Source organism: Nostoc sp. (assembly GCF_036919675.1).
Classification (GTDB): domain Bacteria; phylum Cyanobacteriota; class Cyanobacteriia; order Cyanobacteriales; family Nostocaceae; genus Nostoc.
Genome location: NZ_JBALCP010000103.1, coordinates 1 through 53,415 on the forward strand (window position 1 = coordinate 1; position 53,415 = coordinate 53,415).

Below are 53,415 nucleotides of genomic sequence, written 5' to 3' on the forward strand. Positions count from 1 at the left end.
TTGACCACTCTTCATCTGTTAAACTGCTTGAGTACATAAGTAATAAAAAATACTTTTAATCTCCCGGTACACCAGATCCCAAATGGGTTCTATACTCCACTGTTCACCTCTTCCTTGTAAAATTACATCACCAGCTTGCTCAAAATTACTAATTTCTACATAGTGATAATAAGCCTCTAAAGCGGTTAAAGCATCTGTGATATTTTTGACGGCTGCAACTCGTTGCGTCCAAAATTCTGCGGCTTTTCGGTTTACTAAATCCCATTCTTCACTGATTAACCTTAACCGACTGATAGCTTCATCACGAATTACAGGATGCAGCCAGTATTGTCCTTTTTTCGCTTCTATTAAAGACAAATCTTGCAGAGCTTTAATTACACCTCTACATTTTTGTTCTGGTACATCCCAAAGCAAACATAAAACTCCCTCAATAGGTAATGATGTAATATCTTGATAACGATAGCATCCTAAACGACACAGGAGACGATAAGCTTCTAAGTCATTTTCTTGGAGACGGGTAAATTGACTGGCGACTAAATCTTTTAACTCTCTTTCTATTAATAAATTTGTACAGTTTTCCTGCCAATAGGCATGTATGTCACCAGAAAAATCTGTCAATATTGCTCCTCGGAGAATTTGCATTGCTTTGGCGTTACCTCCACAAGCTTTGCACATTTCACTGAGAATAGTAGAATCACAATTGATGTGGCGACGGCTAAAAAACTGTCGCCACGCTTGATCATCTAAACCTTCCAGTGGATAGAGATGAACCTCTACACTTGACTCCCGCAAACGCTCACGACTCGTTACTAAAGTAACTGAATGCACATCTTGATCTGCTAATAGTCTCAATAGTTCAACATAAGGGCGACGAGATTCGAGAATCTTGCCATTTTTATCGAGAGCAGTTTCTAGATTATCGATAAATACCCCAATTTTAGAAGTTTGTTCTCGGAGTTTGCGCCGTAGTCGTTCTAAGCTGATACCAAAATCGCATCCAGGTTCTTCGTTAAAGTATCGCCGCAGCCATTCCTCAACCACACTCTCCACAGGAGTGAGGTTTTGGATTTCTGTGGCCATCCACAGTTCCAGTACAAAATTAAACTTTTGAGTTTTAAAATACTTACGTGCTAAGGTGGTTTTACCAACGCCGCCTTCACCCTGGATGAGAATAACTTTTGCTCCCCGACTGACAAGGGTGTGGAGATCGGCTATTTGGCGATCGCGCCCCACGAAGTTAGAATCTAAATCTTGAGGTTTAGTGCCATAAGTCACTAGATTTGGAATATGGGGGATTTTTTGCGACTGTTGCGTTGTTTTAAACCCCTGAACGACGCTTTGGAAGGTAGATTTTGAGACTTTCTCCCCTAGCACTTTTGATAGTAAATGCCAAAGTTCTGCACCAACTGCTTTTAAATGCGCTTCAGTGTAACCACGGCTATTGGCAATATCCTGGTAAGTCCGCTTTTCATCCTCCCACAAATGACGCAAGATAATCCTTTGAGTTTTATCTAAGTGTTCTCCCGTCGTGAGAAAAACCAAGTTATCTAGAAACTCTAAGGCCTCTTCTGCACCCATTTGCTAACTTATGTATCATTTGTAATTTATTATAACCATATTTTTACTACTTCTTCCTACCAGTCATACTACAAAATACTTTTTCCTACTCGGTAGGAAACTAACTTTATCCGACTGCAAAGCATTCTGGGCTGTCTTACTATTGTAATTAATACAGGCGAAGTTAAGTTAAGCGCTAAGAAAAGGTGGTTGAGGAGAGATTTTACCAGCGCTACTACTGCAAGCTTAGTAAATCACAGATATTATTTGTTCCTCTCCCATATTAATGACTCATGAAAGTGGTGTCTACTAAACAGGCAGTAGCTATTAACTAATTAGATTCTGTAGAGCGTATTTACAAGTAAATATGTAAGTCTTTACCCTACAGGAGGTTCAATGATGTTAGACAAAGATTGTCATCATGATTGCAATCAAAATCACTGCCCCTTTGCCCAAGATACACGTAATCCCAATAGATATGTTTGCCTCAAATGCGGTGTTGAGCGATAAATAAATAAGTATCCCTCTGGTTTTGGCTCATTTTTGCTGCTGTTGTTGGGCTTGTTTATTTAGTTCCAACTATTAGCTAACTATGAAAAGCAAAACGAGCCACAAAGGCAACAACAGTCTTTGAATAATTCACCAAATCAGGCAATTATTCACTAGTAAAATTAATCTTCAGACCAGGCATAATTTCCCATGACCTCGTTTTAAAAATGGGAAATGGGAAATTAAAAAGAATATTCACTGCTAAAAATTCAGCTACTTTCGTAAGTAAAATTATGGATACAAATCAGGATACGCTTCTATTTCGCTTTGCTTCCAAATCTTTGAAATACTTCTTGTTGGTGCTATTTGGGATTGCGCTCGCCTACGTTTTATCCAGTGGTTTAGGTATCTCACAAATCATCCCCATACTGCTGTACCTTTTACAACAGTTTTTGCTTCCACTAGGAATTATTGTGTTGTGTTTAATTACAACAGCAATAATTCTTGAATCCCTGCGTTAAGAATCCAGGGAATGACTCAATTTTGGATTTTGGATTTTAGATTAACCTCATACCTTCATGTAGTTGCTCTGGGAGAGGAATTTGGGATTTTAGATTTTTCTTTCAATCCAAAACCCCAAATTCAAAATCTAAAATTGAATGACTACTAACTTATTTACTTTCCGTAGTAAACCCTGGCATTACCATATCCTATATGTCGCAGATATTTATTCCATTCCTCAGCTTGGAATCGCTCAGGGAAAGGCCCTACTGCTACGTGTGGCCCTCGTGGTTGTGTCTTTTTGTGGACTCCGCCTCGTCCTAAATCTTGGCTATATAGGGCTATATTCTGCCTAATTTTTTCTGTGATCGCAGGTAACTCTTGTTGAGTGGTGGGAATGACGACATAATATCTAGAGGCTTGCTTGGGAGGATTTATATTACTGCGATCGCCTACAAAGTCTCTATTACCTGCATCTATTTCCTGTCCGTTAGCGGAGCTGATCCGTACATTAGAAATGCCTTGTGACTGTAGCTTTCTGACCAGTTGTTGGGCGTTAGATACTCTGTTAAAAACTCCTGACTGAATTACATTCCGTCCTTGGAAGTTGCGAATGTAAGCACTGGGTTCAATCCGACGGATTGCTTGTAGCGTCTGGAAATCACTACTATCAACGTAAACTAAGTAGCCCTGAGTGTTCTGGTTATATTGACTAAGTTGTGCAGGTTGAGACGGCTGAAAGTTCTGCTCAAATTGATTGTTTTGTACTGGTTGAGAGGGCTGAAAGTTCTGCTCAAATTGATTGTTTTGTACTGGTTGGGAGGGCTGAAAGTTCTGCTCAAATTGATTGTCCTGTACTGGTTGTAACTGCGGTGATGGCTGTTGACCAAAGGGAATTGGCGGTGGCGGTAAAGTTTCACCTGCTTCTTGAGCCAGTAGCACCTTGTTGTGGATTTGTGCTTGTGCTGGGGTAGAGTTGGGAATCAGCACTAACCATCCTCCCACTAACAAGGGGAGAAGTCTAATAGTGGGTTTCCAACCCTCAGAACTTCGGTGCAGCATCTGAAATGGGATAAATTGACTTGGCATTCCTCTCGACATAAGTAGTTAGAAAGTAGTCAAAATATTTCTAGGCAATTTCCATTAGGAACTAATTAGTTCACGTTGTAGCAACTATAGCGCTTCTCGTTTCTATACAATACACTCTGACCTCACTTCCATTCCTTTCTCCTAAAAAGAGAAAAGCTTTGAATCTTACTCCCCAACGCTACAAGGGTTGGGGGTTAGGTATATATTGGACTTCAGCCCAGAGGCGCTATATATAGCCTTAACGTCAAATTAGCTCATGCTGCGTGGCAAAAAATACATCTGTAACTAATCTTAGATAAGGGTGATGGGAGAGTGTACAGCAATGTCTACGATGGTCACTGAGCGGCTGGTGAGCATCTCGGCTTCTCTACGAGACGCTACGCGAACGCTCAATGGAGCCGCAGTCGAACCATGTCGTATCCCTACTCTTAAGCAAGCTAGCAAGAGCGTCTCGTAGAGAAGTGCGGGCTACACCTACGCTAATTCAGTTACTTTAAAACTGAAGTGCTTTACTAGCAAGGCTTTGAAGAGTGTGTGCTACAATGGTACAACCACGCATATCGTGTCGTGTTTGTATGAAAAAAGTCGTCGTTGGTCTTTCTGGTGGCGTTGACAGTTCCACCGCCGCAGCTATCCTGCACCATCAGGGCTATGAAGTGATTGGTTTGACTCTTTGGCTAATGAAAGGCAAAGGTCAATGTTGCTCTGAAGGTATGATCGACGCGGCTGATATCTGTGAACAATTGGGCGTTCCCCATCAGATTGTGGATATTCGGGATCTCTTTCAGACGCATATTGTCGATTACCTGGTGACTGGTTACAGTGCTGGGATCACGCCTTTGCCTTGTTCTCAGTGCAATAAAACAGTGAAGTTTGGGCCAATGGTGCAGTATGCCCATGAACAATTGGGATGCGATCGCATCGCCACTGGTCATTATGCCCGAATTAGCTATGATGAAGCAACTGGACGTTACCAGTTATTAAGGGCTGTTGACCGCAACAAAGACCAGTCATACTTCCTCTATGATTTGTCTCAAAATTTGCTTGCTGCAACTATATTCCCTCTCGGCGAACTAGAAAAAACTGACACCCGCCGGATTGCGACTGAATACGGACTGAAAACTGCTGACAAACCAGAAAGTCAAGACTTATGCTTAGTGGAAAGTAACGGTTCCATGCGGGCATTTCTGGATAAATATTTGGCTCCCAAAACAGGCGATATTGTGGATATGACAGGCAAAGTTTTGGGACAGCATGATGGTGTCCATCACTACACCATTGGCCAGCGTAAAGGCTTGGGAATTGCTGCTGCCGATCCGCTGTATGTGATTGAATTAGATGCAGAAAATAATAAGGTAGTAGTAGGCGATCGCACTAAGGTAACTCAGCCAGAATGCACTGTAAATCGGGTAAATTGGGTTTCTATTGCCGAACCATCTACCCCAATTCATGCCGAAGTGCAAATTCGCTATCGTTCAACGGCTACACCAGTGACGGTGATTCCGTTGGAAAACTCCCGTGTGCGTTTGGTATTTGATGAACCCCAAATCAGCATCACTCCCGGACAAGCGGCGGTGTGGTACGACGGTGAAAAAGTCTTAGGTGGCGGAATTATTGAACAGTTTAGTTGAATCTCACTCCTATTTTGGCTTCTGCTAAAAGTACCCCTTCTCATCAGCGAGGAGGGGTATTTTACTGCTAATGCTGCGTATAATTTTCCTTCTATTTTGTATCTTTTACGATACTCGTGCTATGATTTACGGTACTATTCCATGCACAATTCCAGCAAGGAATGTTACAAATTAGAGTTTCAAGGCTGTCTGTGCTATGTCTTTTGACCTTGCCCTGTTTAGCTCCAAACTCAGAAGATGCCGGGAGCAATTTGAAAAGTCTCTTGTAGAAGTCACAACAGCCACAGGTATTCCTGAAAACATTCTGACTGCTCTGGAAAATAGCGAAAGGCAACCAACAGGTGATGAAGTTTTGATATTTGCTGACTATTACCTGTGTGATTACCAGTTTTTTATTTCTAACGAGCGAGTAGCTGCGTTTGATCAAACAGAAACTTTGTACCGAAGATATGGAGAGGAATTTTCAAAAGAAGACCGATGGGCAGTACAAGAATTCTTATTCTTATGTGAGTGTGAAGATTTTCTGTTAAAACTAATTCCAACACATATTTATAAGCCTTTTAGCTTTATTAAAAGAGGTAACTATTACATAGGACATGGAAAAGAGGCGGCAAAGGCACTGAGAAAACATTTAGGGTATGCCTCTAATGCAGTTCGCATGGATGTTTATGAAGATTTTCGGTCTTTGGGGTTTCATATTTTTCGTCGCCAATTGGGTAATTCAAACATCTCTGGTTTATTTATTAAACATCCCATAGCAGGCAAGTGTATATTAGTTAACTGTAGTGAAGATGTTTATCGGCAGAGATTTACTGCTGCTCATGAATCGGCTCATGGGATTTTGGATGAGGATCAGGAATTTGTTATTTCTTTGAAAACAGACAAAAATAATTTAGTTGAAGTAAGAGCTAACAACTTTGCATCCGATTATTTAATGCCACCAGAATTTCTACAGATAATTCCAGATTATCGAAGTTGGACTCCTGAAAAAGCTATTGAATGGGCAAGTCAACTTAAGGTCAGTACAGAAGCATTAGCTAATGCCTTAAAAAGCGCCAATTTTATATCTGAAGATGTTGAAAGACGAGTAAAAGCCGTAAGAGTACCAAAACATTTGAAAGTTGATCCAGAACTGCCTGAAAGCCTATCATTCGGTTCTCGCCAACGTCGGCAGGAGCTATTAAAAAGAGGTTTGTCAAATTTCTATGTTGGGCTTTGCTTTGACGTGTATGAGCAGGGTTTTATTTCAGGAGGTCGAGTAGCGGAAATGCTTCTAGTTAGCAAATATGAATTAACAGAAATAGCAAGTATCTATGGGAGAACTATTAGGTATGGGGATTGATCCATCAAATTTTCATAAATATAACGTTATAGATACTTGTGCTATTTGGAATATTCTTTCCTCTAAACTTCTGTATACAACGGCTAACAATGCTGGATGCTTATTCTGTTGTACATATTTTTTTTATTATGAGTGCCTATACAAGCCACGTGCAAATCCGAAGCAGGCAGAAATAGAATTGCAAAATCGTTTTCGTCAAAAATACGAAAATGGAAAATTTAAATATTATCATTTAACTATTGAAGACCTTCAAGATGTAGAAGTTCTTCAGGTAAGAAAGAAAAAAGATAAAGGGGAACTTGCATCTATTGCTTTTGCAAAGAAAACCCGTCAAGCTTTTCTCACAGACGATAGAGGAGCTAGAATAGAAGCTGCTAAGAGCATGAATAGTAAAATGGTACAGACCACACCTCATTTACTAGCTTGGTTGATATTTATCAACTATTTGAGTGATAGTGACTTGCAACCAATAATCGACGAGCATAAAAAATCTGATAGACATCTTGAAAAACACTTCTTAGATGCATACAAAATAGTTTTGGAATATAGATTAATAGCTTTAAACCCTAAAATTACCGAATAAAATCAAAAATTATTTCTATCAATAGTTCCTTCAAACTCTTTCAAAGCTTGTACAGTTCCTACTTGCCAAGCTCGTTCAACTGTAGCGACAATAATTTGAGTTAGAGGGATATTTGGAAAGTTAGGACTGTGAGCAGATTCAATGTAATGTCCATCCCTGAGTAAATAAATCCTCAGTTTTTTACTATCGTAAATCCATAGTTCTGGAACTGCGATCGCTTCGTAAGCATCAAGAGTTGTTTTTGATGTCACATCTGTTTCAATTGCCAAATCAGGAGGCGGATCATCTGGTTCTAGTTTGCGACGACCAATCATTCTTTGGTAATTCTGGATGTAGAAGCAAACATCTGGTTCTACCCCTGCTGTATTTTCCCGCTTGAAGGTGGTTGAACCGAAGGGTTCATAACTTTTCCCTGCAATTTTCAGCAAGATTTTTACAATATCCGAAATTAAGTCCTTTGATTTTTCGTGTTCGGGTAGAGGAACCATAATTTCTAACGTAGACTTGCTGTAAGCAACTCGTAGCGATCGCTTTTCCCCCAGTTCTTGCAAAATAGACTCAAATTCCTCCCAACTCATATCCTGGATATTCACTGTACTACCAGGTGCTAGCCGCATTTGGCTAACAGGTTTAACAACGGGGGATACAGCAGTCATAAGCATTTTCCTTATAAAGGAACTATTCTCAAACTTGAGGCGGGATTAGCTTTAGCGTAACCTAATCAGATCGCTTACAGGCTAGTTGCAAAATTTTCCTCCATTCTCCAAACTCTTTTTCTCTCAGTACCAGCATTTGATAAGTTAGTACATAATCTGAAACAATAACAGTTAATACAAAGAGGGGATTACGTTGAGTCAAAATTCAGATGCCATAGCCCCCCACGGTGGACAGTTGGTTAACCGGATCGCCACACCAGAACAAAGAGCAGAGTTTCTCTCAAAAGCTGACTTTTTGCCGCGAGTGCAACTTGACGATCGCGCCGTTTCTGATCTAGAAATGATTGCGATCGGTGCTTTTAGTCCGCTGACGGGTTTCATGAACCAGGAAGACTACGATCGCACTGTTACAGAAATGCGACTAGCTAACGGTCTTGTTTGGTCAATCCCGATTACACTATCAGTAAGCGAAGAAGTCGCTTCTCGCCTGAAAGAAGGCGACTTGCTCCGTCTGGATAACCCCGCCGGTCGGTTTATCGGGGTTTTGCAACTCACGCAAAAATACCACTACGACAAAACCCGCGAAGCAATAAAGGTCTACCGCACTGATGATGCCAATCATCCAGGTGTACAGGTACTCTATAACCAAGGTTTAATACATCTTGCTGGCGATATTTGGTTACTGCAACGCGAACCTCATCCCCAGTTTCCCACCTATCAAATTGATCCGGCTGCCTCGCGGCAAATGTTTCGAGAAAATGGCTGGAAAACCATTGTTGGTTTCCAAACTCGCAACCCCATTCACCGCGCTCATGAATATATTCAAAAGTGTGCGTTGGAAACAGTAGATGCGCTCTTTTTACATCCGTTGGTAGGGGCTACAAAAGATGATGACATTGCTGCCGATGTGCGAATGCGCTGCTATGAAATTTTGCTAGAACACTACTACCCTGATGACCGGGTGGTTTTGGCAATTAATCCAGCCGCAATGCGCTATGCTGGGCCTCGTGAGGCAATATTCCATGCTTTAGTCCGCAAAAACTACGGCTGTACTCACTTTATCGTCGGACGGGATCATGCTGGCGTCGGTGACTATTACGGCACTTACGATGCTCAATACATCTTTGACGAGTTTGAGCCAACTGAATTGGGCATTGTGCCGATGAAATTTGAACACGCTTTCTACTGCCTGCGTACTAAGCAGATGGCAACATCTAAAACCAGTCCCAGCAAGCCAGAGGAACGCATTCATTTATCGGGCACAAAAGTCCGGGAAATGCTGCGGCGCGGTGAGTTACCTCCACCAGAGTTTACCCGTCCAGAGGTGGCGGCAGAGTTGGCACGGGCAATGCGGATAGAAGTACCTGTCTAGGGCATTGGGCATTGGGCATTAGTCATTGGTTATTAATTCTTCTCCCTTACTCCCTTACTCCCTTACTCCCTCATGTCCCCTTGTCCCCTTGTCCCCTTGTCCCCACTCCCCACTACCCACACTTTGATCAACAAGCAAACAGCATAAACTGTAACTTTACAATACAGAGTTCAGCCCTGTAAGCTTCTAGCTGATGGGCTGAGGGCTGATAGCTAATTATGAAACGGCGCACGTTTTTACACAGAATTGGCTCAATACTCGCGGTATTGGGGCTGACTGAAGCTGAGTGGTTGACTTTGGGAAATCGCTATTATCAGGCTTTGGCAGAACCCAGCCCGCGCAAGTTGGCTTTATTAATAGGTATTAACCAATACCCAAAAATTCCAGACCTCAGTGGTTGTCTGACGGATGTAGAACTACAAAAAGAACTTTTGATTCACCGCTTTGGTTTCCTAGGGTCAGATATTTTAACCTTAACTGAGGAAGAAGCTAGCAGGGAATTTATTGAGGCGGCTTTTTTGGATCACTTGGGCAAGCAAGCTAAACCCGATGATCTGGTCGTATTTCACTTTAGCGGCTATGGCAGCCGTGTCAAATTGGAAACATCGCCAGAACCAATGCAAAATGTTCTGGTGGCAGCCAATGTAAGTAAAAAATCACAAGATGAGAAAATAGTCAACTATATATTAGAAGAAACTCTACTGCTATTATTGCGATCGCTCCCCACAGACCGAGTAACAGCAGTATTAGATACTAGCTTTTATGCTCATAGCACAGTATTAGGATTAAAAATTCGCACCCTTGAGGAGTCAGTAGCAAAGTTAGCAGCAGAGGAACTCGACTTTCTCAAACAACTTAAAACTCAAAATTTATCCAGCACTCCGATTGTTTTAGCAGCTACCTCAAATCCAAAGCAGTCGGCGAGAGAAGGACTCTTTTCTGGTTTTAGTGCCGGGTTATTTACCTACGCCTTGACGCAGTATTTGTGGGAATTCACCCCAGCCACCACAATTCAAGTCGCCCTCTCCCACGTGGAAAATTCTCTATCTAAATTGGGTAGCAAACAGCAACCAGCGTTATTAAGTAATGAGAAAAATCCAGATGTAACGTCTCTACTACCAGACAGGATCATCGGTGCCCAAGGCGTGGTGAGTGCCATTGAAGAAGACGGCAAAACCGTGCATCTGTGGTTAGCAGGATTAGCTCCACAAGTGCTGCTATACTACGGAGTGAATTCTCGATTCACCCTAGAAACAACAGAGCAATTAGTATTGCGATCGCGGACTGGGTTAACTGCAAAAGCCCAAATTTATAAAATTGAAGGTGCAAATTCCCTCCAAGTTGGGCAACTCGTTCAAGAAGCAGTCCGGGTTTTACCCCGAAATATTAATTTAACAATAGCTTTGGATAATGGATTGGAAAGAATTGAGCGGGTAGACGCTACAAGTGCCTTTGCTGGATTTTCCCATGTATCCACCGTAGTAGCAGGAGAAAAACCAGCTGATTATCTATTTGCCAAGCAACAGGAAATTCCCAGTCATTATGGTCTATTTTCTCTTGGTGGCGAGCTAATTCCTAATACCAATGGGGAAGTAGGAGAAGCAGTAAAATTAACAGTACAAAAGTTAGCGCCAAAATTATCAACCCTGCTTGCAGCCAAGTTATGGCGACTTACAGAAAATCAAGGTTCTTCCCGCTTGGCTCTGAAGGCAACCTTAGAAATAATTAGTGAGATATCGCCTCGCGTCGTCATGCAGCGCCAAACAGCACGAACTTTCAAAACTGAAACTTCGATTAAAAAATCACTCCCCACTCCCGTTGTGCCTGTTGGTAGTCGAATGCAATATCGAGTGGAAAACCAGAGCGATAGCTCAGTATATTTAATCTTGCTGGGATTACACAATAATCATACAGCAATTGCCTTCTCCTCTTGGGACCCCCAAGAACCAAACACAGCGGACACCAAACCCCTCCTCAAACAAGTCGTCATCGCCCCAGCTGAAACCCTTACCCTACCCCATAATGCTGCTTGTGAATGGGTGATTTCAGGGCCAGCTTCTGAGTGCGAACAACAATTGATTTTTAGTACTGCCCCCTTTAGTGCAACTCTCGCCGCCCTGAACACTACTAAATATTCCACAGCCGAAGAACAACCGATTAGCCCATTGTTGAATCCATTAGACATTGCACAAGCCTTGCTACAAGACTTACATAATGCCAGTGCCCTCAAAACGGAGATGAATGGCACAGCAGCCGACTCATATATCTTGGATGTAAATAATTGGGCAAGTTTTAGCTTTAGTTTTCAGGTTGTGTAAACATAGAATTCATTAACTTAGTTGTGTATATAACAATTCATTTAGAAAATTGCAACAATCTGATCAGGCGATCGCTTCTGATGATAGAGTCTAACCTCACATAGAATTGGTATAAGTAATAAATTAGACTTTTCAAACAACCTCTAAGAAGTTGGGTATCTGAGTACTTTGAAAAATTTACCTTTTGATAAACTATGTACAGATCAATATGCTTGAGTTAGAGCCACATAAAATATATTGCGTAGGTTGGGGAGCCACTGCACCCTTGGAGTTTACCGACGAGCTTTGTAAATGGCGTTTGAGGAACAAAACCTCACCTAAACGGGCATTTGTTAGGTTTCATTTCGTTCAACCCAACCTACAATTATTTTTAACTGAACTGTATTAATCTAGAGATGCAAAATTGCACTTCATACCGCCATGCTTTTGTCTATTTACATGGTTTATCTGCCATCATCAAATATCTATAACTTTTGATTATTAAGCTTTTTAAATAATTCATTCGCTAGACGGAGGAAAATAAGTAGTTAAATGTCTACTTTATTTATTAGGAGATGGCAAGGAAATTTTTGAGGTAAAATATAATGGTTCTTTACAAATTAGAAGATTTTGAGCCTAACTATCGCGATGCCTTTGAAGGTCAGGATATTAAGGGACTTGGGGTTTATACACAAGGAAGTGATGAAAAAATTGGTAGTGTTACCGATGTTTTAGTGGATGAGGAAGGTCATTTCCGCTATCTAGTCGTTGACTTAGGCTTTTGGATTTTTGGTAAAAAAGTGTTACTACCAATTGGTCGTGCCCGGATCGACTATAATGTTGATCGCGTCTACACAATTGGCTTGACTAGAGAGCAAGCAGAAAATTTACCTGAGTTCAATGAACGCCAAACCCTTGATCATGACTATGAAGAACGGGTGCGTGGGGTATATCGCCAACCCACAGACTACACCCTTCCTGTAGAAGCTTCAACACCTGTAGACGCTTTAGCACCATTGGCTACACCTACGCCTACGCCTACACCTACGCCTACGCCTACGCCTACGCCTACGCCCACTTACACCCGTGATGACTATAGTTACGAACGTGAGCCTTCTTTGTTTGGGTTAAATGAGCAAGATAATCAAACTCTGAAATTGTATGAAGAACGGCTGATTGCCAGTAAACGACGCCAAAAAACTGGAGAAGTATCGATTGGTAAGCGTGTTGAGACTGATACTGCACGGATTGCAATCCCGATAGAAAGAGAGCGAGTTGTGATTGAGCGCGTAACTCCAGCAGATGCAGGTACTGCCGTTTCTGGGCGCGAAGCAGATTTCCGTGAAGGCGAAGTTGCTCGCATAGAACTCCACGAAGAAACTCCTGATGTTCGCAAAGAAGCATTTTTGCGTGAAGAAGTCAGAGTTAAAAAAGTGGTAGATCAAGAGACGGTTGAAACTCAAGAAACTGTGCGTCGTGAAGAGTTAGATGTGAATTCTGGTAATCTTCCAATTGAAGAACGCTAACTAAAATATAGTCATTAGTTACTAGCTAATGACTAATAATTAATTCGCCACAGTGCAGGTGGGGCTGTTAAATTAGCTTTACCTGTGCTTATAATAGCTGCGAATGAGCACTACATTTAATTTAGCTAAGTAAAAAGTAGTTCATAAACTTTGCATATGAATAGCCAACCGATGACCAAAAACATTGGACAGGCAAACTCGAACTCTCGCACTAGCACCTCACTAGCAGATTTGAAAAATAAGGTAAATAATTTTACTGTCATCGATAAGCAAGGTCAGCTAGTAGGAGTAGTTCATGATTTAATTGTGGATGCTAATCGTCGGCTAAACTTAGTTATATCTAACCAGGCGAATCAACAAACTGGAGAATATAATCAGCAATTAGGCGATAAACGTCCTTTTTTATTTCGATTGCAGAGCCAGAGAATCAAAAAAATCGACAAGCCGAGTAAATCTGTTTTCATAGACTTAAACAAATCAGAAATCGAGTATATGCCTGAATATTTAGAAACAGAAACACCAGGCGATAGCAACTCAACTGAGCAACTAGCCAATAATCGAATTACAAATAGCCCAGTTGAGGCAACAAATTCAGAAGAGGCTAGCGAAGAACAGATTATTCGTCTATTAGAAGAACGACTAGTTGTTGAAAGCAGCAAGCGGAAAGTTGGTGAGGTAATTGTTCGCAAAGTAATCGAAACCCGGATGGTGCAAGTTCCTGTCCGGCGTGAAAAGCTGATTGTGGAACAAATTAGCCCAGAACACAAACAACTCGCAGAAATTGATTTAGGACAAGAGGAAATTGATGGTATTGACTTGACCCAAGTAGAAAGACTTGAAGTTACACATTTTGACAGCGCTTTAACGGTAAGCGGCGAATTTACTTCGCCTAAAACTGCTAGTTTATTGTTGAATGCGATCGCACTAGAGCTAAATCACGGATGCAAGCTGGTGCGAGTGACCATTGCTGTTGAAGATGAGTCACACCAGAAAAAATACCAGGAGTGGTTTGACCGCTGTTCTAAAAGTCAATCAATAAAGCCAGAAAAATAAGTTTCTAGAAGATCAATTAGTAGGGTGAGTATTGCTCACCCTATTTTTTTGCTAATTTAAGAAAAGAAAGGTGAAGTTTCCATTCCCTTGGGGGTAAGTGGAATGTCTCCAAAGCAACTTAATTTACAATACTAAGCAGTTGGCGTTTTTTTGACCACTTGCAATGAAATTTCGACTGAAGAGACTTTCACCGAAGAAACGACAGCGTCTGATCCCACTTATTCAGATTCAAGTTCGAGATGGAAAATTTGAGATTATGGGTATGAATGTATGGCATTCATACTGGCGCGATCCCTACCATCTGCTGCTAACGATTCCCTGGACTGGCTTTCTGCTGCTGATTTGTACTTTTTATGTAACTATTAATGCTCTATTTGCCTTAGCTTACTTGATAGGAGGGGATTGTATTGCCAACGCCCGACCTGGCTCTTTTTTAGATGTGTTTTTCTTTAGTGTGCAAACCCTAGCATCCATCGGCTATGGGGCAATGTATCCTAAAACAACTTACGCCAACATTATTGTCACTATTGAAGCAATGATCGGTTTGGTGGGAATTGCTGTGATGACGGGATTAGCGTTTGCTCGGTTCTCCCGACCCACAGCCCGTGTGCTTTTTAGCCGTGTTGCTGTAATTACACCTCATGATGCGATGCCAACTCTGATATTTCGCACCGCTAATAAGCGTCGCAATACAATTTTGGAGGCGCAGATGCGAGTCTACTTAATGCGCGACGAAGTAACCATAGAAGGGCAGTTCATGCGTCGGTTCTACGATCTCAAACTGCTGAGGAACCAAACACCTAGCTTCACGTTAAGCTGGTCAGTGATGCATGTCATTGATGAGTTTAGTCCTCTATATGGGATGACACCAGAATCATTAACCCAAACAAATACTATGCTGATCATTTCTTTGAGTGGCATTGATGAAACCGTTGCACAAGTGGTTAATGCCCGTCATAGCTATGGTGCTAATGAGATTTTGTGGAACAATCAATTTGTCGATATCTTCTACCACGCACCCGATGGACATCGCTACATTGATTACAACCGCTTCCACGATGTTTTACCTTTAGATTAAAGGAGGTTAAATTCATGAAAGTTACTCGGAAGGCTGATTGAGTGGTGGTTGTAAGGGTTTAACGACAACCCGACCATTTTCAATTACAGTGCAACTTTTGACCACGCTCTTGCTGTGGTTAACTGGTACATCCTGGCACTGGCTTTGGTGGGAGATATTTTGCTTCTGTTGTTGATTGAGGACGACAATACAAGAGGCGCAGGAGGACAAGGACATATAAAATATTTTGATCTCTATATCTATTATCGCCCTACTGGTGCTGTTTAGCTGAAAAATTTGCCACCCATGTGTTTTGATAACTCAGGATAATAAGCAAACTAGCTGTGCGCCCCTAGCACCCCGAAATTTAATTCAGTGCCGGTTTAAAGCGTATGTGTGAAACTATAGTTAGTAAGTACTTGCTTTCTTCTGCTTGTAGCCTGTTTGATATATCGTTTGATATATCTAAACCAAGTAAACAGGAAAGCGGTTATAGATCCCGCCCCGCTTTCCTCCCCGCCCAAGCAAGTTTGGCAGGGTTAGACGGTGGGTTTTTCTAATGAAAAAATTTTTCAGATACCTGGGTTTAGGTTTGCTATCTACGTTTTTGACTGCTACTCCCGGATTGGGAGCTGAACGCATTAGCTTTTATTACCCTCCCTTCGGTGAATTCTACTTATCCGTGGACTCGCTGGAAACTTTTGCGAAAGTTGGCAAAATCGATCAAGATTTTTCATTTTATGCTAACCGTGCTACTCCCCAACAACTCGCTCAACTGCGGGATCTACTCCAGCAAAGGTTCAATGTCACTCCTACACTAGTATCTCAAGTTACTTACTCACCTATAGGCGAGGATCTGGTGCAACAACTGGGAAAATTACTCCTCACTGAGTCTCGACAGAACGGCTTTTATGCCATACGTGCCTCTTTGATTTTGTCTGCTGCTGATCAAGAGGGCTTAACAGTTGTGAATTTGCTGCGGAAATTTCCTAGCAATACTATCCGGGTGAATTTCACAGAGGGGTTAAGGATAGTCGATGACTTGTCGCAATTGATCAAAAAAAAGGATGAAGTTTTTGCCTCTCTTCAAAAAGAAGCGATCGCCGAAGCAGCCAATTCAACAATTGACTTCTCACAACAGCCAGATTTGCGATCGCCTGGAAAATACAGTTGGCAGAAAAAAAGCCTAGAGCTAAATGACATTTCTCGCAATCGCCGTCTACCCGTGGATATCTATCTGCCAAAAGCAGGTTCACCAAGCACTAAAGAACTGCCCTCGCCTCCCTTTCCCCTGATTGTAATTTCTCATGGCCTCGCCTCAGACCGCTCTACTTTTGTTTATCTGGCTGAACATCTAGCATCCTATGGTTTTGCCGTTGCTGTATTGGAACACCCTGGTAGTAATGCCAAACGCTTTCAGCTATACTTTGCGGGTTTGGCAGGGCCGCCAGACGCAGCAGAATTTATCAACCGACCTTTGGATATCAAATACCTACTCAATGAACTCCAGCGTCTAGACAAATCTGATCCTACTCTCCAGGGAAAGCTCAATTTTCAGCAAATTGGGGCGATCGGTCAGTCCTTTGGTGGTTATACTGTTTTGACTCTAGCAGGAGCAAATATTAACTTTAGGCAATTAAGGCTAGACTGTAATCCCAATAATTCATCCTTTAATTTGTCGCTCTTTTTGCAGTGTCAAGCAACTAAGTTACCACCAATAAATTACGAACTCAAAGACGATCGCATCAAGGTTGTCATGGCGATTAATCCGTTTGACAGCTCAATTTTGGGTGAGGATGGAGTCAGTCAAATTAAAATTCCGGTAATGCTGGTAGCAGGTAGTCAAGATATTTTCGCCCCACCTGTATTTGAGCAAATTCGCCCCTTCACCTGGCTTTCTGATCCCAATAAGTACCTGGCTTTGATTGAAAACGCCACCCACTTTTCGGCGATCGGAGAATCTAAAGATGATGTGTTACCTGTACCGTCTACTTTACTGGGTCCTGATCGCGTTGCCGTTTATTCCTATCTCGATGCCCTGAGTGTAGCTTTTATGGAAACCCATCTCCTCAATCGCCCTGAATACCGATCCTATTTGCAGCCATCCTACGCCACATTTATCAGTAAACAGCCTCTGAATCTCAGTATTTTACAGTCGTTGTCGGCAGATCAGTTAAATCAAATTTGGAATGGGCCAGCCCCTTTGGGGAAGTCAAAAGTCAAAAGTTAAAAGTCAAAATTAAGAACCACCAAAATAAATTTAGGGGCTTGAGTCAACTGACGTAGTATTTGGCGATCGCCCCCATATTTACCAGCGGCTGATATCAGTTCATTTCCTCCCTAGCTAATTCAGCAGCGGCTTCTGCTTCTTGCACTTCTGTCTGAGTTTATATATTTTTATTTCGCCAGAGAATAATTGGTTGACCTATCTAGCAAGAGCCGTATAATACTTCTGGCGGCACAAAACTGCTATCTTCAGAAATTGACCATATTCATCACAATCTAAAGCTTAATGAACTTAATGAACGACAGCAAAACGCTTTTTACAGAACTGACTTCCAACGAAGAAGCAAGTATGTCTGGAGGGAAAAAAGCTGATAAGGGTGAAAAGCCTAATAAGCAGCCGAAAAATGTATATTATATCTTTTTCTTTGGAGATATTGCTGGCGCAGGCGGTGGTGCTGCTTCCGGTGGTGCCATTGGCGGGAAGTCTGGATCTGCGACTGGCGGTTCAGGTAACCAATTTATATTCGGTTGATAATTAAAATTTCCAAATCATGCCTGATATGAATTAGCAATGTTTCTTGTTTAATCAAGGTTTTCAAACTTAACAAATTCCGATTGACTGTTGTTTCATAGCCACAGTTAATAAGCTTTTGTAGCGCTTTTTTCGTAAAATACTGCTTATCTTTGAGTAGTAAAGTAGGGAATAAGCGCTACTATATATAGGCATAAAACCCTGCTATTTTTTTGGTTTTCTCACAATGTTATTGAATTAGATTTTTGAAATCCTTAAATTATTTTTAATTGTCGGCTGTTAACACTTGTTCAACTGTTAATTCTAACTGCGAAAAAATTTGAGATTGAATGCGATCGCCTGTCGCATTGCATTCATTCGACTCAGTAGTCATTTAAATTTTTAGCGCTTTGAGTTGTGCATCGATTTGCGCTCGTTGTAACTAATTCTGCCGAATATTTTTTTACTTTGCAATTGGGGGTTGTCGATCAGTGCGATCGCATCTCCCTTTTTCACAACCTGATTTTCTTTCACCTTGATCCTTGTGATCGTTCCCTCAGTTGCTGCTTGTACTAACCGTATTTCTCCGGTTGGACAGACAGTAGCATCAGCTTTCACTATTATGTTGTATTGAATGACACTCGCAAGGCTGAAGGCAGCGCCAACACTTCCAATTTAAAATATCCCTCCCAACCATGTCCATCTATTGATTGGCGGAAGATATTCGTCGTTTTCGACTAGGCGAAGAAAGTCTGGTTAGGGGTCAATGAGCATGAGCGCTAAAGAATATTTTGGTTGTGCAAATAATCTCGCCAAAAAAATCTACCTACCGTTAGTGTGACGACCAAGATTTAGGGATATCCAAAAAATAAAAGTTCTCTTCTGTTTAAATCATATTTTTGGCAAAACTCTCATAATTTTGGCGTTTTTGCTTTGGAGTGCAAAAACGACGGCTTTTGCTTTTATAACTGATAAGTGCCTTGCCTGTAGGTGGGTGGGGAAATTTACAAGTATGTCATTGCGAGTGAAACAGAGTGCAACAAAGCAATCACAAATACTTTGATAGTTTTACATTTTGTTATATAGTTAGGTTTATTCGCGCCTAATTTATGTGTTTTTTATGTGAATATCAAGGTTATATACAGCTAAGTCTAAATAAAAATTAGCGCATTTTAGTACGAACACAAAATCTTTATAATTTTATCTAAAATTTTATCCTTTCTTTATTTATTTACAAAAAATTTGTGTAGTCAATAAAGCTTTTTTTAGAGCAATAAATATTTAAGTAAAATTAAACGTTTTATATTAAAAGAAATTATACATATTAAGATTGTTCTTGTATAAAATGGATACAAAAAAAATATTTTTACGAAAAAATACTTATTAAAAAATACCGAATTCCAGTTTTGAGTTTTAGAAAGTTATTTAAGTGCGCTAAGTATAAAAAGCACTATTAATTTGCTTGAATATATCTTTAATTCTGGGTATTTTCGTTATTATATCAGTATTAGTACGTAGAAAATTAATTTATATATTTTTCGACAAAATTCAGCTTTTAGATCGCCATCTATCTATATTTAAACCGCGTCCACCTTGAAAACTGTAGTTCTTTCCGTATGAACAGAAAAAACCCTCATCCCCCAGCCCTTTCTCCCAATATTGCCAGAAGGGGAGCCAAAAAGAAGTCCCTCTCCCTACTTGGGAGAGGGATTTAGGGTAAGGGCAAAAACTACGGTTCTCAACATAGATGAGGTTTATATCTATATATATATTGATGCCTGCGATTTTTTGATAAATAAAAACTTATTCTCAATTATTTATGTATAAATAGCAACTAAATAATATCTTTACTGAAGAAGTGTAATACACATTTCTTTAACTAATAGTTGCTTGACCTATTTTGCAATAAAGGTAATAATACTTTTAACGGCACAAAAAAGTTACTAAATATACTTTTTTACATTTAGATTTATGACTTTGGAGTGACGTGACTTTAATCCCAACAATCAAGTGAGAACTAAAAATATGCAAAACACAGTGTTTACCGAACTAACCGTTAGTGAAGAAGCCAGCCTATCAGGTGGTAATGAGCCACCTAAAGCTCCTAGCAATAGCAATAAGGTCAAAATCGGTAAAAAAGCCAAGGTCGGCGTAGGTGGTGGTGCTGTTAGTGGCGGCACTATTGGCGGCAATAGTGGCGACGCAACTGGTGGTGATGGTGTATATATTGCTGACTAATTTAGAAGAGTAGGCAAAACTATGAGGTTTTGTAGAAGGGAAATAATAAAGGTAAAGACACGATTAATCGCGTCTTTGCAGAGATAAAAGTTTACGTTAAAAACAATTTAACCTGCGTCAACAGGTGAAATTGCTTTTACGTTTGGCTTAATTGTTAATTGACTTACTCTTAGGAGCCATTAGCTGTCTCTATACGCGTGTAATCTTAACAGACGTTTATTATTACCTACCTGCTTTTGTTAACAAACTTAACAAATTCCGATTGACTGTTGTTTCACAGCCACAGTCAATTGGTTTTTGTAGCGCTTTTTAGTGATGCTTTGGCGGATGCGACAGGCGATCACATTGCATTGGACTCAGCAGTAATTTAAATTTTTAGCGCGTTGAGTTGTGCATCAATTTGCGCTCGTTGTAACTGAATTTTGCCGGATATTTCCGAGTATTTGGTTTTTTTTACTTTGCAATTGGGCGTTGTCGATGAGTGCGATCGCATCTCCCTTTCTTACAACCTGATTTTCTTTCACCTTGATGCTTGTGACTGTTGCCTCAGTTGCTGTTTGCACTAACCGTATTTCCCCGGTTGGACGAACGGTAGCATCAGTTTTCAGTATTATTTTGTATTGAATAACACTTGTCAAGCTGAAGGCTGCACCAATAGTTCCAATTAAAAATAGTCCTCTCAGCCTTGTCCATATGCTGATTGGCGGAAGATATTCGTCGTTTTGAACTGGGCGGATGAATTTTGGTTGGAAGTCAATGAGCATGAACGCTAAAAAACATTTTGGTTGTGCAAATAATCTTGCCAAAAAAATCTTCTAGCTTTAGCTTGATAACCAAAACTTAGTCTGAATGTAATGGAAAGCACATTGTTTACTACATTAACCGCCAACGAAGAAGCCAATCTATCTGGTGGTATTAAATCAAAGAAGTACAAAGACACCCACAAGACCCACGAGAAGAAGAAGCCTGTTAAAATCTCTATAGTTACACTTACTGGCGGCAATAAGGGAGTTGGTATACAAAATGCCGCCGTAGGCTCTGTTAGTGTTACTGGAGGTAGTATTACTGCGGGTAGTGTTACTGGAGGCTCTATTATGGTGGAGTTGGAGTAGCTGCCGAAACTGGTGGAGATGGTGCGCCAGCTGTTGAACTATATTAATTTAATTTGTGAAGATTGAAAGCCTTAGATCCCCGACTTCTTTAAGAAGTCGGGGATCTTGTTATTCATAAATGATTTAAGTTTGCTATATACCAAGCAAGTCTCAAGCATTTCTTTGATGAACTCAAAGCTAAAGCCAAACAAATCATCATTTATCCTAAAGTTTTGGCAGATAAACATGCCGTTGTAATTTGCATTAAAGACAATAATTTAACTCTCTTCTATTATTTTCAAAAATATAAATCAGAAACCTTAATTTTAAATATTTAAGTAAATATACGTATTTACATCTGTAAACTAGCTGAAAAAGCTAAGTTTTACAGCTAGAAACTAAAACCTATATGTCTTTTTTGTTTCTTAGCTATAACAATTTCATCAAATCGAAGCTAATTGTCAGGAAAGTGAGATATTTGTACTGAGGTATTCATAAAAACTTATTTAATAAAATCTTTTGTATATATATGCTTGTCGTTAAGAAGTATTAAGAAATCCTGATTAAAGAATATTGCAATACCTTGATTTAATTGCTAACGTGTGTATGACAACGATGCTGATGAGCGCTCGGATCTAGGAGAAGTAAAATCTATGAGCTACATGCATTCAGCCAAGTATTTTAGGCTTTGACGGTTTAAAAATGAGAAATTTCTGCCTCGTATAGACAATTATGAGGGATTGCAGATTAACCAAGAAATATCTCGTTGCTAAAGGCTTAGTTTGGGTTTGATTTTAATTGCAATTGATTATTTGTCTTACCTTGCGCCAACAAGCGAGTAGCTGTTGATTGTGTGTATCGGCTCGGCAATAACGAAGAGTTTGGTAAGACTTAAATTTTGGAGGATAAAACCAATGGATATTCAAGGCAAAGTAGCCCTAATTACAGGGGCTTCCCGTGGTATTGGACGAGCGATCGCTCTCGAACTAGCGCAACAAGGCATTAAGCGGCTGATATTAGTAGCACGCGATCGCCAAAAGTTAGTCGAGGTAGCCAACGAAATCGAGGCGATGGGAACAGAAACTGCGATCGTAGCATTAGATTTGACGCAGACAATTGAAGTAAATATCGCTGTTGCCCAACTGTGGCGCAATTACGGACAGATTCACCTGCTGGTTAATTGTGCGGGAGTCGCATACCAAAGCTCGTTTTTGCAATCTAAAATGCCTCAAGTTCAAGAAGAACTCTCTGTGAACTTGTTAGGAATGTACAACCTTACCAGTCTGATCGCTCGACGCATGGCCAGCCAAAGGCAAGGAACAATCGTCAATGTATCGAGTCTGATGGGGAAAGTAGCAGCACCAACTATGGCGACTTACTCAGCTACCAAGTTTGCAATCTTGGGATTTACCCAAGCTTTGCGCCAGGAATTAGCTGAATACAATATCCGAGTGATTGCATTACTGCCTTCCCTCACAGACACAGACATGGTGCGCGACTTAAAATTATTTCGCTGGGTGATCCCCATGACTACCCAGCAAGTGGCTAAAGCACTGATCACCGGAATGCAAAGAGATGCACCAGAAATTTTAGTCGGATGGCAAAGTCATTTAGCTATATTGTGTCAACGCCTTGCTCCTTGGTTGCTAGAGCTAATTTTACGAATAGCAACTCCGCCAGCCCCAAGAAGACAACAGCCTCGTGAAAAACTGAGTTTTTTGGCTAAGATGCAGCGTTTTGGCGATTTGTTACTGTCCAGAAAAACTCAATGTCAAGTCAAGTCACTATAACTATTTATCCCAGCGTTAACACCTTGGATGGTATATCTACCACCAACCGCTGATTTTCGAGCGACTGACGATTAAGTAACACTTTTGAGAGTTCCTGTCCCACATGGACAGGAACTTTCAAAATATTTTCTACCAACTCGTATTTTTCCTAAATAAACCGCGTCCACCTTGAAAACTGTAGTTCTTTCCGTATGAAAAGAAAAACCCTCATCCCCCAGCCCCTTCTCCCAATATTGCCAGAAGCGGAGCCGGAAAAAAGTCCCTCTCCTGGGAGAGGGATTTAGGGTGAGGGCAAAAACTACGGTTTTCAACATAGATGAGGTTTAGACATCAAATTCAGATCATTTTTATTTAGAGAATAATTTATTTTCTGGAAGTCCCTTAAGTCGTTTGGCTTTACCCTTTTGCAACAAAGTAACACTCACAGTGCCAAGAAGCGCTAATAAGCTGAAAGTAGAACTAGATTCAGGAACTGACTTAGGATTCTCAATTTTGAGAACTTGTCCAAGTCCAGGGCTATCGCCTCGGTTTGTCACATAAATATCACCATCAGCACCAATAGTCAAAGCAGTAGGAGACTCTAGTCCATTGCCACTAAGAATAGTTGTGCGAGTTCCATCGGTCGCTATTTTAATCACAGAACCATCTAGATTACCTTTCCAGAGTGACTGATTAGCGTACTGCAAAGCATACAAATTACCCTCAGGATCAAAAGTTAAGTCAGTAAGTTGGGTAAAGCCATCGGTATAGACTGTTGGTTGACCATCAGAACCAACTCGGTAGATGTTTGCTTTACCTTCGGGAAAAGGAAAACCAGTTAATTGGCTAATATAATAAGCGCCATCTGGGCCTTTGGCGATATTTGTGGGTACTGCTTGGATTTCAAATGGCGATGACGATGCACCAGTGGGAAAAACTGGATTAGTTAATGTCTGCCGAGGAATTGTGGCGATCGCCTTTAAATTACTCCCATCAGTCCCTACACTGAGTAACTCATTAGCACCAGTATCAACTGCAATGATATTATTTCCATCCAAAAGAAGAGAGAAGGGATTGCTAATTAGATCGCCTTGGTCAGGATTATTTGCAAGTTCATAATTAGCTAAATCAGCAACACTAGTCCAGGAATTTGTATTGAAATTAGCAGTGATGATTTTTCCTAAGTCAGTGTTACCTAATGTGGCGCGAAATGTGGGATCAGAAGCATACCCAACTGCAATATAAGGCTTGCCACTGGCATCAAATTTTATATCATGAGGCCCAGCAGTATCAGTACCATCTGGTAATGCTAAAGAAGGAAGTCCTGTAAGTACACGTTCTTGCGTACCATTTCCAATTTTTGTCACTGCACCAGTTGTGCCATAACATAAAGATTCGCCTTGGGCACTCGGTGAAGGAACACAAGCTCCACTTCCACCCGTTCCTGCCTCTGTGACGTAGAGACTCCCGTCAGGGCCAAAAGTTAGACCCCGTGGATTATTAAGACCATCGGCAATTACCGAAAACGATGCCGCCTCTGCTGCTTTCATTCCCGAAAAAGCAGCAATACAAACACTCAAAAATGTAATCCCAAATTGCTTTAGTTTCATTAGACCTGTCCTAAAATTAAATTTGCGTAAAGATAGAATATAAAATTTTATCTTTATAAATACTAATATTTCCTGTATATAGTTTCTGCGGATTATACAGCATAATAAATCATGTTCACGCTCAAAATTTAAAAACCCTATTTTTTCTCTCTAAACTATCATCAACTATGCCAAACCCTTATTGCTAAGTTGAATGAAGACATATAGTCAGCCTTTAAAACCCTTGTACAAACTGAGTTATAAAATTCTGGACAAGTCTATTTGTTGTAAGATTGGCTAATTAGAGAAGTTTGAGAATTTTTTAATTGGTAAAAACTTATACCAATTCTCTACAAGAGGGCAACATATTCAAATCTAGAAACCCAGATGAAATCTGAATTTCTTAATTTTGAGTTGTATCATACCATTTCCAAAAATCTTTGCAACACATGAATCGGCTGTAGGGACGTACAGAAAAGTATCTACTCAATGAACTCCAGCGTCTGGAAAAATCTGATCCCACCCTCCAGGGAAAACTCAATTTTCAGGAAGTTGAGGCGATTGACTTAATCTACTCAGCTACCAAGTTTGCCATCTTAGAATTTACCCAAGCTTTGCGCCAAGAGCTATAGCAGTCCTATCTGATTTCGTTCAAATTCGCGGTGTCCAGATCCCCGACTTTGTAAAAGTTGTCGGGGATCTAACTTTTCACGAATGATTTAGGATTGCTATAGCTGAACACAATATCTGAGTGATTGCATTACTGCCTTCCCTAACAGACACAGACATGGTGCGCGACTTAAAATTATTTCGCTGGCTGATCCCCATGACTCTCCAGCAAGTGGCTAAAGCACTCGTCACTGCAATGCAAAATGATTCAGTAGAAATTTTAGTTGGATGGGATCATTTAGCCGTATGGTGTCAACGCCTTACTCCTTGGTTGCTAGAGCTAATTTTACGAATAGCAACTCCGCAAGCACCAAGAAAACAACAGCCTAGTCAAAAACTAGTTTTTTGATAAGAATCCATCGTTTCAGTGATTTGTTCTTGTCAAAAACATGATTTTTTGCGTGTCTGCGTGTAATTTCTAAATTTTTTGAGGCTTCTGCGGTCAATTGCCTTTATCTTAACGCACCTTGAATCGTTGATGGTGCGTTGCACTGCGCGACAACGTACCAACGATTTAAATTTCTTAACATAGCTTGAAATATTAGCACCGACTTACTTACACTGAACCGTATTGTGTTAGAAACTTGTGCCAATCGGGAACTCTATTATTAGAGATCAATTGTTTGATTTATTTTTTTGTTTGGAATACTCACAAGAGGTAGTTATTAATGATTAGTATAATTACACCAGTTTATAATGGGGAGAGATTTATAGAATCTTGTCTTCAAGTTGTTATTGACCAAAACTGTTTAGAAGTGGAGCATATCATTGTAGATGGAGGTTCAAGTGACAAAACAGTAGACATTATTAAGGATAAAGCCAATCAATATCCCCACATTCGCTGGATTAGTGAAAAGGATCAAGGACAATCTGATGCTATGAATAAAGGAATTGCTATAGCACAAGGACAGATTATTGGTGTTTTAAATGTTGATGATTTTTATGAAATAAATATTCTTAATCGCATCTGTGAACTTTTCCAAACTTTACCAGAGCCTAGCTTTATTGTTGGCAACTGTAATATTTTGAATCAGAAAGGTAAACTAATTTCTATTAATAAACCTAACCGATTACGGACGATTGATTTACTGTTAGAAAGGCGAGTTAATGATGATGGAATTATCGATGCTTCTTTTCCAGTTAATCCCTCTGCTTACTTCTACCACAAATCATTGCATCAGCAAATCGGACTCTATAAAGTAGAAGATCATTATGTAATGGATTTAGATTTCCTCTTGAAAGCGGTTTGTTCATCTCATGTTAAATATTTTAATGATAGTTGGGGTAACTATAGATATTATCCAGGAACAAAAACATTTGATGATTCTACAAGAGGAACCAGCACAGCGCGAATTAAACATTTATTTAATGATTATATTAAAACACTATCCTTGATGGAGCAATGGCAAATTTGGTTAGCTCGTAACATGAATTTTATTTTATTAAAAATCTTTTATTTTTATAAAAATCCAGAACGATTACCTGAATCGATTAGGCAGAGATTAACTAAATATAGTCGAACCTGATAAAAAGGATTGCAATAAGATTCAAGACTAGAATTTGTGACTACTTTGGCTAACAGGGGATCGGGAGCATCCCACTTTTTTGCTTGTCATTGTGAGCGCAACGAAGTGGAGCGTGGCAATCCCATCAACTGGTGCTTAGTGAGAGATTGTGGGATTGCTTGTCTGCGACACGCTGCGCGAACGTCGTCCCTCCTCTCTACGAGACGCTACGCGAACGCAATGACAAGTTATTCTCTGATTACAAAATAAAAACTGGGATGCACCCTAGAGGATCTAGTACCCCAAGGCGGAAGTCAAAAGAATTGTATTCCGGGCTTTTTACCCATTTGAGATGGTAGGTTTATTTCCGCCGTGACGTACTAGTCCGAATAGCACTAATAAAAGCAGAAACACTTGTGGTTTAAGCAGTTTGCAGCTTACGTAATTGATGCAGGATTTTGCCATCAAGGGGTAAGCTTTCAGGCGGCGTTTGCAGACTCGTGCTTCACTTCTGCCTGGGCGTTCTAGAACACGATCTGGAACAACGTTGTGAACAATAACTTTTAGTAAAGTGCAATAATTTTGGTGACATTGTTAGAACTTACACAAAACTACATGCGCTCTAGGGCAATTCATGAATTGCCCTAAGAAGAAAATCTTTCTTTTCGGCTATCGTTTGCGTAAGTCCTGATTGTGTTAAATTTACTGCTAAAAAGTCAGGAATCAATTCTACACATTGCTGCCGATAACTGGCCACAGGCGCCTAGACGCTTTTGGCGACTTGTCTTTCCAGACATGGGCAATCAGCATCCTAATCAACGCCAGCAGCATAGACAAAGTATATTTTGCCAAAAGGGCTAAATCATGCTAACTAGAAATTTCTGACTAGAATTTGACATATTAGCAGATGGTAAACAAACTTCATCAATCAGTAGAACATAAAGATGCGAATATCTGGGTAGACTGCACCGATAATTACTATAGCAATCCTATTTGATCAAATCGGATTGCTATAGACTTGCCTGAGTTCGCAGTTACTGAAAATCACCAAACTCAAAATGTTATGACTCAAGGTATTTATTGTATCTATACTGAGTCAGGTGCTATTAGATACTCATGCAAGTTTTATAGATATAACTTATTTCGGAGCAATCAAAAATGCTTTCCTTCCCCACGACTCTTACTCCTTTGCCCGAAATCATTGATGGCTTGCCGAATATTTCTGGTTGGGAAACAGAGGTTATCTCTGTAGTTAACCATAATAAACCAGTATTTTTGCCAACAACAAATATCCGCTTAGAGGATGTGAATGCTGTGTTTGCGATCGCCTTGCACATGCACCAGCCAACTATACCCGCTGGAAATGATGGTACACTCATCAGCAATCTGCAATATATGTTTGAACATCCTCATGAGGGGGATAACCACAATGCAGATCCTTTTGCTTATTGTTACAGCCGCATGGGAGACTTGATCCCCGAACTTGTAAATCAAGGTTGCAATCCGCGTGTGATGTTGGATTACTCTGGTAATCTTTTGTGGGGACTGCGGCAAATGGGACGCAGTGATGTTCTCGATAATCTCAAACGCATCACTTGCGATCGCACCTATCAACCTTATGTAGAATGGCTGGGTACAATGTGGAGCCATGCAGTTATTCCTTCCACACCTATACCAGATATTAAATTGCATATCATCGCATGGCAACATCACTTTGCGGCAATTTTTGGCTGGGAAGCACTAGCGCGAGTCAAAGGATTTTCGCCCCCAGAAATGCATTTACCAAATCACCCTGATGCTCTGTTTGAATTTGTGAAAGCGCTGAAAGAATGTGGATATCGCTGGCTACTTGTTCAAGAACATTCTGTAGAAACAATTAGTGGTCAATCTCTTACCCACAAACATTTACCACATCGTCTGATTGCCCGCAATTCCCAAGGCGAAACAATTAGTATCACAGCCTTAATTAAAACCCAAGGTTCGGATACTAAATTAGTTGCACAAATGCAGCCTTATTATGAAGCCAAAACCTTATCAAAACAACAAATTGGCAGTGTATTTGTGCCACCAATAGTTAGCCAAATTGGAGATGGTGAAAATGGTGGCGTGATGATGAATGAATTTCCTAGCGCTTTTAAACAAGCTTGGTGGGATATGGTCAGTAACGGGGGAGGAAAATCAGGTGTTGTTGGGATGTGTGGTACAGAATATTTAGAATTAATAGAGGCTGCTGGATGCAAACCTGAAGACTATCCAAGTTGTCAGCCAGTTGGACAACATCAGATTTGGGAGCGAGTTTCACCAGACAATTGCCAACCTGAAGCTGTAGAGAATGCCATTCAAGAATTAAAGCAAATAAACTCTAATTTTCACATGGATGGAGCCTCGTGGACAAATCATATCAGTTGGGTGAAAGGATATGAAAATGTGTTGTCTCCTATGTATCAATTAAGCAGTTTATTTCATCAAAAGATTGATCCATTACTGCAAACTGACTCAGTAGAAACTGTAACTAGACAATCTGAATACCGTAACGTTCTCCTACATAACCTTTTGCTGCAAACCAGCTGTTTTCGTTATTGGGGACAAGGTGCTTGGACTGACTATGCGCGGGAAATTTACCAACGTGGCGAAAGCTTGCTGCAAAAGAGATTTTAAGAATTGGTATTTTAGCCGTAACGCATCACATTTCTTGGTGCGTTACGCCTTGCTTTAACGCACCCTACAATTTAAGGCTTGCTGAATCTACCAAAATAAATACGCCATATACCGAAATGAGAAAATGCTCCAAAAATTTTTCATGCAGTTTTTGTATCCTCAGATGAAGGATAAAATAAAAAGTCAGGAGAATTGAAATTTAGTTCAAGTAAGTGGGAAATCTAAGTGTAGGTTGCTGCGTGCTGCCCTCCGAATTGGATTAGCAGGCTGTTATTCAAACTTACAATGGGGTAGTTGTGTTTAGAGTTGTTGTTGGTCATAGTGACGATCCTGATTCTCAAAATGCAATCGCTGAAGTTCTTCAAGAATGTAGCCGTTCCCTAGCAGGGTCAATTCCTCAGGCTGGACTTTTATTCACTGCTATAGACTTTGACCATGCGTTAATTTTGCAACGCATTCAAGATGCTTTCCCCGGAATTGAGTTGATTGGTGGAACTACAAATGGAGAAATCTCCTCAATTCTGGAGTTTCAGCAAGATTCTCTAACCTTAATGCTGTTTGCTACCGATGAAGTGGAAATTCAGGCAGGTATTGGACGAGGAGCATCTAAAAATCCAGCCCTTGCAGCCCAACAAGCGATCGCACAAGCAAAGGCAAAGAGTGCATCCTTACCGCAATTATGCTTCACCTTTCCCGATAGTCTAACCAGCAATGGGGTCTTGATTTTAGAGGGTTTAAAACAAAGTCTGGGAGAGCATGTTCCCATCATTGGAGGAATGGCTGCCGATGACTATACCTTTAAAAAGACCTACCAATTCTTCCAGGGTGAAGTGTTGAGTGATTCAGTGCCAGTGCTGCTGTTCTCTGGACAACTATTATTTTCCCACGGAGTTGCCAGTGGTTGGACTCCCATCAGCCAACGTAGCCGTGTAACTAAAGTTAATGGCAACGTAGTCTATGAAATTGATGGACAGCGTGCCTTAGATTTCTACCAGCATTATCTCGGTGAAGAACGATTTGCGGCTAACTTTGCGATTCATGCCTTGGCGGTTTTTGAGGATCAAGACCATTTTTATATGCGGGCACCCAATGGTTACGATCAACAATCTGGTAGTGTGACATTCTTCTCTGATATTCCTGAACAGGCAGTTGTGCAAATCACCGATGCTAGTCGTGACAATATTCTGTCAGCTTCTGAGGTATCCCTGAAGAATGCTCTTGCCGATTATCCCGGTGTCGAGCCAACAGCAGCGTTACTTATTTCCTGTGCAGCCCGTCGGCGAATTCTGGGAACTCTGACTAGACTTGAGTATCAGCTAGTCAAAACTCATTTACCACAGGCATTGCCTTGCTGTGGTTTCTACGCTTATGGTGAAATTGCTCCTTTGGTAAGCAAAGGTCAAACGCAATATCATAACAAAACATTTGTCACACTGCTAATGGGAACAAAATGAGTGGTGTATGGATAACCAAGACGATTCCATGCAGATCCAAGAGTTGGAAAAGACAAACCGTATCTTGCGAAAAAAGCTGGAACGCTGCGAAGCTGAACGCCACCAGCTAGAAACTGACATTGGCACAAAGGAATTTTTACTGAAGAAAGTCATTTGTGAGTTAGAAGACTCTCGGACAGACTTGCAGCACAGAGGCCAAGAGTTAGAAGCGACGTTAGCTAGTTTACATAAAATGCAAGCTCAAATGATTCAAAGCGAAAAGATGTCTGCCCTGGGTCAAATGGTGGCAGGCATTGCTCACGAAATCAACAATCCCGTTAGCTTTATTCACGGAAATCTCAGCCATATCAGGCAATACACCGATGACTTACTACGACTGGTCGAGCTTTATCACCGTTACTTCCCCAACCCACCTGCTGAAATTCAAACCGAACGTAAAACCGTCGATTTAGAGTTTCTAGAAAAAGACGCGATTATGGTATTGAACTCAATGAATATTGGGACGGAGCGTATCCGGGATATTGTGCTGTCACTACGTAACTTCTCGCGCCTAGATGAAAGTGAGTTTAAAGCGGTGGATATTCATGAAGGCATCGACAATACTTTGATGATTTTGCAGCACCGCCTCAAAGCCACTGACAAAAGCCCAGCAATTCAGATCATCAAAAACTACGGCAATTTATCCAATGTAGAATGCTGCGCCGGACAGATCAACCAGGTATTTATGAATATTCTAGTAAATGCGCTCGATGCGCTTGAAGAATTCAATACCAAACGGACTTATCAAGAAATCCGGGATAATCCCAGTCACATCACGATTCATACCTCTGTCGTTGATTTGCAATGGGTAAAAATTGCGATCACTGACAATGGCTCTGGGATTCCCGAATCGATTCAAAAAGAGATTTTCAATCCCTTCTTTACAACAAAACCTGTCGGGAAGGGAACAGGAATGGGAATGGCTATCAGTTATCAAATCATCACCGAAAAACATGGCGGCAAGTTAGAATTTTTTTCGACACCTGGAAAAGGAACGGAGTTTGTGGTTCAAATTCCTATCAAGCAGCAAGTTTAGGAAGTAATCTAACGCAACGTTATGATGGGTATTCAAACTCCACCTAACCGAAAATAAATTCTTCGTTTCAAGTCAAAGACTAGGAACAAGATTTTATGAATCTCAAATAAGCTTTTGGGGATAGAGTTTTCTCAAACTAAAGGCAATAAAATTTCAAATTTTGTACCTATACCAATCTGTGAATGGAAATTTAATTTTCCACCATGTCTCACGGTGATAATTCGATAACTTACTGCTAAACTAGTATTCTTACTATTCTTTGTTTCAAGAGAAAAAGACTCCATAATTTGCTGTTGCAATTCTTGAGATATTCCAGAACTATTGTCAGCAATGCGAATTAAGATCCAGCGAGAATCTGCTGCATCTGGGTTGCTTGCTTCCTGGGAAATCACTTCTGTGGTAATCTCAATTCGGGGTTTTTGAACAGTCTTTGTATCATCTAGATGCAACTGCTGTCGAACTGCTTCATTGAGTAAAGTATCTACAACTTCGCTGAAAATATTCATCAAAACCTGATTTAATTGCCCCATAAAGCAATATACTGGAGGTAATTGACCGTAGTATTTTACGATTTCAATTTCTCCTTGAAGACGGCTATTAATTAATAAAATAATACTATCTATACAGGCATGTAAATCTGCTGGTTTGGGATAAAGTTCATCGATATGACAGAAGTTTTGTAAGCTGGTGACGAGTTTTTTTAATCTTTCCGCTCCGGTGCGGATACTAGCAAGCGATCGCGACAAATCTTGTTCTAAAAAATCAAACTCAATCTCTTCTTTAATCTGATTAATTGCATGAGAAGCTGATGGTAATTCTTTTTCATAAGCTGCTATCAGCTTGAGTAAATCTTGGCTGTAGTTTGAAACATAAGTTATATTACCCCAAATAAAACCTACTGGGTCTAAAATTTCGTGCGCTATGCCGTCTACCAATCGTCCCAGATTTGCCATTTTATCATTTTGAATCATCTGGGCTTGACTGCGTTCATACCGCACCAGATTGTCGATTCCCCGAATTTGCCAAGAAATAATATTCAATTCTTGTACATCTAACAATCTATAAGCACCAGATTCTGTGTGTACTACAATTGGTTCTGCTAAGAATTCTGGCGATCGCTTTAAGCTAAGTTGCATCGCAGTTAAAATCGATGTTGTATCAGCAAGGAGCAACATCGGTATCCGCGCATAGCTGTAGAGAACGGCTAATGGTTGCTGAACAAATAACTCTTGTCCATAGGGACGAATCAAAAATTCCAGCAGTCGTCGCCGCGAAATCATCCCAATAAAGTTTCCCTGTTCTACTAAAATTACTCCTGGTAACAGGGGATATTTTTCCAAAAAATTAGCCACTTCCATACCAGTGCGGTTGATTTCCACTGGGAAGTTGTACATTGGTAGTTCTTGGAGGGTTGACTCTAGATCGAGATCGCGATCGCTACCAACAGACAAAAATGGCGGTAAGATTGGGCAACTGAATTCTTCTGGCACTAGACACCCTGATTTTTACAAAGACAGGTAAACAATAAGTTAATATTTTACATTCTGCCACCCTCTAAATCCGGTTTTGGTTTAGGTATCTAGTCGAACTAAGCTAATCCTCATTCATTTTTCCAGAATGATTCGCTTGTAGTAAGCAACTCCAGTCCTGCTTTTATGCAACTTAGGCATTTATGAAGTGAGTAAAGCCAGTATAGAAGTTTATCATCTGGTTGAAGGATAGTATCAGGTGTTATCAGCAAATGAACGAGGACATTATCCCATCGTTTCTTTGGGTGTTGAATTAGGCATTTGGCTAGGAGTTTATCAGAATGTGGAATTACCCTGGCTGCGTTGGTGGGATTTACAAGGTAATTTGTTGTTGAGTGGCGAGGAAAGAGCAGAACAAGAATCTCAAAGGGCAGAACAGGAATCTCAAAGAGCAGAACAGGAATCCCAAAGGGCAGAACAGGAACGCCAAAGAGCCGATCGCTTAACTGCCCAATTGCGTAGACGCGTTCGCAAAGCGTCTCGTAGAGAAGCGGCTTGTCGTTAGACATCGCTCGGCATTGAACCAGAAGCCTAATATTTTGCTACAAATTACGAATTACGTTAGCAAGTCTTCTCCCTACAGCCCTTTGGGCATCCTACGGCAGGCGTTAGCCTTTTCCTTTGGGAAAGGGGAGACGCTTTAGCGCAACGAGCGTGATTACGAATTACGAATTAGGAATTATGAATTAAAAAGGGCTGGTGTAAAAGAGTCATCTGTGGCTTAATTTGTTTAGACACAAATTTTACTGCTACCAGGGTAATCACGATGACAAATAGACCTCCTTCCGAACCGGAGTCATCCCAAAGAACTGCCCTTGGCTTTGATGAATTTATAGCCATTCTGGTTGCCTTCACCACTATCGGAGCGATTCTTTTTTGGTCATTGTCTGGCAGGGATTCTAACTGGAACTTAAACGGGCTGCTGTCGCCTTCTTCCACTCCATCTCCTAGCGTTCAACCAAATCAAGTATTGCCCTCCCCTACTCCCAAGGTAGAACCAAATACAGTCCCTAGATTCAACGTTTTACCGTCATCTCCACCTGAGGCTGTTATTGAACCCACGACACCTTCATTCCCGACTAACAGCGCAACTCCTTCCCGCGCAGTGTTACCACCTACTGAGGTAATCCCAACTCAATCCCCACAACCACAGACGCCTGTATCCTCTTCAACAGGACTTGAGTCATCAATTACATCATTAGCATTGCCTTTAATAACTCCGGCAAAACAAAAATCTATTATTCCGCCGCCAATTGCATTTAACGATGTGCCCAATAACTTCTGGGGTCGGCGTTTTATAGATGTTCTTTCTTCCCGTGGTATTCTCAAGGGGTTTCCTGATTATTCTTTTAGACCAAATCAGCCTGTAAACCGCGCCGAATTTGCTGCTATACTCAAAAAAGCCTTTGACCAAGAACCGTCTAAGACCGCGATCGCATTTCAAGATGTACCAGCAAAATTCTGGGCAACTCCAGCAATTGACCAAGCCATCAGTGCCGGATTTCTTACAGGCTACCCGAAAAAAACCTTCAAACCACAACAAAATATTTCGCGAGTGCAAGTTTTAGTTGCCCTTGTCAGTGGGTTAAATTTAAAAGCACCCACTTCCCCAAATCAGATTTTAAGTGTCTATAAAGATGCTAAAGATATTCCAATCTATGCTATCAGCAAAATAGCCGCTGCTACAACTAATGGTCTGGTAGTTAACTATCCAAATCAACAAATTATCGCTCCTAACAAAGTAGCTAGTCGGACTGAAGTGGCAGCGATGATTCATCAAGCTTTAGTAAAACGTGGCAAGTTGGAGGCAATTCCATCTCAAAACATTGTGCCGCAGCTACGCCTGCCGCAGGCATCGCGCAGCGTGTCTCCAGAACTTTCGCGCACTCCAAGGCACAACCTAAAAGGTAACTTGTCCGCAGGAGGCTCGTCTCAGTGAAACTCGGTAGGGAAAGTGTTCAACAAACAGGCACAGGAACTGAGGAGAAAGATTCTTTATTGCTCCCCTGCTCCCTTGCAAGTTGTCCAACCCATTGCAGAGAATTCAAAATTCAAAATTAGAAATTCAAAAAAAATTCTTAATTTTGAGAAAAGTCTGATCTAAGGCTTCCTCAGATCAGAACAGAGCGTGATTTTGAATTAAAGCATTAGCGTAGCGTCTTTGCAGGAGAAGCCATAGTTAGATATTAAGCTTCTGGAATTTCTTTACCAACTACTTGTGATTTCAGAGTGGTGATTTCACTAGTTAATTCTTTCCTGGTTGAGGCTTTGAGTAAATAGCGGTAAACAAACCAGGCAGAATAACCAATACCTATCAACTCAAAAGTAGGTGCTACCAAGGGGATATCATTCAAAGCATCTAATATTGCCAAGAGTACTTTAACCCCAACAATTGATCCCACAATTAAACCAACAGTCACCAGGGGTTGCTTATATTGATTAAAGAAGCTTCCCAGATATTCTGGTAATGTTGCTAAAAAGCTAGAAATTTGCTCCCCGTATTTTAGCCATTCGTCTTGAGACTGTGCGGGGGGCTGGAGTTTGGTGATGGTTCCCGTTTGGCTGTTGATATCTGTCACTGTACCCTCTTTGGATGTGCTTTCTGTGAATTCTTGTTCTGGCATTTTCGCTCCTATAAATTTGACAGTTGAGTTTTTCTGATCTGGATAATTACAACCAAAAGGCTGTTGATTAGGTAATGCACAAATGCATCAATAGAATTAGGTCAAGGGCAGAAAAGGGTTTTAGTATCCTATAACCATAATTGCCCGTAATATCTACTGCATCAACTACAAGGTAGAAAGTCAGTAGGAGGATAGAACTCAGAAGGATGTTGTATTATCATCGGCTTTCTGAGTTCTTTTTTTTTGAATCAACTGGAATCCTCCGGTTGTAATTATCCCATTCCGTGTCATTTGCTCATAATCGTACTAAATCTAAGTACAAATTATGCAAAAATCAGTCCACCTCTCATTTATATAAGCCTAAAAGCCGATTTTATCTGATATTAAAGCTATCTTAAGCCGCCTTCGTCAATTAACGCATTCGTATTGATATTAATACGTAATAACAGTTTTTGTGTGTTCATATAGACTAGATTTTAGAACTATTTTATGATATGCGTGCCTGGGGACTGGGGAACTCGGGGCGCTCTCTGGGGATAAGGGGGAATGGGGACTGGCGAGACAAGGAGGAAGAAGTCTCTAACTTGTCTCCTCCCAATGCCCAATACAACTCTTGGAGAGGCTGCGCCAACGGCTCCTTTCGGCAACTCTTGGAGACGCTACGCGTAGCTTGCTTCCCCGTAGGGGTACGCTCAAGGCAATACTTCGGCTGCGCTCAGTACAGGTCCGCTCAGGACAAGCTCAGTACAAGTGCCCAACGAGTGTCAAAGCTTTTATTTTTTTCCTGATTGTATTAATTTTCTAAAGAAGCAGTAAGGTAGAGTAGTGGCGTACCTGATGCCAAGAACTCATTGCTATAGCAATCAAAATTGAAATGTGAGAAAATACGGAGATTAAAAGTACGTATTTCTAGGCATTTCAGCAATTTTATCTCTCACGAATGATTTAAAATTGCTATATCAAAACCACTTATACTATATAAGGTTATGCTAATTATCTAGTAAGCAATGATTTGCTATTGCTATAAAAAAAGATAATCTAGATATTAATCATCAATGAAAGTGTTTGCACAAGCTAGACTAATTTAGTGATTTTTGCGGGAAGGCAAGAAGATTTGAGAAATGCTTTCCTCAAAAGCCAACCCCTATCGACAGCAGTTCAGAAAGCAAAAAAGTGTCAGCCGAAGAGCCATCGACAGACGAACTCCCGACCATAGAATTTCCCTCACGAGGGAAACTCAAAGCCAGTTCTTGGCGCATCCATCAAAAAATTGGCTATGGGTACTTTGTAGCTATCGGAATTGGGTTTTTTGGCTCACTGACTGGGTTAGTGATTGCCAACTACTACCGGGGAAGAGAAGTCAGGCAATTCAATCAAGCCTATGAACAAGGACAACTACTGAGTAATTATAAAGATGCAGTAGTAGGGGCGCAATTGCATAGCTCTAATCTAGTTGCTGTATTGGAAAATTCACAACAGCTGCAAAGCAAAAAAGGCGATTTTCTGAAAAATGTTGAAAAAGCCAAGCAACTAGAGTCAAAAATTGCCGGATTCATCGATAGTAAACCTAAAAGACTAGCAGCAACAAGTTCGATTTTACAGACGTTATTGCTGGATTACAAGACTAATTTAAAAGCTTATGTTGACCAAATAGAGGTCGTCTTAAAGGAAGTTGACTTCCAGCAAGTGCAGCCTCAGCAGATTTCCTCTGCTCGATCGCAGTTATTGACAATTATGCGTGGTGAAACAGCCATCCGGCTAGACGAGCTTTCAGAAAGCTTGACTAACATCCTGCAAACTGCTGAAGTTCAAGAGCAAGAAAGGCAAAAAGCCGTTGAAGAGGCAAAAGTAGTTGAGCGATTCATCGTGATTATGAGTATGCTGGTTTCGGTGGCGATCGCAGCCATTGTAGCATGGCGTACCAGTCGGGCGATCGCTGAACCAGTTATCACTGTCACCCAAGTAGCGGAGCAAGTTGCAAGAAAATCTAATTTCGATTTGCGAGCTCCAGTCACCACTGAAGATGAAATTGGCCTACTCGCCAAATCTCTAAATCGTCTGATTGAGCGAGTATCTGAGCGCACAAAAGAACTACAACAAGCTAAAGAATTAGCCGAAGCTGCTAGCAAGGCAAAAAGCGTATTTTTGGCCAATGTCAGCCACGAATTACGCACGCCATTAAATGCTGTCATTGGCTTGAGCCAACTTCTAGAAGACGACGCCACCGATCTTGGTTTATCGGGAGACTTTATCACTGACTTAGAAACAATTAACTCTGCTGGTAAGCATCTACTGCACTTGATTAACGAAATCCTCGACTTGTCAAAAATTGAAGCGGGGAAAATGACCCTCTATCCAGAGACATTCGAGATTGCAACCCTGATTCATAACGTTGTCCTCACAGTCAAACCGGCTATAGAAAAAAATGCCAATGTCTTAGAAGTACATATTGATCAGCAACTTGGCATCATGTACGCCGATCAAACCAGGATGCGGCAGGTGTTGTTAAACTTACTAAGTAACGCTGGCAAATTCACTACAAACGGCAAGGTGATACTGACAGTCAACAGAGAAAAGGATGAATTCCGACTGGAGGCTCCTTTGGGCATCATTACTTTCACCGTTACCGACACAGGCATAGGTATGTCTCACCGTCAACAGCAGCAGTTATTTCAACCTTTTACCCAAGGAGATACCTCGACTACGAAAAAGTATGGAGGTACGGGACTGGGGTTGGCAATTAGCCACCACTTTTGCCAGATGATGGGTGGTGAGATTATTGTCAAAAGTGAACCGGGAGTTGGCTCTACTTTCACTATTCGTCTACCAATGACTGTGCAGGATTGAAGAAGGTATTGAAAACCTGAAACCTAGATCCCCCCTTAAAAAGAGGGGAACCCTAAACAGCCAACTTTTATAAGGGGGTTGGGGGATCTCTTGTGCGTAAGTCCTAAATTGCTTAATTGTTGGGAATCCTCTGCCAAATTAAGTAATGATACTCACCCTCCCTGTATCCAAGTCATAACGACCTCCGACAATTTTCAATTTGCCCGATCGCACCTGCTCAGTTAAAAGCTGCGATCGCTTCAACCGTTCAAGTTGATATTGTACATTTGCAACCACAGCATTTTCAACCGCGTCACCCGACTGATTCTTGACCTTTTCCACTGCTGGCTTAATTGCCTTCACAAAAGTACCAATATCACCGAGTAACGATTCGTTTTGTACAGCGGCCGTTACTGCCCCACAACGCTCATGACCCATCACCATCAGCAGTGGAGAACCTAACAATACAACCGCATATTCAATACTGCCGATCGCTTCAGACGTGGCAATATTTCCGGCAATCCGAACATCAAAGATGTCCCCAATGCCCTGATCGAAAACAATTTCTGCGGGGACTCGTGAATCCGCACAACTGAGAATAGTTGCAAATGGATGTTGAGCTTGAGCAACTTCCTGCAACCGCAGCGCAGATTGATCGGGGTATTGGGGTTGATGCTGAACAAACCGCTGATTTCCCTCCATCAGCTTTTGCAATGCTGCATCAGGATTGAGGGATTCAGGGAGGTTTGGAGGCATTTCGGCAGCTTTAACCTGTTCCACCCGCCAGAGGAAATCGCTGGCAGTTAGCATCATCCCAAATGTCCCGGTGATTCCTAACTTCAAAAAGTCACGACGTTCCATGAAATGCTTCATTGAATTTCCAACTCTCCTACATCGAGGCAACACATCTTACAGAGCGAATTTCCATCACATCCGAAACGTAGCAACTACCTCCGAATTTGTTGAGCAGTGGCTTGATGTTTTCTACAACACGCTTGATTTCTTCTGGCATACAAAACGCAATGATGTAAACATTATCAAGCATGGTCATGTCTAAATCTTCTGTCGTTCCTCGTAATCCTTTCCCAGCAACATTTCTGATTACGGCATGGCTATGTACACCCGACTTGTCTAAACGATCTAAAATTTTGCCAAGCTCAAAGGAGTTGGCGATAATTTCTATCTTTTTAACTACGTGCATATTATTACCTCCAAAATAGGTTAATTCCGTAGAGATATAACGGAATTCCCACAATAATATTGAACGGGAATGTCACTGCTAGAGCTGTAGAAACATACAGGCTGGGATTTGCTTCTGGAACAGTCATCCGCATCGCCGCCGGGACAGCAATGTAAGAAGCACTGGCACACAATACAGCGAATAATAGCGAATTTCCCTGAGGCATACCGATGAATTTGGCAATCACCAACCCAATGCCTGCATTGAGTATTGGAATTAGTATGGCAAATAAAATCAGAAAAACTCCGGTTTTTTGCAAGTCTTTAATTCTTCTGGCAGCAACCAGTCCCATATCCAGTAAAAAGAAGGTGAGAACGCCATAAAACAACCCTTGAGTAAAGGGTTCTAATACCTGCCAACCGTGTTCTCCTGTCAAGACACCTATCAATAGACTACCAACTAGTAGAAAAACTGAACTATTAAGAAATGCTTCTTGCAAAACTTCTGACCAAGCAAACTCTCGCTTCTCATCGGCGGTGAATATATTCACCAAGATTAGACCAACTATAATAGCTGGGGATTCCATCAGGGCAAGAGCTGCTACCATGTAGCCATCAAACGGAATCCCAAGTTCAGTCAGAAAAGCGCCAGCAGTGATGAAAGTGACGGCACTGATAGAACCGTAGGTTGCAGCGATCGCAGCCGCATCGTAAGTATCCAGTTTCAACTTCAGGATAAAAAAGGTGTAAATTGGAACAAAACAAGCCATCGTCATTGCTGCCAGGAGTGTTAGAAGTACTTCCTGAGTGAGGCCGCTTTTGATTAGTTCTACCCCTCCTTTAAAACCAATGGCAAACAGCAGATACAACGAAAGGAGTTTGGGCACTGGTGCGGGAATTTCCAGATCAGACTTGACAAAAACAGCAGTCATGCCTAAAAAGAAAAATAGGATTGGCGGATTCAAAAAGTTGGATACAATTAAGCTAAAATCCATATCCACCTCTGTTTATACTGGTAAAACCTGCAATTAAAGAAATTTTTCATCTTTAAAAATTTAACGGTTCAATCATGATGTATCGTGTATTGCTAGCCAATGTCAATTGGGTACTCAAGGAGTAAATAGTCCTATTGGTGACAATACTCTCCGTTAGGTATTACAGCGTTTTTCAAGTAAATAAACCACTGGCTAGGGAACATTGCCGTATCCCTACTAAAATCTGTAGTTCAATTAACTGAAAATAGCTGTAAGCTCTGTTGACAACAGAACAAGTCAGAGCTTGCCCATCATGTTTTGAGGTTTGATTCCCCGTCGCTGATTTTACGACAGAACGCGCCGGAATAACTAGTCTTTTCCTTTTAGTTCATCAGTACTAATTACTTGTCTTGATCGCCCTGTGACACTTTATGGTGCGGAATGTGGGTTGTAAACTCTGTCAGTAAAAGTTTCTTACTATTGAAATAAGCAATTAACCCACTCAGTACAAAAGTCAATATAAGTACTGACCAAACGAGATAGTTGCTTACAGGATGGATACAGGAGATTTAGTTGTTGAGTGGGTAACGAATAATCTTCCAGTAATGTCTTCAACCGTCCGCTAGCTAGATGCTCTTTGATTAGGAAAGGGGGCAGTTCAGTAACACATGCACCAGCTAGAACTAACTTCAGGAGATGAAGATAATCATTGACTTGCAAACTGGGAGCAATCTGGATCGACTCATCTCCTAATGACCATTTTCTCGCATCAGTTCGGGTGTTCCAACTCGCGCAAGGCATTGTGAGAAGTTGCTCTGGCTGGGAAGGTTCACCATATTTTTCGAGAAAATCTGGGCTAGCAACGAGCTGATGACGATATTCACCCAACTTCCTAGTAATTGTCTGATTATCCTTGGGTTTGCCAACTCTTAAAGCCACATCAATACCATCCTCAATCAAATTGATCTTGCGTTCAGTAATAAAAATTTCGAGCTTGACTTTGCAATAGCGGACTTGAAACTCTTGTAGTAGCTCTTGCCAAGGAAGAAATGCAGGCGGCAGAGAGAGCCGTAGTGTCCCTGTCAGTTCCTGCTGCTGATTTTCAAGGATAGACAAGCCAGTTTCAAACGTCTCAAACCCGCGAGCCGCGTATTCATAAAACGTTGTACCTGCTTGAGTCATTCGCAGATGGCGTGTAGAACGTTCTAAGAGTCGAATGCCGAGGTCTTTTTCCAGTTCGGCAATCCGCCGACTCACTGTTGCCACTGGGGTATTTATCCGTCGGGCAGTCTCCGAAAAGCTTCCATACTGAACCACTTTGACAAACAAAGCAGCCGAGTTGAAGTCCATTTTATCTTTCCATATTTGAGAAAATGTTTCTCAATTTTACCCACTACCCATCAAATCTAAGAATATGTACACTGCTCAATAGGTTAAAAAACCTCAATTTAGGAAAGTATTTATGAAACAGATTCAAGAAGTTCTTCAGGAATATGAGCAGGTTTTGAACGGGTCAGATGCTAATGCGGTACTGGCACTTTACAGTAGTCATCCAATATTCATGCCGCAGTTTTCACCTGCTCAAGTAGGACGCGATGCAGTTCTTGATACCTACAAGCAAATTTTTCAAACTATCCAATTCCAGGTCAAGTTTACGATTCATGAGGTAGAACCAATGGAGGAACTTGCCTATGCGCGCACCTCATCATCAGGCACGGTAACTGTTTTAGCTGACAAGAAAACTACGTCTGAAGGAAATAATGAGATATTTATTTTCAAGCAGGAGAACGGTAATTGGAAAATTCATCGGTATTTGTTTGCCTCTTCACAGGCATCCAATTAACTCATCCAATTAGCTGTAGCGGCTTGCTCCCCATAAATGCTCCAGCTTACAGGCAACAAACCATTCTGTGATGGTGCTCATACAAAAACTGGGTTTGACGCCATAGAACGAGTTAATTCAACCGCTGATTAACGTTATGAAAGCAATTGTTTTAGAATCTCCCGGTGACCCGACAGCCCTTCAGTTACAAGAGATTACAAAACCATCTCCTCAGCCTGGATGGGTGCTAATCAAGGTCAAAGCCTTTGGTCTAAACCGTTCTGAGATGTTCACGCGTCAAGGGTACTCTCCCAGTGTTCAACTTCCCCGAATTTTGGGGATTGAGTGCGTTGGCGTTGTCGAAGCCGCCCCTAATACCCCATTTCAGCCCGGTCAGAAGGTAGCAGCGATTATGGGAGGTATGGGACGAGTGTTTGATGGCAGCTATGCCGAATACACCTGTGTTCCGCAAGCCTGCGTATTTCCGATTAAGAGCAACCTCGACTGGTCAGTGTTAGGAGCCATTCCAGAAATGTTCCAGACGGCTTACGGGTCTCTGATGTCCGGTTTGGGCGTGCAGGCAGGGCAGACGCTATTAATTCGGGGGGGTACCTCATCAGTTGGTATGGCCGCAACACACCTTGCCAAAGAACTGGGGCTAACCGTTGTGGCGACCACTCGCAACTCTTCTAAAGTAGAAGCTTTGCAAGCAAATGGGGTTGATCGGGTTGTAATAGATACAGGAGCGATCGCAACCTCTATCCGTCAGAATTTTACCAAGGGGGTTGATTGCGTTTTGGAACTGGTAGGAACCTCTACCTTGCTGGATTCCCTGCAATGTGTTGCCCCTGGTGGCATTCTCTGCATGACCGGTATTTTGGGTAACGCCTGGACATTAAACGACTTTTCGCCAATGGATGATATTCCTCATACGGTAAGATTGACCGTTTATACCGGAGGTACTGAAGATTTATCTATTGAACACTTGCAACGATTTATTGATGGTGTAGAAGTGGGGCAAAACCGGGTCAATATAGACCGTGTTTTTCAGCTGGACGAGATTGTTGAAGCCCACCAATATATGGAGTCTAATCAAACAACAGGAAAATTAGTGGTATTAATAAATGAGTCGAATGGCACTAAGAAAAGCCGAAACACTTGAAGTTTAAGCAGTTTGCAATTACTTGCTCCCATTCGTGCCAGGGTTTTATGATCAATTGGTACGCTTTTACACGGCCGCTTTGGCATTCCATACAGATAATGGTCATGCTGGTGTGCCAAGTCGCCAAAATCTGTATCAATTGCACAGACAGTTTTTAATCAACTGCCTCAGTTTATCCCAATCTGAGTCTTCTGGGGTTGCTGGCTGAGGTGTGTGGTTTTCTTCGACAAACACAGATTATAACTGACTGCCCCTCATGCCCTTCAATTGGTTCTTTAGGATGAACCACACCGTTTTGGAATGTGCCTTTGAGTGACAGCATAGCTTTTTCTTGCTTCTACATAAATCATGATAGAGTACCATTCTGGTTAAGAATATTGGCACACAATCTTTATTGACCAAGTTTCGTTAGGATGTTGTAACCTGGGCAATAGCGACTCTCTATTGATGTGACACCAGGCGTAGGCGTAGCCCGTCGTAGACATCGCTTTTTCACATCCATGACAACAACCATCGACTTTCTCAGTCACCTTAACCCCAGCCAACGTCAAGCTGTCGAACATTACTGCGGCCCGTTGCTAGTTGTTGCTGGCGCAGGTTCCGGTAAAACACGAGCACTGACTTATCGCATCGCCAATCTGATTTTGAAACACCGTGTTGATCCAGAAAATATCTTGGCGGTTACTTTTACCAACAAAGCCGCACGAGAGATGAAAGACCGGATTCAACGGCTGTTTGCGGAACAACTGGCAATGAAACAACACGGTAAGCGTTTTGATTTGTTGACAGAATACCAACAAACGCAATTGCGATCGCAAGTTTACAAAAATACGATCAAAGACTTGTGGTGTGGCACTTTCCACAGTCTATTTTCTCGCATTCTCCGTTTTGATATTGAAAAATATGTAGACGAGAAAGGACGGCGTTGGAATCGCAATTTCTCTATATTTGATGAATCAGATGTGATGACTCTGATCAAAGAAATCGTCAACAAACAGTTAAATTTAGACGATAAGAAGTTTGACGCCCGCTCTGTCCGCTACGCTATTAGTAATGCTAAAAATCAAGGTTTATCGCCCCAAGAATTTGAGCAAGATCAACCCAATTATCGCGGACGGGTGATTGCCCAAGTCTATAATTTATATCAAGATAAGTTAGCAGAAAACAACGCTCTCGACTTTGATGATCTAATTCTCGTACCAACTAGATTATTTCAGCAAAATGAGCAAGTATTGGGTTACTGGCATCGGAAGTTTCGCCATATTCTCGTAGATGAATATCAAGATACCAACCGCACTCAGTATCAACTCATCCACTTATTAGTTACTAATGGCGAAACCAGAAAGAGCGAATGGGAATGGCAAAATCGCTCAGTTTTCGTTGTCGGCGATGCAGATCAATCAATTTACAGCTTTCGGATGGCAGATTTCACTATCTTGCTGGGATTTCAGGAAGACTTTGGCGATGGTTTGGTAGATGATGACACCCGAACGATGGTTAAGCTGGAAGAAAACTATCGTTCTTGTGAGAACATTCTGCAAGCGGCTAATGAACTGATTGAAAATAACACCCAACGGATTGATAAAATCCTCAAACCGACACGGGGACCGGGTGAGCAGATTACTTGTCACAAAGCCGATGAAGAACTCGCAGAAGCGGCATTTGTAATTAATCAAATTCGGACTTTAGAACAGCAAAATCCAGAGTTAAGCTGGGGTAGTTTTGCCATCCTTTATCGGACAAACGCCCAATCTCGCCCTTTTGAAGAATTGTTGGTGAAATATCAAATTCCTTATACAGTTGTGGGGGGAATGAGATTTTATGATCGCAAAGAAATTAAAGATGTCATTGCTTATTTAAGAGCGATCGCTAACCCATCTGATACAGTCAGTTTATTACGAGTCATTAATACTCCCCGGCGGGGAGTTGGCAAAACCACTATTGATGCTTTGGTGAACGCCTCCCAACAATTAGGGACAACTTTATGGGAAATACTCAGCGATGAAACATCAGTTAATACATTAGCTGGACGGGCGACAAAAGCTGTAAATAACTTTGCCGCAATGATTAGCCGTTGGCAAGGACAAATCGGTACGCTTCCCGTGACTGAGGTTTTGCAAGGAATACTAGAAGACTCTGGTTACGTCCAAGACTTGATGAGTCAAGGCACAGATGAAGCCACAGATCGGGTACAAAACGTCCAAGAACTTTACAACGCTGCACTGCAATTTCAAGAAGAAAACGAAGAGGTTTCCCTTCAAGACTTTCTGAGTAGTGCCGCCCTCAGTTCCGATTTGGATAATTTAAAAGAAGGACAGACAGCCGTTTCTTTGATGACTTTGCACGCTTCCAAAGGTTTGGAATTTCCCGTAGTATTTTTGGTGGGATTAGAACAAGGGCTATTTCCCGGCTACCGATCGCTGGGTGATCCCGCATCTTTGGAAGAGGAACGCCGCCTGTGTTATGTGGGGATTACTCGCGCCCAAGAGCGGTTATTTTTATCACACGCGCGGGAACGTCGTTTATATGGTTCTCGTGAACCCGCCATGCGATCGCAATTTCTCGACGAATTACCAGAAGAATTATTAACTACTCAACACCTGAGTCGTCAAAGTTATACCAAAAGTGCTTCTACTCCTAGTGGAAAACAAGACACAACCCAGAATTGGCAAGTAGGCGAACGAGTATTACATAAAACGTTTGGTCTTGGTGAAATTACTCATGTTTTTGGAACAGGTAATAAGATGTCTGTGGCAATTAAATTTTCCAGCTTGGGACAAAAAATTGTTGATCCAAGAGTAGCACAGTTGCAACGAGTAGAGTGATACAGCCACATATCCCCGACTTCTTTGACAAATTGGGGATCTTGTTTTTCATATTTCAATTTCTTCAAAGTGTTCAACAGTGGGAAATGGTTCATAAAAATGATGCAGAAGTTTTTTCCACTCTTGATACTCAGCAGAACTTCTAAATCCCACAGTATGAGATTCTAAACTTTCCCATCTGACAAGTAATAAGTATTTATCTTGGACTTCTGTGCATCTATGCAATTCATGGGATAAATATCCGTCCATAGAGGAAATAATTTTAGAAGCTTTTTTGAAAGCAGTTTCAAAATCAGATTCTATACCAGGTTTAACATGAAGCATAACTGCCTCAAGAATCATAAAATTTTGCGGTGAGAATTAAGCTAATGTTATTTAGTATAATTGAATGCGATGTCTACGGTGGTCACTGAGCTTTACGTTGCCCTGAGCTTGCCGAAGAGTCGAAGTGCCGGCTACGCCTACTAACGCACACACTTTAGTTAATCAAAAGTAATTCTTGAGTAAATAGCTAATTGCGGCACAAAACGGAGTATGTTGCCCATTAGTATCTAGCTGCTGATAACCTTCAGCAAGCAGTTGTATTTCTATTTCAGTCAAACCTTCAGTAGCCAGCAATGCAGCATCAATTGCTACTCTACGCATCTTTTGCAGTTTGTCAATGTCAAGTGCAAGCTCCTTAATTGTTGTTTCAGCAACAGCTTTTTTACCTGGATTATCTGTCGGTTGAATTTCACCAGAAGCAGGATATTTAAAAAAATCAGCACAGTTTATTTCCAAAGGTGAAACCATCAAATTTTCATCGTACCAATACTTTTTCTTATGTCCGCAATGCACGGGAACAGTAGGAGGTTCTTCACTTTCTCCTTGACATGAAGCGATAAGATTTGTGTACTCCAGTGCCAGATTTGGATAAGTACTACGAGGTTTTAAGTGTTCTATGTGGCTAGTTGTTCTAGTGATACGCATTCCACAATAGCAACAGATATATCCCTGTTCCTTCAGTAAAGCATCATGTACAACAGCTTTTTCTGGTGTTTGAAAATTATCATCCCAGCTAGGTTTCCAATCATCATTTTCCAGAGCCTTCCAATTGGTAAATTTCTCTGGTTCCTGACTCTTTTTGATGTGCTTCATCGGTTGAGAATTTCCTTCCGCCGAATGAGTACATCCGCTTTGACAAATTCTGGCTCGTCTGCTCCGATTTCATTAGCCAATTGTTGACGTAATTGCCTAGCACCTTCAATATTTCCAGCATCAATTAGTCGAAAAAGCTCTAAAAGACTTTCCTTAATTTCCTGGGGACGTTCTGGAACACCCATGAGATCTTCTAAAATGCGATTGCTATCTCTCCCAAAGGAACTTTCTGGTCTTTTAGCAACAACACCTTCGTCTGTTTTTTCTAGAATATAAATTCCTTCCGGCTTGACTTGGCTAATTACTTGAGGCGAATGGGTGGTGACAATAAACTGGCAATTGGGGAATGTTCTTGTCAAAGCAGGAATAATTTCTCGTTGCCATTTTGGGTGTAGATGTAGTTCAATTTCATCAATTAAAACAACACCATCACCTAGGAGTGGATCTGGTAAACTAGGGTTGGCAATTGCCAATCGTCTTGCTAAATCTCCCACCATTGCCAGCAAGCATTTTTCCCCATCTGATAGTTGATTAACTATAAGTTCCTCACGTTGTTTTTGCACAGTCATTCTGAGGGGAGAACGACGGACACGTAAGTTATAAAAATCAGGAATTAACGAATATATAGCTTGTCGTACTGCTTCTAGCTGTTTATCTCTGTGAGCAGGGTTATCTCGCCGTTCTTCGTTCTCCAAATCTTCCCGTTCTCTAAACCATTGAAATAAGTGACCAAAATTAACACTTATCCCTGTTAGTGCCTCGTCATAGGCATATAAATATAATTGAGCTATATCTTCCTTGATTTTTAAGGGAATATCAAAAACTGCTCGATTTACAGGGTAGTAAACTGCCAGAGGTATATTGGTGTTTTCATCGGCTTCTAATTGTTCATATATATCGTCATCTTCAATTGCAGCTAATAACTCTGTAAGGTCATTGCTTATTTCTGTAGTTTTTTGTTTACGAGGTGTGGTTAAGGACCAAGTTAATTGACGAGATAAGAGTAAAATTGTAATCTGGTTGTGCGTTTTTTTATATTTATTTTTGATATCATCTTCTCTAAAAAAACGTTCAGCGCTAATGTCAAATTGGCTTCTACTTATCAAATGAGATAGGAGTATAGCCAGACAGTCAAGAATACTAGATTTGCCCACGCCATTGATACCAATAAGTACCGTAGGACTCGTTTCATCGAAATCAAGCGTCAAATCACCGATTCCACGGAAGGATTGCATTTTCAGACGCTTGACTTTCATCATAATTACGCTGATTTCAACTTAATAATACCTTTATCAAAAACACGATTATCAGTAGCGATCGCACCAACTTCTATTCTATCTTTATACACCTCATAAGAGGCAAAACTTAAATCACTGGTGGAATACTCTGTCCACTCAGAACGCCCTACAGGACGATTGCCTGCACCTGCACCACAAATTAAATAAGTTGTACCATCAATAGCACGAGTGCGTTCATAACTATGTTCGTGGCCATTGATATAAAGTTGAACGCCGTATTTTTGAAATAGAGGAGTGAAAGTTTTAATAAAATCTGGATTATTCCCATACTGACCCGATGAATAAATTGGATGATGTCCAAATACCACTTTCCAAGGAGCATTACTAAGACTTAATTCTTTTTCTAACCAAGTTAGCTGGTTTTTCCAATCAGCATTAATATTAGTATCTAAAGCAAAAAATTGCACTTGATTACGTTTAAATGTATAGTAACGTCCCTTCATATTAAAGTCGGCATACTTGACTTGTGGATCACCATTAGCAGTACGAATATCGTGATTACCTAAACAAGCCTGAAATTTCACATCTTGCTTCAGTAAAGCTTGATAAGGACGCTCAAAAACTGCATTAATTTTCTCGATGTCGCCGTCGTTGTAAATATTGTCTCCAGCTAAAACTACTAAATCATAAGGATTTTGTTTGTGATAGGCATTCATTGCCCTAGCCACAGCATACTGTCCTTTAGCGCCAGTCCCCGTATCCGCAACAGACACAAAACGTAATAACAAGTCTTTTTTGGGTGGGTTGGCGGCTATGGCTGTTGTTGAATCAGTAATACCAGCACTTTGATTATTTTGATGAGCTAACATCCAGCCTAAAAATCCTGCACCAATGGCGCTGAAGCTACTTAAAAATAAAAATTGACGGCGTTTCAGGTTCATAATTCACCAAATTTAGTAAATAGTCAGTTCAGCGGAAACAATGAGCAATGAAGTGATACATTAAGGCAAAAGAAGGCAGCACCAGTAATAATGTACGTTGTTTGTCTTTGATTCGCTGCTTTTGGTGAAAGTTCCATGTCACAAGACAATCAGTCAAAACCGACGAATGAGCAGGTAACTCAACCTCCCCAAAAACCTTACCAGAGAGTTCAGCCATTTTGGAAGGCTAAAATTATCCAACTTCTCCAAGGGACGATTGGGGTTTTAGAAGTAACGGTGGAGAAACTGGAGACTGCACCCCCACCTGGTACTGAAGAAAAACCCAGTTTTTTCCAGCAACTTCAGTTGCGATGGGGTGGACTGTTAAGGACAATCCGCTTGTTTTTACCATCAAATTTGTCAACAAAGTTATCAGATACAGCTTTGACGGGAATTGTTACTGCAATTGCTGTAATTCTCGTTTGGACAACTACGACTGTCTTTACTGGTAAACCTACTGAAGTAGCAACAGTTCCGCCGGTTAAGGAGGTTCCTGTACCCACACCAATAATAACTACTCCACCGGAGTCAGTCGCACCAGAACCACAGCTACCACAGCCACCAGAGGAAATTACGCCGCCGCCAGTAGTACAAACTCCGCCACTACCAACGTCGGAAGCAGAACCAGAACCAATTCCGACACCAACCATAGAATTGACACCAGAACAAGCCTTGATTGCGGCTATTGAAAATCAGGTAGCCGAAACTAGCGATCGCATTGCCTCTGGTCTGATAAAGTCAATTCAAGCTAACTTCCGTACTAGCAATCTTACAGTCAAAATTAGCAACGATTGGTACACTCTCAAGGAATCTCAGCAGGACAAACTAGCTGCTGAGATATTACAACGTTCTCAAGAACTTGATTTTACCCATTTAGAAATTATTGACTCCCAAAATAGGCTGATAGCGCGTAACCCAGTTGTTGGTACTGAGATAGTGATTTTTAAACGGCAAACAACAAGTTAAAAATTAGTTGGTCTAATTTAGATTTCGCCACATATTGTTTGGTGATATTTTGGATAGTTTTATTCAATAATGCTCAGAATTGATGGATATGAATTCAAGCAAAGTATGTATTTTGTAATAATTAATCTAAACATTTAATTTTGACGTTTAACTTTAAGTATTTATGTTAGATAACGTTTCTCTACTGCTCCAAGCTTGTGAAAATTTAAATATCAGCTATGAAATTATTTATCCTACTGAAAACTTAGTAAAAATAAAACTGAATAATAAACAGCATTATTTTTGTAATAATAGTACTCCGATAATAAATCAAGCACTAGCATACCTGATAAAAGACAAAGAATACACTTACCATATTTTAAATAAAAAAGTTAACCTTCCTCGGACAGTAGGTTTTCTTTCTCCTTGCTGTGACATCAAGTATAAGATTTACTTAAAATTCTCAACTATTCAAGATATTGTATTAGAAATCAAGGAAAAGTTTAAAACACCTGTGATTGTTAAAAGGAATTCTGGCGCGAGCGGACATAACGTTTTCTTATGTCAGAATACAAATGAAATTGAAACTGCTTTAAAAGAGATTTTTAATATCAATTCTCAGAAGTATGATTACGTCGCTCTTGCTCAAGAATTCATTTACATAAAATCTGAATATAGAGCGGTTTTATTAAATAAAGAGTTAGTTTTGCTCTATGAAAAAGATATAATTGATGCAAATTTTATAGGTAATCTCAGTCCTCTCCACTGGGATGGTGCGAAAGCCAAGTATATCAATGATCCACAAATCTTGTCAGAGATTGCTAATTTCGCCAGACCAATTTTTGAAGAATTAGACCTTGATTATGCTGGTTTAGATATCGTCTTAGATCGAGAGAACCAATATTGGTTGATTGAAATCAATTCTCACCCCAATTATAGTATTTTCACTAGAGACAATGGCGAGGAGCCTGTATTGAAAATTTTTGAGAAAATGCTAATTAGCCTAGCCTCAAAATAAAAAAATCGGTACTTCGGTTATCTAATTCATCACTCTGTATAAATTAGTTGCATTTATGACAATAATATTTGCTCCTGCTTTTGCGATCGCACCAGCATGGTTAAACTGTGGTGTAATGTACACATCGTATCCAGCTATTAATTGCTTCTATAGCCCAATAATTGGTACTTACACCCTTTCTTACACGGTGCTGATGTGATTTGGCGGATCAATACGCACACCAACAGCACCATTATTTACAGCAGCTTGTGCTAGCGGCTTCGGCGGCGAGGAGAGCATCGCGCAGTCCTATTGTGCCCCTACACCTGGCGATATAATGTTTTACCTGATCTGAATGGGAACCGCTATAAGCATTTTCAATCATTAATGGTAAGAGGGAGCTGAATGTAGGGGAAAAAGTTTGTTTTGATTATGTAATAACCAACAGTTTAAAACGGTAATACAGCATTATGCATCGGATAAGTAGCACATCAGGTGGATGGAATCAGTCAGAGGGTTTAATTTTTCTAGAACAAACTCCAGCGCCTTTCGTGTTGATTACGGCCGCTGATACCGACATTCAAACTTTGGCAGCTGCGGTGACAAAATTACCTGCAAGCTTTCCGGCATTAAGAGTCGCCAACCTATTGCAGTTGCAGCAACAATTAAGTGTAGATACTTATGGAGAGCAAGTTTTGGAACTTGCCCAAGTAATTATTTTGCGCCTGTTAGGAGGACGTTCCTACTGGGGTTATGGTTTAGAAGTAGTGCAGGAAATTGTACAACGTAATGGTAGAACCCTGATTGTAATGCCAGGGGATGACGCTTTTGATCCCGATTTAATCTCCCTGTCTACCGTGCCCTTGAGTGTTGTTAACCAAGTATGGCAGTATTTTAGCGAAGGCGGCGTAGAAAATTTCGTTAATGCTCTCCAATTTATCTCTGACACTTGCCTGTTAACTGCATACAATCCCCCGCTACCCCGGCCAATTCCGCGTGTGGGATTGTATGAATGGGGAGCAGGGAGCAGGGAGCAGGGAGCAGGGGAGCAGGGGAGCAGGGGAGCAGGGAAGCAGGGGAGCAGGGGAGTGTTAGAACTTGATTCATCCACCTCGGAACTGGATTCATCCACCTTTGATACTCGTTCATCCACCTCGGAACTGGATTCATCCACCTTTGATACTCGTTCATCCACCTCGGAACTGGATTCATCCACCTTTGATACTCGTTCATCCACCT

Annotated in this window: 45 protein-coding genes and 3 pseudogenes; 30 read left to right on the forward strand and 18 right to left on the reverse strand. The window is 41.0% G+C overall.

All coding sequences use genetic code 11. From position 1 onward, the window contains the following. Positions 1–18: 18 nt before the first annotated feature. Positions 19–1,578 carry an AAA family ATPase gene (locus V7K49_RS23570; protein ID WP_335207746.1) on the reverse strand — a complete coding sequence of 520 codons (1,560 nt, stop codon included), beginning with the start codon at positions 1,576–1,578 and terminating at the stop codon, positions 19–21. 761 nt (positions 1,579–2,339) lie between these two features. On the opposite strand from V7K49_RS23570, the gene V7K49_RS23575 reads away from it, so the two are divergent. Then, positions 2,340–2,567, forward strand: a complete 228-nt coding sequence (locus V7K49_RS23575) for a hypothetical protein (RefSeq protein ID WP_335207747.1) — start codon at positions 2,340–2,342, stop codon at positions 2,565–2,567. A gap of 154 nt (positions 2,568–2,721) precedes the next feature. Here V7K49_RS23575 and V7K49_RS23580 read toward each other — a convergent pair whose 3' ends face one another. After that, the gene (locus tag V7K49_RS23580; protein WP_335207748.1) at positions 2,722–3,636 is read right to left on the reverse strand and encodes a hypothetical protein; all 915 of its coding nucleotides are present in this window, start codon (positions 3,634–3,636) and stop codon (positions 2,722–2,724) included. A 322-nt stretch (positions 3,637–3,958) separates the two neighbouring features. Here V7K49_RS23580 and V7K49_RS23585 point away from each other — a divergent pair, with 322 nt between their 5' ends. The 4 genes from V7K49_RS23585 (at position 3,959) to V7K49_RS23600 (ending at position 7,192) form a co-directional block, all read left to right on the forward strand. After that, positions 3,959–4,093 carry a hypothetical protein gene (locus V7K49_RS23585; RefSeq protein ID WP_335207750.1) on the forward strand — a complete coding sequence of 45 codons (135 nt, stop codon included), beginning with the start codon at positions 3,959–3,961 and terminating at the stop codon, positions 4,091–4,093. 118 nt (positions 4,094–4,211) lie between these two features. Beyond that, a complete protein-coding gene (mnmA, locus tag V7K49_RS23590; protein WP_335207751.1) occupies positions 4,212–5,267 on the forward strand; it encodes a tRNA 2-thiouridine(34) synthase MnmA in 1,056 nt (351 codons plus the stop codon). Positions 5,268–5,463: 196 nt separating this feature from the next. Then, a complete protein-coding gene (locus tag V7K49_RS23595; RefSeq protein WP_335207752.1) occupies positions 5,464–6,609 on the forward strand; it encodes an ImmA/IrrE family metallo-endopeptidase in 1,146 nt (381 codons plus the stop codon). Continuing rightward, entirely contained in the window at positions 6,581–7,192 is a 612-nt protein-coding gene (locus tag V7K49_RS23600; RefSeq protein WP_335207753.1) for a hypothetical protein, read from the forward strand. Before V7K49_RS23595 ends, V7K49_RS23600 begins: the two co-directional genes overlap by 29 nt. Before the next feature lie 2 nt (positions 7,193–7,194). Here V7K49_RS23600 and V7K49_RS23605 read toward each other — a convergent pair whose 3' ends face one another. Further along, positions 7,195–7,848: a Uma2 family endonuclease gene (locus V7K49_RS23605; protein WP_334870841.1), complete on the reverse strand. Its 654-nt coding sequence runs from the start codon at positions 7,846–7,848 to the stop codon at positions 7,195–7,197. 193 nt (positions 7,849–8,041) lie between these two features. On the opposite strand from V7K49_RS23605, the gene sat reads away from it, so the two are divergent. The 5 genes from sat to V7K49_RS23630 all read left to right on the forward strand — a co-directional run bounded on the left by sat (position 8,042) and on the right by V7K49_RS23630 (position 15,174). Continuing rightward, complete coding sequence (gene sat / locus V7K49_RS23610; protein ID WP_335207754.1) at positions 8,042–9,220, forward strand: sulfate adenylyltransferase; 1,179 nt, start codon at positions 8,042–8,044, stop codon at positions 9,218–9,220. Between the two features lie 218 nt (positions 9,221–9,438). After that, on the forward strand, positions 9,439–11,538 hold the full coding sequence (locus V7K49_RS23615; RefSeq protein ID WP_335207755.1) for a caspase family protein: 2,100 nt from the start codon (positions 9,439–9,441) through the stop codon (positions 11,536–11,538). Between the two features lie 584 nt (positions 11,539–12,122). Further along, positions 12,123–13,043, forward strand: a complete 921-nt coding sequence (locus V7K49_RS23620) for a DUF2382 domain-containing protein (RefSeq protein WP_335207756.1) — start codon at positions 12,123–12,125, stop codon at positions 13,041–13,043. 171 nt (positions 13,044–13,214) lie between these two features. After that, positions 13,215–14,096, forward strand: coding sequence for a YsnF/AvaK domain-containing protein (locus V7K49_RS23625; RefSeq protein WP_334870833.1), 882 nt, complete (start codon positions 13,215–13,217; stop codon positions 14,094–14,096). Positions 14,097–14,259: 163 nt separating this feature from the next. After that, entirely contained in the window at positions 14,260–15,174 is a 915-nt protein-coding gene (locus V7K49_RS23630) for an ion channel (protein ID WP_334870831.1), read from the forward strand. 21 nt (positions 15,175–15,195) lie between these two features. Here V7K49_RS23630 and V7K49_RS23635 read toward each other — a convergent pair whose 3' ends face one another. Further along, positions 15,196–15,390, reverse strand: a complete 195-nt coding sequence (locus tag V7K49_RS23635) for a hypothetical protein (protein ID WP_335207757.1) — start codon at positions 15,388–15,390, stop codon at positions 15,196–15,198. Between the two features lie 322 nt (positions 15,391–15,712). Between V7K49_RS23635 and V7K49_RS23640 the strand changes: the two genes are divergently transcribed. After that, a complete protein-coding gene (locus V7K49_RS23640; protein ID WP_335207758.1) occupies positions 15,713–17,383 on the forward strand; it encodes an alpha/beta hydrolase in 1,671 nt (556 codons plus the stop codon). Between the two features lie 282 nt (positions 17,384–17,665). Then, the gene (locus tag V7K49_RS23645) at positions 17,666–17,911 is read left to right on the forward strand and encodes a hypothetical protein (RefSeq protein WP_335207760.1); all 246 of its coding nucleotides are present in this window, start codon (positions 17,666–17,668) and stop codon (positions 17,909–17,911) included. Between the two features lie 381 nt (positions 17,912–18,292). On the opposite strand, the gene V7K49_RS23650 is transcribed toward V7K49_RS23645, so the two are convergent. After that, on the reverse strand, positions 18,293–18,508 hold the full coding sequence (locus V7K49_RS23650) for a biotin/lipoyl-binding protein (protein ID WP_335207762.1): 216 nt from the start codon (positions 18,506–18,508) through the stop codon (positions 18,293–18,295). A gap of 1,407 nt (positions 18,509–19,915) precedes the next feature. Here V7K49_RS23650 and V7K49_RS23655 point away from each other — a divergent pair. Continuing rightward, a complete protein-coding gene (locus tag V7K49_RS23655) occupies positions 19,916–20,128 on the forward strand; it encodes a hypothetical protein (protein ID WP_335207764.1) in 213 nt (70 codons plus the stop codon). A gap of 395 nt (positions 20,129–20,523) precedes the next feature. On the opposite strand, the gene V7K49_RS23660 is transcribed toward V7K49_RS23655, so the two are convergent. After that, positions 20,524–20,934 (reverse strand): biotin/lipoyl-binding protein, encoded by a 411-nt coding sequence (locus V7K49_RS23660; RefSeq protein ID WP_335207766.1) that lies wholly within the window; start codon positions 20,932–20,934, stop codon positions 20,524–20,526. A 48-nt stretch (positions 20,935–20,982) separates the two neighbouring features. Between V7K49_RS23660 and V7K49_RS23665 the strand changes: the two genes are divergently transcribed. Further along, positions 20,983–21,240: a hypothetical protein gene (locus tag V7K49_RS23665; RefSeq protein WP_335207768.1), complete on the forward strand. Its 258-nt coding sequence runs from the start codon at positions 20,983–20,985 to the stop codon at positions 21,238–21,240. Positions 21,241–22,133: 893 nt separating this feature from the next. Further along, complete coding sequence (locus V7K49_RS23670; protein ID WP_335207770.1) at positions 22,134–23,009, forward strand: SDR family NAD(P)-dependent oxidoreductase; 876 nt, start codon at positions 22,134–22,136, stop codon at positions 23,007–23,009. 4 nt (positions 23,010–23,013) lie between these two features. On the opposite strand, the gene V7K49_RS23675 is transcribed toward V7K49_RS23670, so the two are convergent. Continuing rightward, positions 23,014–23,145 (reverse strand): hypothetical protein, encoded by a 132-nt coding sequence (locus tag V7K49_RS23675; protein WP_335207771.1) that lies wholly within the window; start codon positions 23,143–23,145, stop codon positions 23,014–23,016. Positions 23,146–23,356: 211 nt separating this feature from the next. Next, positions 23,357–24,598, reverse strand: coding sequence for a ScyD/ScyE family protein (locus V7K49_RS23680; protein ID WP_335207772.1), 1,242 nt, complete (start codon positions 24,596–24,598; stop codon positions 23,357–23,359). 700 nt (positions 24,599–25,298) lie between these two features. Here V7K49_RS23680 and V7K49_RS23685 point away from each other — a divergent pair. The 5 genes and pseudogenes from V7K49_RS23685 to V7K49_RS23705 form a co-directional block, all read left to right on the forward strand. After that, positions 25,299–25,639, forward strand: a pseudogene (locus tag V7K49_RS23685) (SDR family NAD(P)-dependent oxidoreductase); the annotation flags it as partial. 275 nt (positions 25,640–25,914) lie between these two features. After that, positions 25,915–26,772 (forward strand): glycosyltransferase family 2 protein, encoded by an 858-nt coding sequence (locus V7K49_RS23690; protein WP_335207773.1) that lies wholly within the window; start codon positions 25,915–25,917, stop codon positions 26,770–26,772. Between the two features lie 1,137 nt (positions 26,773–27,909). Then, on the forward strand, positions 27,910–29,409 hold the full coding sequence (locus V7K49_RS23695) for a glycosyl hydrolase family 57 (RefSeq protein ID WP_335207774.1): 1,500 nt from the start codon (positions 27,910–27,912) through the stop codon (positions 29,407–29,409). 296 nt (positions 29,410–29,705) lie between these two features. Then, on the forward strand, positions 29,706–30,863 hold the full coding sequence (locus tag V7K49_RS23700; RefSeq protein WP_335207775.1) for an FIST signal transduction protein: 1,158 nt from the start codon (positions 29,706–29,708) through the stop codon (positions 30,861–30,863). A gap of 7 nt (positions 30,864–30,870) precedes the next feature. Further along, a complete protein-coding gene (locus V7K49_RS23705; protein ID WP_334870803.1) occupies positions 30,871–31,938 on the forward strand; it encodes a sensor histidine kinase in 1,068 nt (355 codons plus the stop codon). Positions 31,939–32,069: 131 nt separating this feature from the next. On the opposite strand, the gene V7K49_RS23710 is transcribed toward V7K49_RS23705, so the two are convergent. Next, positions 32,070–33,428: a sensor histidine kinase gene (locus V7K49_RS23710; protein WP_335207776.1), complete on the reverse strand. Its 1,359-nt coding sequence runs from the start codon at positions 33,426–33,428 to the stop codon at positions 32,070–32,072. 175 nt (positions 33,429–33,603) lie between these two features. Between V7K49_RS23710 and V7K49_RS23715 the strand changes: the two are divergent. Both V7K49_RS23715 and V7K49_RS23720 read left to right on the forward strand, forming a co-directional pair. Then, a pseudogene (locus tag V7K49_RS23715) lies at positions 33,604–33,972 on the forward strand (hypothetical protein); the annotation flags it as partial. A gap of 261 nt (positions 33,973–34,233) precedes the next feature. Beyond that, positions 34,234–35,406 (forward strand): S-layer homology domain-containing protein, encoded by a 1,173-nt coding sequence (locus tag V7K49_RS23720; protein ID WP_335207777.1) that lies wholly within the window; start codon positions 34,234–34,236, stop codon positions 35,404–35,406. Between the two features lie 247 nt (positions 35,407–35,653). Here V7K49_RS23720 and V7K49_RS23725 read toward each other — a convergent pair whose 3' ends face one another. Then, the gene (locus V7K49_RS23725; protein ID WP_273769015.1) at positions 35,654–36,091 is read right to left on the reverse strand and encodes a CAAD domain-containing protein; all 438 of its coding nucleotides are present in this window, start codon (positions 36,089–36,091) and stop codon (positions 35,654–35,656) included. Between the two features lie 1,173 nt (positions 36,092–37,264). Here V7K49_RS23725 and V7K49_RS23730 point away from each other — a divergent pair. After that, on the forward strand, positions 37,265–38,938 hold the full coding sequence (locus V7K49_RS23730; protein ID WP_335207778.1) for a sensor histidine kinase: 1,674 nt from the start codon (positions 37,265–37,267) through the stop codon (positions 38,936–38,938). Positions 38,939–39,076: 138 nt separating this feature from the next. On the opposite strand, the gene V7K49_RS23735 is transcribed toward V7K49_RS23730, so the two are convergent. The 4 genes from V7K49_RS23735 to V7K49_RS23750 form a co-directional block, all read right to left on the reverse strand. Beyond that, positions 39,077–39,778, reverse strand: coding sequence for a carbonic anhydrase (locus V7K49_RS23735; RefSeq protein ID WP_334870968.1), 702 nt, complete (start codon positions 39,776–39,778; stop codon positions 39,077–39,079). A 28-nt stretch (positions 39,779–39,806) separates the two neighbouring features. Beyond that, the gene (locus V7K49_RS23740) at positions 39,807–40,118 is read right to left on the reverse strand and encodes a P-II family nitrogen regulator (RefSeq protein ID WP_334870795.1); all 312 of its coding nucleotides are present in this window, start codon (positions 40,116–40,118) and stop codon (positions 39,807–39,809) included. Between the two features lie 4 nt (positions 40,119–40,122). Beyond that, on the reverse strand, positions 40,123–41,091 hold the full coding sequence (locus tag V7K49_RS23745) for a sodium-dependent bicarbonate transport family permease (RefSeq protein ID WP_334870793.1): 969 nt from the start codon (positions 41,089–41,091) through the stop codon (positions 40,123–40,125). Positions 41,092–41,547: 456 nt separating this feature from the next. Beyond that, a complete protein-coding gene (locus tag V7K49_RS23750) occupies positions 41,548–42,420 on the reverse strand; it encodes a LysR family transcriptional regulator (RefSeq protein ID WP_335207779.1) in 873 nt (290 codons plus the stop codon). Between the two features lie 112 nt (positions 42,421–42,532). Between V7K49_RS23750 and V7K49_RS23755 the strand changes: the two genes are divergently transcribed. The 3 genes from V7K49_RS23755 to pcrA all read left to right on the forward strand — a co-directional run bounded on the left by V7K49_RS23755 (position 42,533) and on the right by pcrA (position 46,879). Further along, positions 42,533–42,913, forward strand: coding sequence for a YybH family protein (locus tag V7K49_RS23755; protein WP_335207781.1), 381 nt, complete (start codon positions 42,533–42,535; stop codon positions 42,911–42,913). A gap of 136 nt (positions 42,914–43,049) precedes the next feature. Continuing rightward, positions 43,050–44,054, forward strand: coding sequence for a zinc-binding alcohol dehydrogenase family protein (locus tag V7K49_RS23760; RefSeq protein WP_335207783.1), 1,005 nt, complete (start codon positions 43,050–43,052; stop codon positions 44,052–44,054). A gap of 500 nt (positions 44,055–44,554) precedes the next feature. Beyond that, positions 44,555–46,879 carry a DNA helicase PcrA gene (pcrA, locus tag V7K49_RS23765; RefSeq protein ID WP_335207790.1) on the forward strand — a complete coding sequence of 775 codons (2,325 nt, stop codon included), beginning with the start codon at positions 44,555–44,557 and terminating at the stop codon, positions 46,877–46,879. Between the two features lie 48 nt (positions 46,880–46,927). Here pcrA and V7K49_RS23770 read toward each other — a convergent pair whose 3' ends face one another. The 4 genes from V7K49_RS23770 to V7K49_RS23785 form a co-directional block, all read right to left on the reverse strand. Continuing rightward, positions 46,928–47,221, reverse strand: a complete 294-nt coding sequence (locus tag V7K49_RS23770; protein WP_334870791.1) for an antibiotic biosynthesis monooxygenase family protein — start codon at positions 47,219–47,221, stop codon at positions 46,928–46,930. A 144-nt stretch (positions 47,222–47,365) separates the two neighbouring features. Then, a complete protein-coding gene (locus V7K49_RS23775; protein WP_335207785.1) occupies positions 47,366–48,016 on the reverse strand; it encodes a retron system putative HNH endonuclease in 651 nt (216 codons plus the stop codon). Next, the gene (locus V7K49_RS23780; protein WP_335207787.1) at positions 48,013–49,275 is read right to left on the reverse strand and encodes an AAA family ATPase; all 1,263 of its coding nucleotides are present in this window, start codon (positions 49,273–49,275) and stop codon (positions 48,013–48,015) included. The genes V7K49_RS23775 and V7K49_RS23780 overlap by 4 nt, the downstream gene beginning before the upstream one ends. Before the next feature lie 2 nt (positions 49,276–49,277). Beyond that, complete coding sequence (locus V7K49_RS23785) at positions 49,278–50,195, reverse strand: metallophosphoesterase family protein (RefSeq protein ID WP_334870785.1); 918 nt, start codon at positions 50,193–50,195, stop codon at positions 49,278–49,280. 135 nt (positions 50,196–50,330) lie between these two features. Between V7K49_RS23785 and V7K49_RS23790 the strand changes: the two genes are divergently transcribed. From V7K49_RS23790 to V7K49_RS23805, 4 genes and pseudogenes are all read left to right on the forward strand, one after another. Further along, a complete protein-coding gene (locus V7K49_RS23790) occupies positions 50,331–51,200 on the forward strand; it encodes a hypothetical protein (RefSeq protein ID WP_334870783.1) in 870 nt (289 codons plus the stop codon). A 163-nt stretch (positions 51,201–51,363) separates the two neighbouring features. Continuing rightward, entirely contained in the window at positions 51,364–52,197 is an 834-nt protein-coding gene (locus V7K49_RS23795; protein ID WP_335207789.1) for an ATP-grasp domain-containing protein, read from the forward strand. A 55-nt stretch (positions 52,198–52,252) separates the two neighbouring features. Next, the gene (locus V7K49_RS34775; RefSeq protein ID WP_442942286.1) at positions 52,253–52,396 is read left to right on the forward strand and encodes a hypothetical protein; all 144 of its coding nucleotides are present in this window, start codon (positions 52,253–52,255) and stop codon (positions 52,394–52,396) included. Between the two features lie 250 nt (positions 52,397–52,646). Continuing rightward, a pseudogene (locus tag V7K49_RS23805) lies at positions 52,647–53,415 on the forward strand (hypothetical protein); the annotation flags it as partial.

Excerpts from the sequence above, each read along its gene's own strand:
- mnmA (WP_335207751.1), top strand. The coding sequence starts at position 4,212 with ATGAAAAAAGTCGTCGTTGGTCTTTCTGGTGGCGTTGACAGTTCCACC.
- V7K49_RS23575 (WP_335207747.1), top strand. The coding sequence starts at position 2,340 with ATGGATACAAATCAGGATACGCTTCTATTTCGCTTTGCTTCCAAATCT.
- V7K49_RS23725 (WP_273769015.1), bottom strand. The coding sequence starts at position 36,091 with ATGCCAGAACAAGAATTCACAGAAAGCACATCCAAAGAGGGTACAGTG.
- V7K49_RS23640 (WP_335207758.1), top strand. The coding sequence starts at position 15,713 with ATGAAAAAATTTTTCAGATACCTGGGTTTAGGTTTGCTATCTACGTTT.
- V7K49_RS23780 (WP_335207787.1), bottom strand. The coding sequence starts at position 49,275 with ATGATGAAAGTCAAGCGTCTGAAAATGCAATCCTTCCGTGGAATCGGT.
- V7K49_RS23625 (WP_334870833.1), top strand. The coding sequence starts at position 13,215 with ATGACCAAAAACATTGGACAGGCAAACTCGAACTCTCGCACTAGCACC.
- V7K49_RS23735 (WP_334870968.1), bottom strand. The coding sequence starts at position 39,778 with ATGGAACGTCGTGACTTTTTGAAGTTAGGAATCACCGGGACATTTGGG.
- V7K49_RS23705 (WP_334870803.1), top strand. The coding sequence starts at position 30,871 with ATGGATAACCAAGACGATTCCATGCAGATCCAAGAGTTGGAAAAGACA.
- V7K49_RS23665 (WP_335207768.1), top strand. The coding sequence starts at position 20,983 with ATGGAAAGCACATTGTTTACTACATTAACCGCCAACGAAGAAGCCAAT.
- V7K49_RS23795 (WP_335207789.1), top strand. The coding sequence starts at position 51,364 with ATGTTAGATAACGTTTCTCTACTGCTCCAAGCTTGTGAAAATTTAAAT.
- V7K49_RS23790 (WP_334870783.1), top strand. The coding sequence starts at position 50,331 with ATGTCACAAGACAATCAGTCAAAACCGACGAATGAGCAGGTAACTCAA.
- V7K49_RS23600 (WP_335207753.1), top strand. The coding sequence starts at position 6,581 with ATGGGAGAACTATTAGGTATGGGGATTGATCCATCAAATTTTCATAAA.
- V7K49_RS23680 (WP_335207772.1), bottom strand. The coding sequence starts at position 24,598 with ATGAAACTAAAGCAATTTGGGATTACATTTTTGAGTGTTTGTATTGCT.
- V7K49_RS23645 (WP_335207760.1), top strand. The coding sequence starts at position 17,666 with ATGAACTTAATGAACGACAGCAAAACGCTTTTTACAGAACTGACTTCC.
- V7K49_RS23580 (WP_335207748.1), bottom strand. The coding sequence starts at position 3,636 with ATGCCAAGTCAATTTATCCCATTTCAGATGCTGCACCGAAGTTCTGAG.
- V7K49_RS23585 (WP_335207750.1), top strand. The coding sequence starts at position 3,959 with ATGTCTACGATGGTCACTGAGCGGCTGGTGAGCATCTCGGCTTCTCTA.
- V7K49_RS23615 (WP_335207755.1), top strand. The coding sequence starts at position 9,439 with ATGAAACGGCGCACGTTTTTACACAGAATTGGCTCAATACTCGCGGTA.
- V7K49_RS23655 (WP_335207764.1), top strand. The coding sequence starts at position 19,916 with ATGCAAAACACAGTGTTTACCGAACTAACCGTTAGTGAAGAAGCCAGC.
- V7K49_RS23670 (WP_335207770.1), top strand. The coding sequence starts at position 22,134 with ATGGATATTCAAGGCAAAGTAGCCCTAATTACAGGGGCTTCCCGTGGT.
- V7K49_RS23720 (WP_335207777.1), top strand. The coding sequence starts at position 34,234 with ATGACAAATAGACCTCCTTCCGAACCGGAGTCATCCCAAAGAACTGCC.
- V7K49_RS23570 (WP_335207746.1), bottom strand. The coding sequence starts at position 1,578 with ATGGGTGCAGAAGAGGCCTTAGAGTTTCTAGATAACTTGGTTTTTCTC.
- V7K49_RS23630 (WP_334870831.1), top strand. The coding sequence starts at position 14,260 with ATGAAATTTCGACTGAAGAGACTTTCACCGAAGAAACGACAGCGTCTG.
- pcrA (WP_335207790.1), top strand. The coding sequence starts at position 44,555 with ATGACAACAACCATCGACTTTCTCAGTCACCTTAACCCCAGCCAACGT.
- V7K49_RS23605 (WP_334870841.1), bottom strand. The coding sequence starts at position 7,848 with ATGACTGCTGTATCCCCCGTTGTTAAACCTGTTAGCCAAATGCGGCTA.
- V7K49_RS23755 (WP_335207781.1), top strand. The coding sequence starts at position 42,533 with ATGAAACAGATTCAAGAAGTTCTTCAGGAATATGAGCAGGTTTTGAAC.
- V7K49_RS23785 (WP_334870785.1), bottom strand. The coding sequence starts at position 50,195 with ATGAACCTGAAACGCCGTCAATTTTTATTTTTAAGTAGCTTCAGCGCC.
- V7K49_RS23745 (WP_334870793.1), bottom strand. The coding sequence starts at position 41,091 with ATGGATTTTAGCTTAATTGTATCCAACTTTTTGAATCCGCCAATCCTA.
- V7K49_RS23775 (WP_335207785.1), bottom strand. The coding sequence starts at position 48,016 with ATGAAGCACATCAAAAAGAGTCAGGAACCAGAGAAATTTACCAATTGG.
- V7K49_RS23695 (WP_335207774.1), top strand. The coding sequence starts at position 27,910 with ATGCTTTCCTTCCCCACGACTCTTACTCCTTTGCCCGAAATCATTGAT.
- V7K49_RS23750 (WP_335207779.1), bottom strand. The coding sequence starts at position 42,420 with ATGGACTTCAACTCGGCTGCTTTGTTTGTCAAAGTGGTTCAGTATGGA.
- V7K49_RS23740 (WP_334870795.1), bottom strand. The coding sequence starts at position 40,118 with ATGCACGTAGTTAAAAAGATAGAAATTATCGCCAACTCCTTTGAGCTT.
- V7K49_RS23770 (WP_334870791.1), bottom strand. The coding sequence starts at position 47,221 with ATGATTCTTGAGGCAGTTATGCTTCATGTTAAACCTGGTATAGAATCT.
- V7K49_RS23620 (WP_335207756.1), top strand. The coding sequence starts at position 12,123 with ATGGTTCTTTACAAATTAGAAGATTTTGAGCCTAACTATCGCGATGCC.
- V7K49_RS23635 (WP_335207757.1), bottom strand. The coding sequence starts at position 15,390 with ATGTCCTTGTCCTCCTGCGCCTCTTGTATTGTCGTCCTCAATCAACAA.
- V7K49_RS23595 (WP_335207752.1), top strand. The coding sequence starts at position 5,464 with ATGTCTTTTGACCTTGCCCTGTTTAGCTCCAAACTCAGAAGATGCCGG.
- V7K49_RS23760 (WP_335207783.1), top strand. The coding sequence starts at position 43,050 with ATGAAAGCAATTGTTTTAGAATCTCCCGGTGACCCGACAGCCCTTCAG.
- V7K49_RS23690 (WP_335207773.1), top strand. The coding sequence starts at position 25,915 with ATGATTAGTATAATTACACCAGTTTATAATGGGGAGAGATTTATAGAA.
- V7K49_RS34775 (WP_442942286.1), top strand. The coding sequence starts at position 52,253 with ATGACAATAATATTTGCTCCTGCTTTTGCGATCGCACCAGCATGGTTA.